Raw genomic sequence first — 57671 nt, 5'->3', positions numbered from 1 at the left:
CGAAACATCGGCGAAGAACTGCCGGCCCTCGAACTTGTCGCAGACATCATGCGAAACCATCCGGTGCTCGTCACTTACAACGGCAGATCCTTCGATCTTCCGTTCACCAACAACCGTCTCGCCTACTACGGCGAACGCGAGTGCAGACCAAACCTCCACTTCGATCTCCTGCACCCCTCACGGAGATTGTTCAGAGCCGACCTGCCGGACTGCTGTCTTGGCACGGTCGAAGAGTATGTGCTCGGCTGCGGCAGAGAGGATGACCTCCCCGGCTACCTTGTGCCGGTTTACTACCAGAGATATCTGCGGACCGGCAATCCTGAGCCGCTCAAGGAAATTGTTGATCACAACAGGAGCGATGTCACAAGCCTCGCCCTGCTGCTCGCAAAACAGACGGAGATGATGTATGGAAATTCCTGAGATGCATACACGGGTGTTTGAAGCAAGGACTGCTGTGCATAAACGTCCGGCAACCGCTGTATCGCCAGCGGTTGCAGGATATCTGGCAAATCACAATATCTCGCTCTACACCCATCAGGCTGATGCATATGATGCGGTCACCGCAGGAAAAAATATCATCCTCACGACCCCTACGGCTTCCGGAAAAACCCTTGCATATGCGTTGCCGGTTTTTGAAAAGCTGATGCAGAATCGTGATGCGACCGCGCTCTTCATCTACCCGACCAAAGCTCTGACCCGCGATCAGCTCGCAGTCTTTGACAAACTTGACAAAGATCTCGGCGCAAAGACCAGACCAGCAATCTATGACGGCGACACGCCCCGCGAAGCCAGGGGAAAGATCAGATCCAGCTCCCGGATAATTCTCACCAACATGTATGAGCTGCACCAGATTCTCGCATGGAGAATGCAGTGGGGCGACTTCTGGGCGAACCTTAGTGCGATCGTCATCGACGAAGCCCACCGGTATCGCGGAATCTTCGGCTCCCACATCGCCCTTCTCCTTCGGCGCCTTCGGCGCATATGCAGCTACTATGACGCTCGTCCGCAGTTTGTTCTGTCGTCTGCAACCATTGGAGGAGCCGAAACATTTGCAGAAACCCTCACCGGTCTTCCGGCGCTCGAAGTATCCAACGACGGCTCACCACGTGCGAAACAGACGTTTCGGCTTTACAATCCTTCAGCCTCCGGCAAGAGCAGCATTACCGCGACCGCTGATCTCATCCGTGATCAGGTGCAGAGCGGCATGCAGACACTCTGCTTCACCAAATCCCGCAACATGGCTGAGATAACCGCCATGCGATGCAGGGAAGATATGCCAAACACCGGCATCTCCTCCTATCGCGGCGGCTACCGCCCGAACGAACGGCGAAACATCGAAAAGAATCTGAAAGAAGGCGATCTCTCAGGCGTCATCAGCACGAATGCGCTTGAACTCGGCATCGATGTCGGTGGTCTTGACTCGGTGATCATCAGCGGATTTCCAGGCACCATGATGTCGGTCCGCCAGCAGGCAGGGAGAGCCGGCCGGGCCGGAAAAGACGCGCTCATCACCTTTGTCGCCCAGCAGAATCCGCTCGACCAGTACTTTATGCGCTATCCGGACGCCTTCTTCGACGCGCCTCACGAGCAGCCGATTCTCGATCTGGAAAATCCCTATGTCTTGCGCGAACACATCCTCTGCGCAGCAGCCGAGCTCCCGTACCGGACCGAACGCGATGCCGCCTACTTTGGGGAGACCGCCGCAGATATTCTTCCGGTCCTCAAAGACGAACACCTGATAGCAAGTACCCCCAAAGGTTTCGTCTACTGCGGCACCGAACCTCCTGCGCAGAAAGTTTCCCTCTCCGGTAAAAGTTCAGGCACATGGACGGTTGTTTTCAAAAACACGGTGCTCGAAACAATGGACGAGTATCAGATGTTTCGCGAGGCGTACCCGGGAGCAATCATCTTCCATCAGGGCGAACGGTACGTTGTGGAAGAGACCGACCGCAAAAATCTCACCATCCGCGTGAAGAAATCCCTTGACAACTATCGCACGCGTTCGCTTCACACAACCGACATCCGCATCCTCTCGCGCGAAAAAACCTGTAGACACGGAAGCCTTTTGGTTCACTACGGTTCGGTCCTTGTCTCGACCCAGATGCTTGGCTACTCGGTCCTTGAGTATGATCAGATTGTGGCAACCCATCCTCTGGAAGTTCCTGCAATGGAGTTCACCACCAAAGCCTGCTGGATCACGCCTGACGCCGAAGGCATCATCACACCTTCCGAAATTGCCGGAGCCCTGCATGGTGCGGAGCATGCCCTCATTGCCGCAATGCCGGTTCATGTTCTCTGCGACCGCTCAGACATCGGGGGTGTCTCAACACCGTTCCATCCTGATGCAGGAGACGCTGCGATCTTCATCTATGACGGAGTTCCGGGCGGCGTCGGCCTTGCGGAGAAAGCCGCGACCGTCTTCCCCGAGATCGTCCGGCTTGCCCGCAACATGGTTGCAGGCTGTTCATGTGAAACCGGCTGTCCGTCCTGCATCCACTCCCCCAAATGCGGAAACAACAATCAGCCGTTAAGCAAAGCAGGCACGGTCGCGCTTCTCTCCTCGCTTACATCCTGCCTTGGAATCGAAAACCCATGAATATATATAGGTGAAATGTAAATGCTAACTAAGGTATAACCATGAAAATCGAGTATATTGGCATCTCGTCCGCCGCATTTGTTCTTGGCGGTATTTTCGCTGTCCTTGGCGCTATTGGTGGATTCATTGAGGGAATTTTACGACTTGTCGGACTTTCGTTTGCGCTTGGCGTTATTCCGGGAATTGGTGTGGGTCTTCTGGAGACTCTTATGCTGATCATTCTCTTCGGTATTCTCGGCCTGTTTGTCGGTCTCGTTGTCGGCGCTGTCTGTGCCTGGGCGTTTAACCACTCCTCCAGACTCTTTGGCGGCATCGAGATCAAAGTTAAGGAATAATTTTTCCTTGACAATCTTTTTTTTGAAAATATTTTGAAACGCGATTTTTAAAACGCGAATAAAAAAATCGCCAATGGCGATTTTTCAAAAAAAAAGAAATTATCTATATTTTTGGAATAATGCAATCTGTTAAAAAAATAATTTTAATAAGTTTCTAAAAATCGCCATTGGCGATTTTTTATTCGCGCTATTCGCGTTTCGGAGTTCGCGTTTCAAAAAAAAAATTATTCCACAATCCTCGACGAAACCGTCATGAACACCGGGCCGCGGAGATCCAGCTTTCTCTTATTATCCGTAATATACCGCATCGCATACTCCTCGATTTTGAGATTCACGTCACTCGGGTGCTTGGACATCTTTACCTGCACACTCGTCTCCTCGCCGAGGCGGGCGGCCTCTTCGATACGGGCGACCGCCAGATTTGCCACCGCATACAGGAACGAAATTCCGGTCGGAACGCCTTCAGCACGCACATCCGCGAACTTCTCATTATCCGGCACGCCAAGAACTGCGCCGTTCCGCACAAACACCTCGTTCAGTGCCGCAGGACCCAGAAGAGTCGAGTTTTCTTCCGGCTCGCTTACGGTGATCTCCACCTTCTTGCCGTAGAGCTCGCCGGTCCATGCCGAAAACTCGCACGGAGACTTCACTGCTGCGTTAGGTGTGGCTGCTGCAATAATTGCCTCAACCGCGCGGCGGCCTTCAATCGTCTTCGGCTCCTCACGAAGACCAACCGCCTTCGCAAGTTCCGTATCTGAGTAAACCGGCGGGAACAGCTGGGCAAACGAAAGCCTCCGTACATCCTCGGCCTCAGTCAGCACCATCGCCAGCCGCTCAACACCCATACCAAGATTCATCACCGGCACACCGACCCCGTACTCAGCAAGAGCCGCGGGCGAGTAAATACCAAACGTTGCCACCTCAACCCAGCCGTGAACCGGATGCTTGCCGTAGACCTCGGTCTGGGTCTCGGGCATATAATACTTCGACCGCTTCTCATCAGGCTGGAACCGGAACTCCGTAAACCCGAACGCCGAAAGGAGAGCTTCTGCGACCGCCTTGCCTTCGTCAACCGTCACATCCTCGCCCGCAACAATACAGGACGCAGAGTGATATGTTCGCAAGTGCGTTGCGTCCTCCTCCTGCTCGCGGCGGAAACAGCGGTCAACCGAAAACATCCGAATCGGCATCGGCCGCTTGTCCCACATCTGGGCAAGCGACAAAAACCAGCCGCTCGTCATGTGCGAGCGCAGAGTCGTCCGCGACGACTCGGGCGCAAGCTCCTTGAACTCAGGGAACACCGAATCCAGAATGTGGACGACCACACCGTCGTCCACTTTGAGTGCGACCGACATCTCGTGCGTCAGATCATCGCCGTCGAACTTGCCCTTCTTGTAGCCGTGCAGACACTTCATCAGCTTCTCTTCAGTTGCCGTGTCAACAGGCGTTCCGGTAATTGCCGCGATTGCATCAAGCCGCTCGCGGGAAATTCCCACGTTTGGTCTTGGCAGACCGCCGACATAATAGACGCGATCGAGAACCGCGGCAGCTTCCGGACCGAACTGGCGGTACACATCCTGTTCGTCGATGAATACCGGAACCATCGCCTCGTCAAATCCCATTGAGAGATAGGCCGCACGAAGGCGTGCGATGGTGTCAAAGATCGGATGAACTTTTGCTCTGCGGTATGCGTAGCGCGGATACACTCCCGCGGCCGCGGGCGGCGTGATAACTGAGGGGCCGGCGTGCCAGGCTCCTTCAAAGTCGGTCTTTCTGCGCTGTCTGAACTCTTCAATATCGAATTTCATGGTTTTCTCACAAGACATACCACCCGGCTGGGTGCGTTTTCGTCCAGTATCTGGTACTCTGCATGCTCTGCAACTTGGCTCGCAAAGGATCGGATTTCATCCATTGTGGGCACGGCAGTTTCTGGTAATCTGGTTCGACTGTATCCAAGATACATGTATCCTTTGATCTCGACGAAGTTGGGCGCGGCATCTTTGATGAGGGCGGCGATGCCGGAGGCAGCGCCGCTGCCGTCATTATATCCTTTGACAAGAGTCGTGCGAACGGCCGTTCGCACGCCTTCCTCCTCCTTCTGCCTGAGCATGCCGAGGGATCTCTGAATGTTTCCCCACATTATTGTGGGATCTCCTGCGGGCCGGCAGAGCTCGGCGTAGCTCGAGGCATTCGCCGCGTCAAGCGAGAGGTAGAGCTGGCTGGGCCGGACTTTTTGAATCATTTCCGGAACGGTGCCGTTTGAGACAAGGAAGATGCTGTTGCCCTCCTCGCGAAGCAGGTCGATGAGTTCGGGGAGACGGGAGTACAGCGTCGGCTCCCCGGAAAGGGATATCGCGTACTGATTCGGGTGGCTGGTGGCCGTTTCCCAGCGGTCAGGGTCGCTCCATGGCTTGTCGCCGGAGAGTCCTTTTCTCTGAACGCGGGGGATGGCATCGATGATTTCTTTGGGGTCGAGTTCGACCTCTTCGGTGATTTCGTGTTCCATGCTTCTCCAGCAGAAGAGACAACGCTGGTTGCAGCGAAGGGTTGGCGTCATCTGAACGCACCGCCAGCTCTCGATTCCGTAGAACTGATGTTTATAACACTGCTCTCCGCCGCGAAGCGCGCGTTTACACCACATGCAGGGTTTGACGGCTGCCGAAGATCCTGCGGCGATAAAGTTGTAGCCCTGCCGGTGAAGGGAGTCTTTGGGAGTTTTGGGGGGTGAGATGGTTCTGGGCATGATTAGTCGGCGGTGAGTTTGCGGGTAAGCTCAGCGTTGCTTTCGATGGTATGCTCGGCACGACCTTCGAGGTACTCGAGTTCGGCGAGTCTGTGCGAGATTCTGCCGATCATGTCAGGAACCAGGGACTGGTCAGGGTCCTCAAGAAGGGCTTCTGCTTCGCGGATGTCTTTGGAGAGGTCGGCGGTTCCGCTGAGGATGAGGGCTTTCTGAATTTCTTTGAGGGTGAGGTAACTGTCGCCGATATGAAATTTGAGGAAGGGTTTTTGTTCGGCGGAGATTTCTTCTTCGAGCTCTTCGAGACTGAAGATGGAGGATTCAAGTCTGGTTTCAACGTCGCAGAGCTGTCTCTGGCGGAAGATGAGTTCGTCGGTATCCTTTTGGAGTTTTTCGACCCACTGGTCGGGACGGGTGAGCCGCGCACCACAGAGTGCACACTTTTTGCCGGACTGGGGGTTGAGGGTGCCGCATTCGGTGCAGGGGACTGCGGTGATGTAGTGGCGGCAGGATTTTTCAATAATATCTGAGCGGTCGGTCCGGTGTTTCCAGGCAAAGGTGTCGATCTCTTCGAGAAGGGGAAGGGGAAGACGAAGGGAGATGAGTTTTTTTTCGGGTTTTCCACCGAGAGGTTCTGATGTCATGATGGTATGCTACTCGATACTATGTATGACAGTAAATACATTTAATACTTATGGAATACAAATGTATTACAAGAAATCAAATGAACATCAACTCCGAATATCAGGATGTGGACCTTGCATCTTTTGCGGGTCCGATTTGCCTGGCAGAGTCTTCTGCTGAGGTTTGTATCGTTGAGAGCGATCCCCTTGCTCTTCCGAAGGACACGCTGCGGCTTGGCGAGCTGCGCGCGGATATTTTCTATGCTGATGATCTTGGACGCTGCCGCGTGCGGTCGCTGTCGTTTTCGCAGTATCTGTGTGAGCTGTTCCGGCCGGTTACGGTTGGCGGCAAGCTGTTTGTGTATGATGCAAAGACCGGTCTGTATGCGGAGAATGCGCGAACAGTTGAGTCTGAGATTCAGCGACTGGTGGACGCGTCCGGTTATACCGGGCCGGTGCGGGATATGAAGTCTGATCTTCTGTCGCGTGTTACGGATTTCCGGGTGCGGAGTGTGAGTCCGTTCGATCAGGTGATGGGGATTCCTGCGGCCGATTGTGTGGTTGAGTTCGGGGAGGATGGCGGCGTGAGTAAGGTTCCGTACGGTCCGAGTCTGTTTGTGCGGAGCCGGGCTGCGACTTGCTTCGCAAAGTCGCCGCCCGCAGATTTTCCTGAAGGGGAGAAATTTTTTGCTGAGATTTCGTGCGGCGACCCGGACTGGGTGCGGGATGTGCTCAAAATTCTCGGGTACTGTCTGCTGCTCGGGAATCCGTCGCAGAAGTTTTTTGTGTTTCACGGGTCGGGCGGGAACGGGAAAGGGGTTCTGATTGAGTGGGTGATGCGGGTTCTTGGAGAGCTTGCGGGGCGAGTGTCTGCGCGGGAGCTGTTTGTGAACTCTTCTTCGCAGCGTGAGACGAGCCTTGCGAGTCATGTGCATCGGCGGCTGCTGGTGGTGAGTGAGGCTGGTGGCGGCGTGCTGAATGATGATCTGGTGAAGCGTCTGACGGGAGATTCGAATGTGGTGCTGAATGCGATTTACCGGGGCGAGGCTGAGTATCGGGTGAACGGGACGCTGGTGTTTGTGACAAATTCGCTGCCGATGTTTTCTACCGGCGGGCGGGGGATGATGCGGCGGGAGGTGTGCGTTCCGTTTGATCTGGATGTTCCTACAGAAGATCAGGATGAGGGGCTGCTTGAGCGGCTGGCGACTCCGGAAGGGAACCGCTGGCTGTTTGCGAGGCTGGTTGCGGGTGCTCAGGAGTATGTGGATGCGGAGAGTAAGGCAGGGTTCTGGGCGTCTCTGTGTTCGCGGATTACGGGGGATTCGCGGGATGTGATTGCGGGTCAGGACTCTCTTGGGGAGTTTGTGCGGGTGTGTCTGGTTCCTGAGGAAGGGGCACGAACTCCGGGGCGTGTGGTGTTTGAGCGGTGGTATTCGTGGGAGTTTGGGGATGAGCAGGGGATGCATGAGTCCCGGGGAGGGCGGGGTCTGCGGAGGAATGTGAGTGCGTCTGAGCTGTATGCCGGGCTTCGGCTGCGAGGGGTCGAGGTGCGCAAAAGGATGCGTGTGTCGGGAAAGATGGAGACGAATGTTCTGATGGGTTGGCGTCTGGTTGATGAGTGAGTTTGTAACCGGATGGTGCGGTTACATTTTTTTCTTTTGTGCGGGGTTTGTTTTTTGTTTGGAGATGTTTTTTGGTTTTATTTTTTTGTGTAACCGATGGTTGTGTATTGTTGGTTCTGGTAATGGTTTGGTTGATAGAAGAGTACTGTTTTAGCGGTTACAGCGGTTACAGGTCTGGTGATTTCTGTTTTTCTGGGGTTGTTTTTGGTTTGGTGTGATTTTTGCGGGTTTGTTTTGTAACCGGATGGTGTTCACTCGATTGAGTTTTATTTTTGTGAGGTATTCCCTAGGTATTTCTTTTTGGTTTTGCGGATATTTTTATTTTTTTTTGATTTTTTTTTGCTGATCAGACATGTTGATATAGGTAGATGAGCTAATAGTATGGTTATCTCTTGGGTGTCTGGATGTCTCTCTGTTATTGATGTCCTGCTTTCAGGAATGTGTGCTGATATTATGCGATTTATGGTTCAGGGAACGAACAGTTCCATGGCTGGAACGAGGCTGCGACACGGGTTCGTGTTGGCGGTTCTCGTGATTGTTTTTTGTAGCGTGCTGATGGCGGGAGCTGTGAGTGCGGGGGAGAAGACGGTTACGGTTGATACCGTTCAGAATTTTACGGATGCAATCAATGACTCGGCTGTTACGAAGATTATTGTCCAAGCGGGTTACTATCCGATAACCAGTAAGATTACGATTAATCGTGATCTTGTCATTGAAGGTGAAACTATTGACAATAAGCCTCTTCTTAATATGACTGGTTCAGGTTATCTATTCGAGATAGGTCCTCCTTCCTCGTTTACATTGCGGAATTTGGATTTAAAATATGAGAACTCAACAAACGTTCCGATAATCATGAAATTAATTGGATCCCACGTCGGCGATGAAATCACAATGGATTCTTGTAATGTAACTATCGGGGGTAATGGACAGACAGGTGGTGTAGTCATAACGGCCACGGGTTCCCTACCTCAGTATAATTACACTATTGTTAATTGCACAATCACTTCTAACGGCCCCAATACTCACTCGGGTGTTGTTGTGAATCAGTATGATGGTGTTGTTCCCGGTCGGGTCACATTTATTAATAATACCGTGAATGGTTACTTCCAAACTGCTGTTCATAGTTTTGACAATTACAACATCTCTGGAAATACGATCAATATTTATCGAAGTGCGCTTGATACTCGTCTGTCGGTTAACGGCGGCTCTCCAGGGGCCATTGTTCATGTCCGTGATATGGGATATGATGTTCAGGCCCCCTCTTATAATAACATCATTTCAGACAACACATTTGGCTCCACTGTGTCTAATGGTGTTGTGTTTGAACCGAAAGGTGCAAAGGATTCCACAGTCACCCTTCCAGAAAATAGGTATCCTACAATTACCGGAAACACGTTCAAAAACGAATCTGCACATACTGTTTATCTTGCATTAAACAATAGCGCTAATACAACTACATTTTCCTCCGTCCCTCTCATTAATATCAACATCAACTACGAAATCGCGAACTCTTTCGTTTTGGCAACGTATTTTGGTGGTGACATTATCGGGTATGTGGAAGACGGATATCTTCCCTTAAATCCGGGAAAGAATATTCCGGGCGTTACGTGGACCGGCGACACCAGTGGTTACACGCTTACCATATCTCAGGCCGGCAACTACAAACTGACGCAGGGCTTCAATCTCAATAAGATGACTGTCACCGCGAGTGATGTTGTTGTTGATGGTGATTACAAGACGATCACGCTTACCAAGGATGCAGTAGATCGCTCCAATGCTGATGCCATTCTCGTCGAGGGTACTGCTGTTCTTCAGAATATCACTCTGGACAAGCTCTCTGTTGTGGTTAATAGTGGTACGACACGTGATGTTGGGAGTAGATTTTCTGCCGTTGGATTCAAGTCGGTCAAAAATGGCACTATTTCAAATTCGGTGATTAATTTGGCCAATTTGAATCAGGGCAGCCCCTCTGGGCAGTTGAATAACATTTACTTCGAGCAGGGCAACGATCTTCACGCCATCAACAATACCCTCACGACGGGAAAATCGAACTACAACTCGATAGGTGTTGATACCTTTTTCAGTGACTCCTCTCCACACTCCCTGACAGTAGAAGGAAACACGATAAATCTGGGAAATTCCGGCGCAACTGGTCTCGGTAGCATGGGTGTCAGGCTTTATGGGGCTTATGACACTGGCAGTACTCAGGGATCGATCAATCCATCTCATATTGTGAACAACACCATCTTCAGTACAGATACCACTAATACTCCCCGTAAAATCGGTATTGGTATCTACAAAGTGAATGCTACACAGAAATATGGCGACGAACAGGCGATTGCCATTATCGGTAATACCATCGATCTCACCAGAGGAACATCCACAAGTAATAATGATTCTCTGCTTTACATCGGATCTAATGTTAATGCAACCTTCAATCTGACCATTTATGATAATACTTTTACTGCGAATACCGGTCGTTCGAGTATCATCTATGTGGATAATAAAAGCAGTAGTAAACCTCTGGATATCGTTACTCTTTCTGGTTCGATCTACAACAACAAGTTCAGCAACACCAATCTGGGCTTTGGAAATGCATCAGGGGCTTCATACACGAACAATTTGAAATGGGACACTGATCCGACAACATCATTCGGCCCCCACAAAAAGATCGCCCCTGATCAGAAATATCTCGCCGGCAATTGGTGGGTAGGTTGGTCTGAAAACTATAATGATCCAAACGGTTACCTGTCCCTGACCGAAAAAGCCGCAGGACTTCCGGTCGCTGACCTCTATCCGCTTGTCAAGGTAGGAGCGGCCCCCACAAAAACCATTATTGTTACCGGAAACTTTTCGGTAGCAGCCACTGGTGCAAATGGAGTTCTCAATGCAACGTTCAGTGACGGTAGTTCCGGACAATTCAGCTGGAGCACAACGGACTCTGATATTATTACCCTCCCTTCCCCAGCATCAGGTGCATCAATAATCTATACTCCCAAGGGAATCGGTACCGCCAACCTCACTGTATCAGCAGACGGAGTTCAGAAGACCGTTCTCATCACGGTCTATAACATAACCGAACCTGAATTACCTATCAACGAACCGGTAAAGGAACCGAACGGCAACACCTCAATCACCTCATCAAACAGTAATCCCATCAATGTGGATCCCACCGACACCCACAAAGCCATCATCGAGGACAAAAGCTCCGGCACAACGATGATCGTTATCTTCAACGAACCGCAAACACCCGGTACGACTGTACAAGGAAATGTGACTGCCGTTGGCGTGGTCTATCCACCTGATGTGGCTGTCATCCCGCCGGAAGGAACAAAAGTGCCGAAGAAAGCTTCCTATCAGTTGAACCTCTCTCTCGGCAACGTGACGTCAGTTCTGCCGATTATCAGCCCTGACTACGACGCTGATGTGTCACTCCTCATCCTCTCGCAGGGCTACACTGCCGCCACCATGATTACTGCTTCAGCTCCAGCCAACCATAATCTGGATGAGATCAACAGCAACATCACTACCGGCGGTATTCTGGTGAACTTCACGGTTCCTAAAGAATGGGTTGACACGATTGGTCGAAACAACATCAAGGCATTCCACGTGAAAAACGGCAAAATAGACATGCTTGACATCGTCTACATGAGCCCAGACCCCACAGATCCGGTCACCATCACCGTAAAAGGAAATGAGTTCTCTGCAATCGTTCTTGCAGCATATACCGGCGCGAATCCGGGTCCAAACCCGGGACCGCAGCCTGTCTCCTCCTCCTCTGACGGCAACATGGAGAACTCCTTCCGCGTCCTCTTCGATGCCAAAGGAGGCAGCTTCGTGCAACCGGCAACCGGTCTCTCCTATGGTGACCGTGTGCCGGAACCGGTCACGCCAACGAAAGACGGCTATGTCTTTGGCGGCTGGTACAAGGATGAGGCGATGAACATTCTCTGGATCTTCAAGGAAGACGCTCTTCCTGGCGACATGACGCTGTATGCGAAGTGGATATCGGGTAACACTGGCGCGGTAACTCAGCAGCAGAGTGCCGCGATCACTCAGCCGACAGCTTCGGCGACTCAGCAGCAGACTTCGTCCGCGACTGCGGTGGCTTCTGCGGCGACGAGTTCTTCAGCCGGAGTCTCTCCAACGATGACTCAGGCTCCTGCTCCAATTGCCGGACTTCTGTTCGGTGCACTGGCTGCTGGTCTCTTCCTCAGACGAAGAGAATAAATTATTTTTTTTCAATAGGAGTTACGCGGTGTGATATTGCAAAAAAGATCCTCGTTCTTTTTTTCTAAAAAAGTAATCTGGTTAGTGGTGAGTGTGGCCTCGTGAGAAAAAATCGCAAATCCACACAAATGCGGTTCTTTTTTTCCTCGTCATTTCCACTCATCACTATTCCGATCAACATTTTTCATAATACAAAATATTCACCACCGCGTAACTCCTATCCATGACATTTTTAATGGTATTTCTTTGGTATTTCTTATAATTTTGATCTATTTTTTCTCTATTGGATAGGTTGATATGGCTGCGAGTCCTATATAGGGGCTATCTCGGGATATTTGGATCGTTTTCTCTGACGAGCGTTCCTGTTTCCCTGATGTGTGCTGATATTATGCGATTTATGGTTCAAGGAACGAAATGTTCTACGACTGGAAGGAAACTGCGACACGGGTTCGTGTTGGCGGTTTTGGTACTGATTTTTTGTAGCGTGCTGATGGCGGGAGCTGTGAGTGCTGATGGTGCGGTAGAGTATTGGGTTAGTCCGGGTGGTACTGGGGATGGAACTAAAGATAACCCTACGTATCTTCAGAATGTTCTGACGAAGATTGAAACTGATGCCCCCTCTCTTCCTGCAACGTATACTATACACATGTTAGAAGGTAAGTACACCTTCACTACTGGTGGATATAATTACATCATGGTAAATCAAACCGACAAGAAAAATCTGATCCTTGTGGGTGAGGAGCTTGGCAAAGTAGATGTGCAAAGTCAGATTTTCATTAATGGCCGTTCTGACAAAGACTTTGGACCGGAAATTTTAACTTTCAAAAACATTGTCTTCAATCTCTCTGCACCTGATTACTCAATGACGATTTCAAGTGCTGATACCCAAAGTGTATATCAGCATGGAGAAGCAGGTGCGATTCTTTTTGGTGGATCAAGTGGCCTAGATATCACTGGTATTGGTACGACTCGTTATGGACACAATGTTCTCGTTGAAAATTGTATTTTTCTGGGTAACTACACAGGTTCTGGAAAGTTAACATATGGAATTTTATCACCTGCAGGTTCTGGGGTTCGAAACGTTACCGTTATTTCTTCCACTTTTAGTGGAGGCTATAATGGTATTTCTTTTTATGGGGAAGGACTGACTGTTAGATCCTCTAAGATCTCTGAAATGGAAAGTGGAGGTATTAATATTGCGGATGGTCAAGGAAAAAACGTCACTATTTCCGATTCGGAGATTAATGTCACTAAATATGCAGTTCGTACATCCCAAAACGTTACGATCGTTAACAGTACTCTTGTATGTACTAATTCTAGTTATACTGAGGGTACCATAGCTTTGCGCAATACAAGTGGTGGTGTATCGATTCAGAATAGTGTCCTGCTCGGTTCTACATTGATCTGCTTTTCTAAGGGATATAATCCTACTTCATTTGATGCTCAATATAACTTCTGGGGTATGATAGATGGAACTATGAAAAATCCCACCGGAGATGGCATCTTTGGTGGCACAATAACTGCATATCCGAACAGAGCATCTGTACTTCCCTACTACACTGCTCTGGACCAAAACGGAATGATTGATAAAGACAGCCTGAGCACGACGATAGCTTTGATTCCGGGCACAAATGTCACGGGAGTTACGTGGACCGGCAACAATGCTGGCTGGAATTTGACTCTTGATAAAACTGCTTCTGGGGATGTCAACTCACCAAAAAATTACCAAATTACTACTCCTTTCACCCTAACGTCTATAAAAATAAATGGGGTCAGCTATGTCAATCTTGACGGTGACTATCAGAAAATAATCTTGGCAAGCCCCCAACCATGGACCGGCATGAACATGGCAAACGTCTGGGTAGCTAATAGCAATAACGTAACTCTCGACAAATTGAACTTGCAGTCTGTCGAAACTACCGAACACACTGGTCCCACTCTGTACGATGTATATTTCGTATACAGTCCCAATTCCACCCTCTCAAACAGTATAATCGATCTGTCGAAAATGAAAGTTAACCCTGCAGAAACCAAAGTGGATACTATACTATTCCAAGACTGTGCGAACAGCGTGGTATACAACAACACTCTCTGGACTGGTCCCTCCACATTACATAACTCAATTGGTATTGATGTTATTTTCCCGAAAGATAGGTCTTCGGCATGCCCCATACTCGTGAAAAATAACACCATTTATCTGGGAAAATCAGGAGGAGGTTTGGGAAGCATTGGTGTCATGCTCTATTGTGATGATACGAAGACTGCTGTTCTCGACCAGGCAACAATTGAGGGAAACATCATCAGTACTGATTCAGATGTATATAGGAAGATAGGTATTGGCATCTACAAAGTAAAGCACATCAGCGGACAGACCCCAGATTCCATTAATATTCTTGGAAATACGATTGATCTCTCGAAAGGAACTTCTTCAGCTGGTAATGATTCTCTGATCTTCATCGGGAACTATGTCAACGCAACCCTGAATCTGAATGTTCATGACAACATCTTCACCGGTGATGGGAAAAGTTCCGTAATCTATGTTGATAGTAACTCTATTGGTGAGGTTACTCTGAAGGGTTCCATTTACAACAATGCATTCACCGGCTTTGGGACGCCGGGTGTTACTCTGCCCACGAATAGTGCAGATCTGAAATGGAATGCAATTCCGTCCGGAACGATTACTTACGGCACCGGAGACAAAGCTCACATCGCCGTCGGTGATGTCAAAGCCGGCAATTGGTGGGGTGACTGGTCCTCCGGTAAAAAGAATCCCACCGGTTACCTGACCTATGCCACCCCCGCTGAAGCAAAAGCCGCAGGGCTTCCGGTCGCTGACCTCTATCCGCTTGTCACTGTAGGAGCGGCCCCCACAAAAACCATTATTGTTACCGGAAATTTTTCGGTAGCAGCCAATGTTGCTGGTGCACAAGGGACCCTTCATGCAAAATTCAGCGACGATAGTTCCGGAACCTTCACATGGACTCCTGATGGAAGTGGTGTTATCACCTCCTCTTCTGCGACGACCGGCTCCTCATTTACCTACAATGCCGTGAAAACCGGTACCGCCAACCTCACTGTATCAGCAGACGGAGTTCAGAAGACCGTTCTCATCACGGTCTATAACGTGACGAGTCCAGAACCTATTCAGGAACCGATAAAGGAAGCGAATGGCAACACCTCAATCACTGTGTCGACCGGTAACTTCATCGAAGCCGATCCCACAGAAGACCACAAAGCCATCATCGAAGACAAAAACTCCGGTGCAACGATGGTCGTCACCTTCAATGAAAAACCACAGATGACCGATAAGACTGTGGAAGGAAACGTGACTGCCGTCGGCGTGATCTATCCACCTGATGTGGCTGTCACCCCGCCCGAAGGAGGAGCAAAAGTGCCGAAGAAAGCTTCCTATCAGTTGAACCTCTCTCTCGGAAACGTGACGTCAATTCTGCCGATTATCAGCCCTGACTACGACGCTGATGTGTCACTCCTCATCCTCTCGCAGGGCTACACTGCCGCCACCATGATTACTGCTTCAGCTCCAGCCAACCATAATCTGGATGAGATCAACAGCAACATCACTGCCGGCGGTATTCTGGTGAACTTCACGGTTCCCAAAGAGTGGGTTGACGCAATTGGTCGAAACAACATCAAGGCATTCCACGTGAAAAACGGCAAAGTAGACATGCTTGACATCGTCTATATGAGCCCAGACCCCACAGATCCGGTCACCATCACCGTAAAAGGAAATGAGTTCTCTGCAATCGTTCTTGCAGCATATACCGGCGCGAATCCGGGTCCAAACCCGGGACCGCAGCCTGTCTCCTCCTCCTCTGACGGCAACATGGAGAACGCCTTCCGCGTCCTCTTCGATGCCAAAGGAGGCAGCTTCGTGCAACCGGCAACCGGTCTCTCCTATGGTGACCGTGTGCCGGAACCGGTCACGCCAACGAAAGACGGCTATGTCTTTGGTGGCTGGTACAAGGACGAGGCGATGAACATTCTCTGGATCTTTAAGGAGGATGCTCTTCCGGGTGACATGACGCTGTATGCGAAGTGGATCTCCGGTAGCACTGGGGCGACAACGCAGCAGCAAAGTGCCGCGATCACTCAGCCGACAGCTTCGGCGACTCAGAAGCAGACTTCGTCCGCGACTGCGGTTACTTCTGCGGCGACTACTTCATCCGCTGGAGTTTCTCCGACGATGACTCAAGCGCCTGCTCCGATTGCAGGATTACTTGTTGGGCTGTTTGCGGCGGGATTTTTCCTCAGAAGAAAAGAGTAACTGCTCTTGGTATAGTGGCAGCAATTCTCTCCTGAGATGGAGAGAATAAATTATTTTTTCAAAGTGTTTTTTCAATGGTATTTCTTATATTTCTGATATATTTTTTCTCTATTGGATAGGTTGATATGGCTGCGAATCCCATATAGGGACTATCTCAGGATATTTGGATCGTTTTCTCTGACGAACGCTCCTGTTTCCCGGATGTGTGCTGATATTATGCGATTTATGGTTCGAGGAACGAAGAGTTCTACGACTGAAAGAAGACTGCGTCACGGGTTCGTGTTGGCGGTTTTCGTAGTAGTTTTTTGTTCTGTGCTTATCACAGGTGCTGTGAGTGCGGAAAATTGGACGGATGCAGGAAACTTCAACGCATCGTGGTATGACACCTACAGTGGTGGCGACACATTCTACATCTATGATGCAGCAAGTCTTGCCGCGTTTTCCGAAAAAGTCTCAAAAAATAGTAGTAAATCTGATTTCTCCGGAAAAACCGTCATACTCATGGAAGACATTGATCTGGGTGCATACAATTGGACGGCGATCGGATCTAATTCGAGATCTTTCAACGGGACCTTCGATGGCCGGTATCATACCATCAAAAATCTCATGAATCCTGTAGAATATGATATGGGGCTGTTTGGTTATACGAATGGGGCTACAATTAGAAATTTGGCTGTCTCGAAAATTAGTGTGTCTATATCACGGTCCGACACGACATCACAATCTGCAGGAGGTCTCGTGGGATACGTTGTGGATACCCAAATTGAAAATATCACAATCTCCGATGGTCAGATAACAAGTAATCAGGCATGGTCAATATGTGGCAGTGTTGTCGGAGTACTAAGTGGAAATAGTATTATTGAGAACTGTACCTCCTCCAAAATAACTGTTGGTATGAATGCGGGTACTGGCAATAATATGGCGCAATACGCTGGAGGGTTTGTTGGGTCTGTTGGCTCAAAATCTGTTATTACCGAAAGTGCTGCTATAGAAGTGACTATCGTCTCTCAGAACGAGCTGAACGGACTTGGTGGTTTCGTAGGGTATTGTGAGGGTCAGATCGACAACTGTAGCGTTGCCGGAACTGTTCAAGGTACGGGGAAAGTCGTTGGGGGGTTTGTGGGTCAAGAACGCGTGAATAGCAAAATCACAGACTGTTACAGCAACGTGGAGATTATTGTACCCAAAACGTGGGGGAGTGGAGAGACAAACATTGGCGGATTTGTTGGTACTACTAAAGGATCAACTCTTGAGAATTGTTATGCAGTAGGTAAAATTAGCGTAATCGGTGATCCCATGACGAATGTTGGCGGATTTCTTGGGCAGATCCGTAGTGATTCATCTACTGTAACAACGATACGCAGTTGTGCCGTACTCGTGAGTTCCATCTCTGTAACACAGGGGGAAGATAATGTTGGCCGATTTATTGGGTATGTACTGGATGATAATCAACAACTCACGAATACGTATGGATGGGACAACCTCGGATATACCGATGATTCGGGAACTCCTATCAAAGGAAGCTCATACAACGGAACCGGAGTTTCCACCGCAGAGTTCTGGGGTAAACAGAGCTTCTTCTCTGACACTCTCGGATGGAATTTTGAACATGTCTGGAAGATGAACTCCGGCAACAACAACTATCAACTGCCGGTTCTCTCTTGGCAGAAAACTCCTGTTCCCGGCGACGCAAACTATCTGAACCCTAAACCTCCGGTTCCACCCGTACCGCCCACCTCCTCTTCCTCCTCTGACGGTAACATGGACAATGCTTTCCGCGTTCTTTTCGACACTCAAGGTGGAAGTTTCGTGCAGCCTGCGACCGGCCTCTCCTATGGTGACAAAATTGGTCAACCAGCTGTACCAACGAAAGACGGCTACAATTTTGGTGGTTGGTACAAGGATGCGGCGTGTACTATTCCGTGGATGTTTGGTGAAGACGCAGTATCTGGTGACATCACGCTGTATGCAAAATGGATACCTGTCAGCACTGTAACTTTATCTGCGACCGAAAAACCCACCTCAGAAGTAACGCAGATCGAAACAGTGAGACCGACCAACGCACCAACCTCCTCCTCTACACAGAACACAACTGCATCAGTGACTTCATCCGCCGAAATTCCACCAACGATGACTCAAGCGCCTGCCCCGGTATTTGGTATGCTGACCGGACTGTTTGCGGTGGGAATCTTCCTCAGAAGAAGAACTTAAATCTATTTTTTTTTTTCAAAAAAAAAGAAAAATTTACATGTTTTCCAGAAACTTCTTCAAAGCATTCCAGTCACGAACAGTGAGAATGCCCGCGGCAGTCTGCTTCTCATGATGATTCAGTTCCTTCGAGTTGTGAATACCATCAGAAAGCTTCGCAATCCGCACCTCAAGGACATCATTATCACCCTCTTTCAAAATCGCAGCAATCTGCTCAAGATATGCCACAATCTCTGCCTTCTTCGCTGCACTTGTTGTCATACGTTATAATCATCCCTCATCCGATATACACACTTTGGTCGAAGCACATTCACAGATCAACGGCCTCGTATTTCCTCACTGATATCAGATAAAATGCGAAAATAACTGACAACATTCTTTTGAATCATCTCAGTTCACATCCCACCGCTCATACGCAGCCAGCGAAACCCGCCATGACACCCACAGCCCCGCAAGACCGGCAACCGCAAGCACAACCGCAATCCAGCCGACCATCGGCTGCTTCATCAGATCCGGCATATAGACTACAAGATTCGGCAGTATCGCAACAGCAATAATCGCAACAACACTAATGTTCACCCGATACCGGTAAAACACCGCAAGCGTCACATCAAGCACCAGCAGCGTCCCTCCCATAATTCCCGCCCACCAGATTAAGGGGGAAATCCCCAGCAGGTCTGCATGACCTGCCGGCAGAAATATCTGGGCGAGAACGGCGGCCGCAAAACAGAATGCCGCAGCAGCCCCGAAACAGAGAAGTCCGAACTGATACCTGGCAGCCGCAATCTCGCGCCTCGTCCGCGGCAGGGCAAGAGCATACCGGTCAAAACGACTGACTCCATCAATAGACATAGCATTTACCGGCATCAGAACCGCAAAGAACGCCATAATCATATACGAAATACATCCTAATCCCATCGGCACCAGAAACCCTGCAAGGATAACCGTCGCACCTCCCAGAATAAGAAACACCTTTCGCAGATACAGCCAGTCCTTCAGTATCAGTCCGTTCATTTTTGTCTCGCCTCAGAACTCTTTCTTCGTGTAAATCTTCGTCGAAATCCTGTAGGACGCCCAGACCACAGCAGCAGTTATCACAGCTGCCGCGGCAATCAGCACCACAAGAGGCGGCATATTGATCTCAATGCCTATCGAGTACACCGCGGCCGACAGTCCGACAACCAGCATAATCGGCACCAGAACAATAATCAGAATGATGTACTGCATCTTTTCCGCACCAAGCTTGAACACCAGCGGCAGTGCAGTACTGCCAAGCAAGAGCCCGCAGACAACAAACAAAGCGATCAACGGAAGCGGATCAATCACTGAAAGGAAGATACCTTTCCCTGGCATCAGGATGGTCATTATCAGGGAAATTGCCAGGCAGACAACTCCTGCCCCAATAGTTGCAATAAGCATCAGAAGATACTTACTTCTCACAATCTCCTTTCTTGCGAGCGGCAGGGTTATTGCATACTTGTCCCACCGTGCGGTCGCATCATAGCTGATCGCTGTAACCGGCAACATAGCGCCGTACATCGCGAGAATGATGAACACCGGCAGCTCGTTTCCCATGGGAATGAATATGATGGAAAATACCAGTATCATTAATGCCAGATACTTCAGCGTGGAGTTGAGGTTCGCCAGATCCTTGTAGAGTAATCCGTTCACGCCTCCTCACCCCGCGAGTAGAACAGCATGATAGCTTCTGTTGTTACCGGATCAAGAATCATCTCAGGATGTGCTGCGACAAAACCTTCTCTGTTTCTGATCAACACCTCGCAGCCGAACTGGTTTTTGCGGTATCTGATTATCATCTCTTTGCTGATTCTTGCAAGGTCGTCACTGCTGCACTTCACAATGCCCATGTCATCCATCAGCTCATCACGGCCTGCCGAGAAGACGATTTTGCCGTGATGAATAAACGTGAGATAGTCGGCAATCTTGTCAAGGTCGCTCGTGATGTGGGATGAGATCAGCACTGCATGGTTTTCGTTCTGAATAAATTCGAGAAAGATGTCGAGAATTTCTTCGCGAACGACCGGGTCGAGACCGCTTGTTGCCTCGTCAAGGATCAATACCTCCGGCTTGTGCGCCAAGGCCGCCGCAATGCTGAGCTTCATCTTCATACCGCGGGAGAAGTCCTTGATCTTTTTGTGTTCCGGCAGTCCGAATTTTTTGAGATACGTTTGATATAGTTGCTCGTCCCAATTCTGATAGATGTTTCCAAGTATTTTGGAGATGTCAGCTGGATTGAGGTTGTCGTGGAAACAGCATTCATCAAATACCACGCCAATCCTCTCCTTTATCTCCTTTTCATGTGTTTCAAGGTCCATGCCGAGAATCTCAACGGTTCCCGCATCGCGATGGATGAGATTGAGGATTGCCTTGATCGTTGTTGATTTTCCTGCTCCGTTTTCTCCGATGAATCCCATGATGCTGCCTTTCGGCACAGCAAAGGATACTTTGTCCAGAGTAAAGTCCTGATAGGTCTTGGTGAGACCTGTTACCTGTATTGCATACTCCATGTGTTACTCTCCATTGTAAAGCAGTTCGAGCATTTCTGTGAGCTCTTGATAGGTGATTCCGCTTTGAAGAGCGGTGTCGACTGCTTTCTGCAGATGCTCTTCGCAGAGCCGCATCTGCTCTTCTCTGATGATTTCAAGATTCGAGCCTGCGACAAAACTTCCTTTGCCGGCGACTGTTTCGATGAATCCGTCGCGTTCCAGATCAGTGTAGGCACGTTTTGTGGTGATGACACTGATGCGCAGTTCCTTTGCGAGAAGACGCATGCTGGGAAGAGCTGCCCCTTCGGGCAGTTCTCCACTGATGATCATGCGTTTGATCTGCGAGGTAATCTGCTCGTAAATGGGCTTATCACTTGCATTGCTGATGATGATGTTCACGAGTACCTCCTGCGGCATACTGTATATATCGTGTATATACATTAACTCTTTCGCTCAAGCTGTGCTTGGAGTAACCACGGAATGCACAGAGTACACGGAGCTTCACAGAAAAAAATGCACGGAGAACGCCTGCGGCGCCGGAATGCACGGAATATTTTTTTCATTTTTGAGAGAATAAATTATCTCGGAAATCTTTCAGTGCATTCCCGCAAAGCGGTGAGCAGGCCGAAGGCATGCGAATCCGGCGCCGCAGGCGTTCTCCGTGCATTTTTTTCTGTGATGCTCAGTGTACTCCGTGCATTCCGTGGTTACTTCAAACGAGACCAAAAATAAAAATCCCAAGAAACGGAAATCCAAAATCAACCAACTTTTCAAACTTTACGAACAAAGTAATCCCCATCAGGCATGTTTATCATATCACAGGGATAATATATACCACAAACAGGGGTAGATATTCTGGGATATATTGAAAATAAAAACCAGTCCGTCGCAGAAGACGGCAGCATCATTCGTGTAAGACTTCCTAACAAACGTTCCAGAGAACAGTTCGCTCAGGCAGAGCTCATGCTTGGATCCAATCACATCCGTGTCCGCTGTTCTGACGGCGTAACACGCCTCGGCAGAATCAAAGGAACCATCAAGAAACGCGTCTGGATCCGCGAGGGCGATATTCTCGTCGTCACTCCCTGGGACTTCCAGGACGACAAATGTGACATCGTCTACCGCTACACTACCCCGCAGGTGGACTGGCTCCGTTCGCACAAATATCTCTGAACAGATAAACTCCATTTTTTTCCATCATGGTACAGATTCCAGCATTCGAAGCCGTGGCGAAAGCTCACGGCCACACCTGCCCGGGCATCGCACTCGGCTACAAAATTGCCGTCGTTGTCGCAAAATGGGCCGGAGAGTATGACGACGTCAGAATTGTCTCCCACACCACCCGCTGTCCGCTTGACGCACTGAAGGTCACGTTTGACGCGAAAAATCATCCTGAGCGAATCATCGTGGAAAATACCGGCATCGTGAGCTTTGTCATCACAAGGCCTGACGGCAGAAAACTGTTCATCGACGAGATCCCGGGAACCCACCTCACCACTGATGAACTGACTGAACTCAAAAAGAAGGTCGAGGCAAAAACTGCCGGTCCTGCTGACATGCAGCGCATGAACGAGATTAAGCATGAACTCTTTCTTGTGATGCAGGCAATGGACGATTCTGCGCTTTTTTCCGTTCGCGAAGAGTAATATCGGTCAAACGATATTCTTTTTACATCTCAGCCCCCATGTGAAAGTATAATTATGGAGGATATCACTTCAACAGTCGAGTTCCAGATGAGTCTTTTGCTCTTCGTGGCACTTGGCGGATATCTTCTGGCAACCCGCATTCACCAGTCTGCGGTGATTGGTGAGATCATTGTGGGTTTAATTGTCGGCCCCAGCGTTCTCGGGCTGATTACCTACACGGATTTCGTCCAGAGCCTCGCAGGGCTTGGTGCAATTATTCTTTTGTTCGTCGTTGGTTTCGAGTTTGAGTTGAGCGACATCACCGACTGGCGGTACGGGGTGATAGCCCTCGTGGGGGTTATCGTCCCCTGGATAGGGGGCTATGCGACCTCCATGTTCTTTGGCATGGACTTCTTTACCGCGATATTTATCGGAACAGCCCTTACCGCGACAAGCATTGCGATCACCGCAAATGTTCTGCGGGAGATGGGCAAACTCCATCAGCCCTTTGCAAAAGCGATTATTGGCGCTGCGGTCATCGACGATGTGCTGAGTCTGATCGTTTTATCGATCTGTAAGGATCTCGGCGCTACCGGCGAACTGGTGCCGGCAGCTGTGATATTTACGGTCATTAAGTCCATCGGCTTTGTGGTGATTGCAGCTCTCGTCGGCATCAAAGTCATTCCTCCGCTGATCACTAAGATGGATGGCACAAAACTTGCCAGACAGTTCCCTGAGTTTGTGTTCATCTTTGCGATGATGATCGCATTTTTGTATGCGATGGCAGCGGAGTTTGTCGGTGTGTCCGCAATTGTCGGCGCATTCCTTGCAGGCGTCTGCGTGAATCGGGTGAGTCTGAAGCACAGTCTTGACATCAAGCTGGGGGCTGAGTACCTCTACATCATCTTCGCGGCAATTTTCTTTGTGTCGCTGGGTATCATTGTGGACCTGCACTTCCTGACCCCTGAGATGATCTGGTTCATCATCGCTCTGATCATCATTGCGATCATCACCAAAGTTGTCGGCTGCGGTGTTCCTGCCAAATTCCTTGGCATGAATACCCGTGACTCGCTGATCATTGGCTTTGGCATGGTGCCGCGCGGCGAGGTTGCGATGATTGTGGGTCTGATTGCCCTGACGCACTTCCAGGATATGGCAGCGGCTGCGACCGATCTTGTCCAGAGGGAGCTTCTCCTCCGGCAGGGTAACGAGGTGTTCATCGCAATTGTGGTGATGTCTCTGATTACCACTATCGTTGTGCCGCTCGTCTACAAAGGATGGCTCTTCAAGTCAGAGAAGAAGCCCGACGATGTGTGTGAGATGGATCAATTTGAGTTATGATGTGAATTGCTGCGGTGTTGGATTGCATGATGAACCAAAGGTTTGCATGATGCCGCAAAAAATTCAGCTCCTTTTTTTCTGGTAGGAGTTATGCGGTGGCGAATATTTTCAAACACGAACCACACGAAAAATCACGAAATAGTTAACTCACGAAATAGTGCGAAAAACACGAAATAGGAGTTTTGGTACAAGCTATGATGCTGAGTAATTTTGGGCTGCAACACGTTGTTTTTTCCTGTCTCTTCCGAGTTATGCAGTGATTGAATTTGAATCCAAGAACTAATTTCGTGTTTTTGGAAATATTTCGTGAGTTAACTATTTCGTGATTTTTCGTGTGGTTCGTGTTTCAAAAAATCTCAAAGCAGTACCACGTTGAAAAATAACTCTTCCGAGGTCGTACGTCACTTCACAGAATCACACCGCGTAACTCCTACTGGAAAAATCGACTAAATCTTTTCGTGGTATCACATTTGTGATTCAAAAAAAATTCATCATCGCATAGATCCAAATTGAAAAAAAATTATTTTTTTGTTTTTGTTTTTGCTTTTCTGTTTCTGATTTTATCGGGCCTCGGGACAAGATCGCCGACGAGGTCGGTTCTCTTCGTTTTCAGCAGGCCGGTCACGATATAATCGTACTGGGTTGGATCTCTCCAGTGCAGCATGGCACGCTGAATCCGTTTTTCATTGCCGAGCGGTACATAAACTTTGTCTCCGGTCAGAGGATTCATACCGCTGTAGTACATCGCTGTCGACAACGTCATCGGAGTTGGCGTAAAATCCTGCACCTGTTCGGTGTAGAGATCTTTTTCCCTCAGATACAGGGCAAGTTCGATCATATCAGTGATCGTACATCCCGGATGTGAGGACATCAGGTACGGCAGAATGTACTGGCGTTTGCCGTGATTCTTCGCAGCTTTTTCCTCCTGAATTCGTTCAAATCTGCCATGGAACTGTTCAAACCTGTATCTGGCAGGTTTGTGCATCAGTTTTGTCACATGAGGGGTGATGTGTTCGGGCGCGACCTTCATATGGCCTGAGACGTGATGCTCAGTTATCTCGACAAGATATTTATCGCCTGGTGCTCCGGAAGGTATGAGATCATACCGGATGCCGGAGTTGATGAACACATGTTTCACGCCTGTCAGCTTCCGGAGTTTTTGCAGAAGAGAGAGCTGGAGTTCTACTCCGTCATCATACTGTTTGCAGACCGTGCACTGTTTGTCCCGGCAGGCCCCCTTCTCCCGCCATTTCTCGCAGACCGTTCCATACATATTCGCCGAAGGCCCGCCGACATCCTGAATGGTCCCCCGGAACTCTGGCATCTTGATCATCCGCTTTGCCTCGCGGATGATGGACTCCTCGCTTCTGGAAGTGATGATCTTTCCCTGATGATGCGTGATTGCGCAGAATGAACAGTTGCCGAAACATCCGCGGTGGGTGATGAGGGAAAACTGTACCGGAGCAAGTGCTGGAATCACCTCTTTGTAGGATGGGTGCTGTCTTCGGGTGAACGGCAGCTCATAGAGATGGTCCAGCTCCTTGGTCATCATCGACCGCATGGGAGGATTGGCGACGATGACGGTTTTTGGATGCGCCTGCACGATTCGCCTTTCCGTCTCCTGATAGAGCATGGCAAATGCTCTGGCGAAGGTTTCCTTATTGGCGATCTGCGGGTACGCCGGAAGGATAACCGCATTCTCCGGCGGATTCTTCCGGTACTCGGCAACACTCATCGTCCAGCAGGTTCCGGGAATATCCGTGATCTCGCGTACAGGAGTTTCGTCACGCAGTCTCTTCGCGATCTCAATCAGGGCAAGTTCTCCCATGCCGTAGACGAGAAGCGATGCCGGTGCGTCGGCGAGAATTCCCTGCCGCACACTGTCACTCCAGTAATCATAATGCGCGAACCTGCGCAGACTTGCTTCAATACCGCCGATGACGATCGGTATCTGCGGATACAACTCGTGTATCGCATTCGCGTAGACGATTGTGGTTCGTTCCGGCCGTTTTGGTTTTCCGCCCGGCGAGTAACTGTCTTCCGACCTCTTCTTCAGAGCAGGGGTGTAGGCGTTGACCATTGAGTCGACTGCGCCTGGCACAACGGCAAAGAAAAGTTTTGGTCTGCCGAGTTTACTGAAGTCCTTGAACTCCCGGTTCTTCCAGTCAGGCTGGGCGACAATGCCTACGGTAAATCCCACGTCCCACAGCGCACGTCCGAGCAGTGCTGCGGCAAAGGAAGGGTGATCTACATAGGCGTCGCCCGATACTAAGATCACATCCAGACGTTCAATGCCGAGGTTTTTGAGCTCTGCCGCTGTCATCGGTAAGAATTCGGGCTGCGGCAGATTGTGTCCAAATGTGATCATATCTTTTTTGTATGTTGGTTTGCGTCAGTGATAAGTATCTCGGAAGTGTGATCTTAGAGGAAACTATATATCACATTATGTAAAATATACTATACACTGAAGAAACATGGTGAGCCGGAAAACATGTTCCCCACATGCGGTTTGCCGTCTGTTTCTCCAGGAATAGATGAAAATTCCTCCTCTATATGCACCAACAGCAAAAAATCCAACACCATACCAAGATCAGGTAAGAATCAGTCACACATACACACCACCCACACACCACACGATAAGACTTTGGGCTTTTGGCCGGCACACACCCCATGAGGCGGCCAGGCCCTTGGTCCGTCTCTTTTCAGTTTGTGTTTTTCGCTTGGTCATGAGAAAAATAATAATACCCGTGTATACAATTGTATTATGTAAAAGATTGCATACATGTCCGCTCTCTCCGGCGGGATCTCTATCTGAGTTGAAATTATGAAACAAAATACCTTCTATATCATCATAGGCATCATTGCGCTCCTTGAGGTTCTGCTTTTCTGGGCATCGATTCAGTTATCCAACCCGTTCATCATCGCGATCGGATTCCTCGTAGGCGCTGTTCTCTACTTTGCTCTGAGGCGGACGGTAACCGACTGCTATGCAGATGAGCGCCAGAATATGATCAACATGAAAACAGCTTCAGCAACGCTCAAAGCGTTCTGGGTCAGCTTTTTTACCGTTAATCTTGCAACGGTCGTGTATGTTTTCAGTGTTCCTCTCGGTTTTAAGAATATCACCTACAATGTGATTTCTCCTACTACCGGTGCAGGCCCTGAGGTTGTGAATGCGACCGGCAAGCTTGCTCACAATATGGCCGCCTATCAGCCTCCGGTTGACGCTTACTCGGTAGCAATCACTCTGCATCCGAGTGCGAACGATGTTGTCGCTGTTGTGAATTCGACCCCGATGGAGGTTGTAACTCTCTTTCCGGGACCCCCTGAGATGATCGCGATATCGCATCTCGGCATCTTTGGTGTGATTCAGATCCTTTTGCTTGTGCTGATGATATTCATCTACGCTGCATTCAGAATTTATTACTCTCACAAGTTCGGTGAGTGGGACGACGATGAAGAATAAGATCAAAGTCTACCGAGCGATGAACGACCTCACGCAGGAGGGACTCGCGCAGGCTCTCGGCGTCACGCGGCAGACGATCCTGGCCATTGAAAAAGGCAAGTATGATCCGTCACTGGAGCTGGCGTTTCGCATGGCAAAGTACTTTAACACAACCATTGAGGAGATCTTCACCTTCGAAGGGTGAGGATTTTTTTATTTTTTTTATAGATTTCCGTTTTTGGGATCTTCTGTACGTCGTCTCACTTGGAGTAACCACGGAGTACACCGAGTACACAGAGCTTCACTGAATTCACGGTGAATGCCTGCGGTGCCGGATTCGCATGCCTTCGGCCTGCTCACCACTTTGCGGGACTGCACGGAAAAATTTCCGAGAAAAATTATTTTTCAAAAAATTGCATTGCGTAAATCTTATTCAAATAGGACTTACGCGGTATGAAATAGTATAAGGAAAAAGGGATTTTCTGTCCTTGGTTTTGTTTGGGGCAACCACGGAACACACTGAACACACGGAATTCCACGGAAAAAACACAGAATACCGCTTCGTTTACGGAAAACACGGAACGCATGCCTTCGGCCTGCTTACCGCTTCGCGGGAAAGACTAAGGAAGTTGGCATCTCAAAACGGTGACATATACCAATACCCGTACACTTAGGCTTTCCGTGTTTTCCGTAAGCGAAGCGGTATTCTGTGTTTTTTTCCGTGGAATTCCGTGTGTTCCGTGGTTACTCCAAGCGAAACCAAAGATAAAAATTCCCCATAAACGGAAATCCACAAAATGAAAAAAAGTATCAGGCAGCGGTTCTGCGCCGCTCCCACTCATCCAGCACGTCCTGCCCTTCGATGAAGATCAGTCCATGCTTTTTCGCGTACGCCTTTGCCCCTTCCTTATCCAGAGCAAAACCGTCATCAGCCATCATCTCGCAGATCGTTACCGCAGGAGCAACTCCTGCCATGTCCGCAAGAGCAACCGACAGCTCGGTCTGGCCGCGACGCTGATCCAGCAGCCCATCCGCAGCACGCAGCAGCGCCATGTGGCCCGGAGTTCGGAACTCATCCGAGAATTTCCCATGCGCTCCTGCCTCAAAGTCCTTGACATACCGTGCGATCGAGGTAACCGTCAGCGCACGATCGCGGTCGGTCACGCCGGTATAGGTATCGCGGTGATTTACCCACAGCGAAAACGACGAACGATTCCGCCGGTCGTACGGGACATCTCCCTCCTTCTCCACAATATCTCCGGCAAACTGCAGCGCGTCTGATGCAAACGGCAGGCCGAACGCTTTTGCAGACTCGCCTGAAATAGCAGTACAGATCAGACCGCCGCCGTCTTTCCGGAACATCCGGATCGTCTCCGGCGTCACTGCCGAGGAAAGTACCGCAAAATCCGTCTCCTTCTCACGGTTATCAAAATCGTACAACAAAATTACCTTGCCCTGCTTCAGGGCTTCCAATGCCTGCTCAATCATATCCTATCTCCACAACAACTTCCTTTCCATCCTCAAGTCCGAGTGTCGCACGAAGCGGCACACCTGAGATCACCTCGATAATATCCTCAGGATAATGAGTCCGTCCCGGAACCACAATCGCACAAGGAACATTCTCAATCCTGCACGGAATACATCGCGCCTCGCCAAATGTCCGGTGCTCATCAGAAAAGCCCGGCACACTTGTCCACTCCAGCGTATCGATCCGTTTCCGGACCAGAACACTCTGCGGATTCAGCTTCAGGTTCAGCGTTCCGGGATACGGAGGAAACCCGCAAAGCTCGGTGAACTTCTCCTGATAGTGAGGGATTGACATATAATATCTCCCTTCGCCAACTCCGGAGATGACTCCGCCAGTCAGCACGTAGTGCCCTCCGATTCTGTCAAATATTTTACAGTACTCGGAAAACTCACGGCGGAGCAGCTCCTCACCAAGCTTCGTCACCAGCACAAACTGGCCTGACGGCTCGGTCGTTCGCGAGATCAGATGCGCAGTTTCCAGCGCACGCAGTCTGCGCGACGCAGTCTGCTGGCTGATGCCAAGCTGATCGCCAAGGCTCTGGGTCGAAAGACGAACCGGCCCCTTGCATCCTCCCATTGCTGCAATACGCTTCAGACAGAGTGTATCCTCTGCGTCGACTGTATCCATGATACTCACTATTGGGTGGTTTCTTATATATGAGTTCTGATACTGTAGTTCGTGTATTGACGAATTCGACGACCAGCCTTTTATGTAAGGAACGAAATACAATTATCCTGTATGAAACCGGGACTGCGTCAACAGCTTGCCGAAAAAATGGCAGGTGAAATTACTCTCTCAGACGCGCCCGGGAAAGCGCTGAAAAAATGGAGATCCAGTTTTCAGATCGCTCCCGGTGTGTTAGCAGACCACCTCGGGATATCCCCGTCCGTTATCAGTGACTATGAAAGCGGTCGGAGAAAAAGCCCGGGTACGGGAGTGGTTGGAAAAATTGTAGACACCCTCTTAGACATCGATGAAGAGAACGGCGGCAAGTACATTCAGAAGTACGGCAAACTGCTCTTCTCCGACTACGATGACGAAGTAATCTATGATATCCATGATTTCGCCTCATCAATTCCGATCCGAGAGTTGTCGGAACTGATCGACTGCACCCTTCTCTGCGGCTCTGAAGATCACCAGATCTTCGGCTACACCGTGGTGAACAGTCCGAACGCGATCCTGAACCTTTCACCGAACGAATTCAACCGTATCTACGGCTGGAGCACGGAGCGTGCCTTAATCTTCACGGATGTCTCAACCGGCAAATCCCCGATGATTGCCATTCGCGTAACCCCGTTCAAACCGCCGTACGTCATTCTTCAGGGAATCGACGCCGAGCATGTGCACCCGCTGGTGAAACTGCTTGCAGAAAAGGATCGCATCACTGTCTTGTGCACATCCCTTGATGTGCAGGAAATTATTACCCGCCTGAGGAATACAGAATGGTAGGAATCATTAGTTATGGGGCATACATCCCCAGTTACCGGATTAAGGTCGAGGAGATCGCACGTGTCTGGGGCGCCAACGCCGCAGAGATCACCGGCGGTCTTGGCGTTCGCGAGAAAGCCGTACCCGACTACGATGAAAACACCGCAACGTTTGCGGTTGAATCCACCCGCACTGCTCTTGCCCGCAGACCAATTGATCCAAAAGAGATCAAAGCGGTCTATGTTGGTTCCGAGTCTCACCCGTACGCAGTCAAGCCGACTGCTGTAACGGTTGGTGAAGCTATCGGCGCAACGCCGGTTATGACCGCAGCAGACTACGAGTTCGCCTGCAAAGCAGGAACCGCAGGCATTCAGACCGCAATGGGTCTGGTCTCCTCCGGCATGATGAAGTATGCCGTTGCTGTCGGTGCCGACACCGCCCAGGGCGCGCCCGGCGATGCCCTTGAGTACACCGCGGCAGCAGGGGGAGCCTCCTACATCATCGGCAACGATGATCCGATCGCAGTCATCAACCACACCTGTTCTTTCACCAGCGACACGCCGGACTTCTGGCGCCGCGAAGGAGAGGATTATCCCCGTCACGGCGGAAGATTCTCCGGCGAACCCGGATACTTCAAGCACGTGACCGGCTGTGCCAAGATGATGCTTGAGGATATGGGAACCAAACCAGCAGACTATGACTATGCGGTGTTCCACCAGCCGAACGCAAAGTTCCCGCAGAAAGCTGCGGCAATGCTCGGGTTCACGCCTGAACAGATCAAGACCGGTCTGCTTGTGCCAAGACTCGGCAACACCTACAGCGGTGCTGTCCCTCTCGGCCTTGCGGCAATTCTTGATGTTGCAAAGCCGGGCGAGAAGATCTTTGTCACCAGCTACGGCAGTGGTTCAGGATCAGATGCGTTCGACATCACCGTGACCGATGCGATCCTTTCGAAGATCGATCGCAACAAAGGCCCGTCGGTTGAGTCGATGCTCGCAAAGGCAAAGTATCTTGACTATGCAGTGTATGCACGCCACAAAGGAAAGATCAAGGTGTGAGGTGCGGAAAAATGAGAGAAGTAGCAGTTATTGGTGCCGGTATCACGGCATTTGGAGAGCTTTGGGACACCTCGTTCCGTGACATGTGTGCAGAAGCCGGTGTGAAGGCACTGGAGGATGCAAACGTTGTCGGCGAGCAGATCGATGCGATGTTTGTCGGTTCGATGTCTGCTGGCAGGTTCATCGGTCAGGAACATGTTGGTGCGCTCGTCGCAGACTACGTAGGACTCGGCGGCGACCTGCATGTGCCGGCAACCCGTGTGGAAGCGGCATGTGCGTCCGGTGGTCTTGCGTTCCGTCAGGCGGTCGCCGCAGTTGCGTCAGGAATGTCTGACATTGTGGTTGCAGCAGGTGTTGAGAAGATGACTGATGTTGCAGACGCGACTGATGTTTTAGCAGGCGCAGCAGACAGAGAGTGGGAGAGTTTTGCAGGAGCAACGTTCCCGGGTCTGTATGCGATGATCGCATGCGACTACATGAACAAGTACGGCCTTACCCGCGAGCAGCTTGCACAGGTTGCGGTGAAGAACCACTATCACGGCGCAAGAAATCCGTATGCACAGTTCAGATCCGAGATTACGCAGTCTACTGTGCTGAAGTCAACGCTTGTTGCGTCGCCTCTCCGTCTGTTTGACTGTTCTCCGGTTTCTGACGGTGCAGCCGCTGTGATCGTTTGTCCGCTTGAGCGTGCAAAGGAGTTCACCGACACGCCGATTAAGGTTCTGGCATCTGCTCAGGCAGGCGATACGATTGCCCTGCATGACCGTCCGGACTTTTCGACGATGGGCGCAACGGTTGCCGCAGGTAATTCTGCATTCAAGCAGGCGAAGCTGGAGAGAAAGGCAGTGAACTTTGTTGAGGTTCACGACTGTTTCACGATCGCTGAGCTTTGTGCTATCGAGGATCTTGGTTTTGTTCAGAAGGGAACGGCAGGAAAGTTCACCGAGGAAGGCCAGACACAGATTGGCGGCAAGCTGCCGGTCAATACGTCCGGCGGTCTGAAGTCCTGCGGTCACCCTGTTGGTGCAACCGGTATCAAACAGGTCTGGGAGGCTGTGCAGCAGCTTCGCGGCGAGGCCGGTAAGCGTCAGGTTGACGGAGCTGAAATCGGTATGACCCAGAACGTGGGCGGTACCGGAGCGACGGTTGTGTCGCATATTTTCGGGAGGGTGTAAGCGATGACAGTTGCACGATTCTGGAGAGCAATCCCCCAGAGATACAACATGGTCGGAACAAAGTGTGAGACCTGCGGAGCGGTGTTTTTCCCGCCGCGTTCGGTCTGTCCGCACTGCCGCCGTGACGGTAAGATTGTTGAGTACCAGTGTTCCGGCAAGGGAAAAGTCATGACTTTTTCCGTTGTCCACTCGGCAAGCGATCAGTACTCGGAGATGAAGCCGTATGTGCTGGCAATTATTGAGCTCGAGGAAGGCGCACGCATGACGACGCATGTTATCTGCGAGCCGGAAGAGGTCTATATCGGCATGCCGGTGAAGTCAGTGTTCCGTGTTCTTGATCGTGAGGGCTCTGACGGTATTATCCACTATGGTACGAAATTCGTGCCGGACGTGGCATAATTTTTCCGCAAGGGTTCTCTGATCAGCGACCAATACGGTCAAATCTTTTTTTTGTGAACTGTTGAGTGAGTGGGCAGGATAAATTTTTGAAACACGAATAGCGCGAATAAAAAATCGCCAATGGCGATTTTTCAAAAAAAGAAATTTTTGTGTTTCTCTGGACGTGTCTATCTAAAATAAATTACATAGTACTTTCTCAAAAATCGCCATTGGCGATTTTTTATTCGCGCTATTCGTGTGATTCGCGTTTCAAAATATTTTTCGTTCGTAGAAAAAAAGTTTTGATGAAATTTAAATATCGAGTTTTTCCAGGAGCGGCAGCCGGTACTTGCGGTACTGCTCTTCGGTGAGGATGCAGTTGTCATAGAGGATGCGAAGAGCCTTCAGGCATTCGATCACGGTCTGCTGATCCATTTCGTCAGCCGCAACTGCTCCGCAGATCTCTTCTTCAAAGAGCTCCTGCTCTTTTTCCTCGCACGCGTCCTTTGGAAGGATGGGTGCGATGTAGCTCTGCTTCATGGATGCTGCTTCGTTTTTCACGGTCTTGGTCAGATAGTCAACCGGTTTTTTCAGTGTCCACTCTTCGCCGGAGAAGACGGATTTCTTGCGGTCGAGCGAGACTGCTGCGGTTCCAAGGTCGTTCATCGCTGACTGAAGCGTCAGGATAACCCGCTGTGCTTCTTCGTTTGTGAGCCAGCCGACCTTGAGCATCACACCGTCGGTTTCGGTGATCTTCAGCTCTGAAACTTTTTTTCCTTCGTGATAGACTACCGTGTCGATGCGGGCGAATGCAAACAGCGTGTCATCATACAGACCGGTGGCATTCTCTTCAAAGTACATCAGCCGCTGATCAGTCACGACGATGATCTTTCGCTGTTTTCCGCTCTCTTGCAGGTTCTGCAGTACACACAGCGGGTTTTCCCCGGAGTAAAAGGTATTCAGGATGTCTTCAGGCATCGAACCGCCTGCTTCATTCTCAGCCATAACTGATTGTATCTTTGTTTTTTCAGTTCTTATGCCTTCTTGTCTACCGGGACTGTTGTGATATCAAATATCACAGGATTCGAAATCTTTGTTCATAATGATTTCCGTTTACGGAATTTCTCTCTCCTTGGTCTCATTTGGGGCAACCACGGAACACACTGAACATACGGAATTTCACGGAAAAAACACAGAATACCGCTTCGCTTACGGAAAACACGGAAAGACTAAGGAAGCGGACATCTCAAAAAAATGATATATGCGTATACCCCTACTCTTAGTCTTTCCGTGTTTTCCGTAAGCGAAGCGGTATTCTGTGTTTTTTCCGTGGCATTCCGTGTGTTCAGTGTGTTCCGTGGTTACCCCAAGCGAGGCCACTTATAGAGAGAAAATATTTCTCGTCTCACATCACTCACTCAACTATGGATAGCAATATTGCAAACGAACTTGGCAGCAGGTTTCACCCTGTGGTGTTCCTTCGCACCGACACAAAACCCGAAAATGCCATGCAGCCGCGTGCCGGCATGAAGAGCGGATGTGTGATGCCGTACTTTGCCCAGGCAGCGGTGAAGGGAAGGACTGCTGTCTTTGACCGTGACACCTTTCTCTGTGCCGGAGCATCGAGCGGGCTCTGCTTCGGTCGGGCATATGATCGCTGGCTGCCGGGCGGCATTGACACCTTTGCCGCCTTCTTCTCTCACGGCCTTGCCTCGGCAAAAGATCCTGAGCTCTACGAAAAAGTGATCTCATTCATGCCTGAGAAACGACAGGAGATGTTTCGGACCGGAGAGTGCATGCACTACTCGCAGGAGATTGCACGCAAGTTCATCGAAGAAGAGATGCCGAATTATGATCTACCGGAAAAGTATGCGGTCTATAAACCGCTTGCTGAACTCAAAGACGGCGAAGTTCCGCTCTCTGTTATCTTCACCGTGAATCCAGTGGAGATGTCTGCACTCATGCATCTTGCGGGAGCCTTGCCGGACGGCAACGGCATGGTATGCACCTCGCGTGCATCCGCATGTCAGGCGATCGGGTCCGAAGTTGTGCGACAGGGAGAAAAAGACGTTCCGAGCGCAGTCCTTGGGTTCACCGATCTTGCCGGAAGACTCCACTCGCGAAATCTCATTTCAAACGAGTATCTTACCTATGCCGTCCCTTGGAAGATGTTTCTTGCAATGGACGCATCGGCAAAAGAAAATAGCATATTTCAGTCGCATGTCTGGAAAGAACTTCGCAAATCAGACTAATTGTTCCTGTGGGCGACGGAATCCGGATGTTTCCGGACAATTATTTTTTCAACATGATACCATTTTGAAATATCCACCACCGCGCAACTCTCAACAGAAAAAAACATCATTGCGAGACGACGAAGACATCATAGAATTTCAAAAACGATTCATTTTCGTGATGTTCACGTCTGCTCCGTGATGTTTTTTCCGTGCTAATTTCAGTGTGCTCCGCGTTTTCCGTGGGCGGAGCTGCGACATCATTCATCTGAAGTTCATCAACAAAATACAGCGCCCTGAATTAGAATGATTAATAATGATCAATCCACATAACTTTCAACAAGTGATATTATGTACCAGCCGGAACTCGTAGCCATCCTCGTACTGCTGCTGGTTCCCCTGCTTGCCGCAGTCCTTCTTGCGGTATTGAACAGGGATAACCTCCGCACCGGTATCGTCGGCATTGCTTCGGCAGTTATTATCGCGACCTCTCTATACCTCGCATGGTCAGCGTTGTCGGGTCCGGTAGTAATTGCACTGGAATATGCAAAACAGATAGGCGTCTGGCTCTTTATTGTTGAGATCGCCGTTGCTCTTGCAATCATCGTCCTGTCTCTGAAATATCGCAGGATGCTTCCGCTTGTTCTCGGCGCAGTTCAGCTGCTCCTCATCTGCATCATGGAACTGTTCTATGCAGAGTCAGTCAGCATGTCAGCAGCATTTGTGGTCAACGACTTTACTGCAATCATGGTGCTCATTATCGGCATCATCGGGACGCTCATCTGCGTTTACGCGCTCGGCTACATGAAAGACTATCACCACCATCAGGAGAGCGTGCCGCAGCGCAAGGCCTACTTCTTTGCCATGCTGTTCGTGTTCCTGACAGCAATGTTCGGCATCGTGCTTTCAAACAGTCTGATGTGGATCCTCTGCTTCTGGGAAGTAACAACGCTCTGCTCGTTCCTTTTGATCGGCTACTCAAAAACTCCGGAGGCTGTTACCAACTCGTTCCGCGCAGTCTGGATGAATCTTGTCGGCGGGATTGCATTTACGCTCGCAATAATCTCTCTTCTGAATATTGATCCAACCGGATCCAGCGTTCTTGGCATCACCGACATCATTCATTATCCTGACATGGCGGCCCTGACCATTCCTGCCGCGCTGATTGCCATTGCCGGTCTGACCAAAGCTGCCCAGATGCCGTTCTCCAGCTGGCTTACCGGCGCAATGGTTGCACCCACTCCGGTCTCGGCACTGCTGCACTCGAGCACCATGGTGAAAGCCGGCGTGTATCTTCTGGTTGTGTTCGCCCCGATATTTTCGCAGACTGCTGTTGGCACGGCTCTTGCTTTCATCGGACTGTTCACGTTTGTGATAACATCAGCTCTTGCGATCTCGCAGAGTAATGCAAAGAAGGTTCTTGCCTACTCCACAATCGCAAACCTCGGTCTTATCACTACATGTGCAGGAATTGGAACGCCTACGGCAGTGCTCGCGGCAATTCTTCTGATCATCTTCCATGCGGTTGCAAAGGCGCTCCTCTTCTTATGTGTCGGAGCGGTCGAGCACAGAATCGACAGCCGCGACATCGAGGACATGGACGGACTTCTGGTGCGGCTCCCGCTTCTTGCGACTATGATGGTTATCGGCATCTGCGGTATGTATCTTGCACCGTTCGGGATGCTGATCTCCAAGTGGACGGCAGTGGTCGCGTTCCTCTCGGCACCATTCGGCTGGGCATTTGTGATTATGCTTGCATTCGGCAGTGCACTTACCATCTTCTTCTGGACTAAGTGGCTTGGAAAACTGTTCATGCGTATGAGCGGCCCGCCCGCGGCGGCGGCGGTTCTGCATGTTTCAGAAAAGATTCCTGTTGTTGTGATGGGAGCTCTGACGATCGTCTGCTGTATCGGTTTTATTGGAATCATTCACCAGTTCATCGATCCCTACCTTACATCCATCTATCCGGGATATATTGACACCGCAACGGTTGCAGTCCTCGACAATGTGCTGATGCTCGGCATCATGTTCGTGATTCTTGCGGTCCTGATCGCAGCAGCGCATGCAGGATCAAAGTCCGGCAGAACACTTGCCCCGTACCTCTGCGGCAGAGGTGTTGACGAGGCCGGTCGCTTCCGCGGTTCACTTGGTGTCTACAAAGAGGCAAAATCTTCGAACTACTATCTGTCCGAGTACTTTGGCGAGGATGTGCTGATGAAGCCTGCGTGCATCATCTCGATCCTCATCATCATCGTGATGTTTGTGCTCGCGTTTCTGGGGGTGATGATATGAATCTGGTAATGGCAGCAGCAGGCGCGGTCCTGTTTCTGATTCTCGCACCGGTTATCGGCGGACTGATCTCAGGAGTCGACCGTGTGCTTACGGCACGCATGCAGAGCAGACGTGGACCTCCGGTTCTTCAGCCGTTCTATGACATCAGCAAGCTCTGGCATAAAGAGCGGGCGTTTGCAAATCCGGTTGAAATGATTCTGACCAGCGGGTATCTGGTGCTGATCGCTCTCTCCGGAGCAATTCTGTTCTCAGGAGGCGACCTCTTACTCGTTGTGTTTGCGCTGGCGCTTTCGCACACGTTCCTGATTCTTGCAGCATACGCAGCAAACGCTCCCTACTCAACTGTAGGTGCAGAACGCGAACTGATCGGCGTGATGGTTGCTGAACCGATTCTGATTCTTCTTGCCGCAGGATTTTTCATGGTCACAGGCAGTTTCTTTGTCTCTGACATTCTTGCTGACACGACATCAGCAATTGTGTATCTACCGGGTGTGTTCCTTGCACTCTTTGCAGTGCTGACACTGAAGCTGCGCAAGTCTCCGTTTGATATCGCGACCTCGCATCACGCGCATCAGGAGTTGGTGAAAGGAGTTACGTCGTCTCTGTCGGGCAGAACCCTTGCAAAAGTTGAGCTTGCCCACTGGTATGAGACGATCATTATCCTTGCGATGATGCTTCTGTTCTTTGCGGCAAACCCGATTCTCGGTATTATCGTTGTCATCATCTGCTACTTCCTTGAGATTCTGATGGACAATCTGTTCCCGCGGGTTACGTGGAAGATGACGGTGAAGAGTCTGTGGACCATTACGCTGATTCTTGGCGCGACAAACATTGCCGTGCTTGGCATCCTCGGAGGTGTGATTGTATGAGTTCGGCAGGAAAATCCCCCTGGCTTCTGCACTACAATGCGTCCAGCTGCAATGGATGCGATATTGAAATTCTTGCAGCCCTGACGCCGTTGTACGATGTGGAGCGGTTTGGTATCATCAACACCGGCAATCCGGCGCACGCGGATATTTTTGTAGTGACCGGCAGTGTGAACGAGCAGAACAAAGAGGTCCTGAAAAATCTCTATGACCAGATCCCTGAGCCGAAGGTTGTTCTTGCGGTCGGCATCTGCGCATCATCGGGCGGCGTGTTCCGCGACTGCTACAATGTTTCAGGCGGCGTTGACACGATTATTCCGGTGGATGTGTATGTACCGGGGTGCTCAGTCCGGCCTGAGGCACTGATTGAGGGCGTGGTAAAGGCGCTCGGGGTTCTGGAAGAGAAACGTGCGGCAGTTGATAACGGAGGTTTGAGATGACGACAATGGAAATTATCCCCGCGTCTCCTGCGGGGATTGAGAAGGTCGCAGCTGACATGAAGGCTGACGGCCGCCGTCTTGTGGTGATTACCTGCACTGCGGCTGCGAATGATTATGATATCACCTACTCGTTTGCGAAGGGAAATGATCTCCTGCATTACCGGATGACGGTTCCGGAAGGTACATCGATTCCTGCGATTGATGCATCGTTTGGCGGTGCGTTTGTCTACGAGAATGAGATTCATGATCTCTACGGGTTCACGTTCACCAATATGGCGCTTGACTTTGGCGGGACGTTCATCCGGACATCTGTGCCGTATCCGTTCAAGAAGAAAGAGGCTCCTGCGCCAACAGTGACGAAGGTGTCCAAGGAGGATGCATCATGACCGGCAAGAGGACGGTTGTTCCGTTCGGTCCGCAGCATCCGGTTCTCCCGGAGCCGATTCATCTGGATCTGGTGATTGAGGATGAGCATGTGGTGGAGGCGATTCCTTCGATCGGGTATGTTCACCGCGGTCTTGAGAGTCTGGTGGACCGTCGCGAGTATTCTGATTTCGTGTATCTTGCAGAGCGTATCTGCGGCATCTGCAGTTTCACGCACTCTTCGACGTTCTGCCAGGGTGTGGAAGGGCTGATGGGTATTGAGGTTCCGGCGAGGGCTACGTATCTACGGACGATGTGGGGCGAGTACTCGCGTCTTCACAGCCATCTTCTGTGGCTCGGTTTGTTTGCGGACGCTCTTGGCTTTGAGAGTCTGTTCTATAATGCATGGAAGATTCGGGAGTCGATCTTGAACGAGCTTGAGGCAACGACCGGCGGCAGAGTGATTCAGGGCGTGTGCAAGGTCGGTGGCGTCCGCCGTGATGTGACCAATGAGTTCCTGTCAGGGATGGACAAGCGCCTCGATGATATCGAAGCCGAGATGCAGGAGATGTCGAAGGTGTTCTTATCAGATTACACGCTGAAGAAGCGTCTGGTGGGAAAAGGTGTTCTAAAAACTGACGCTGCCTACAATCTCGGGGCTGTCGGCCCTGTTGCCCGCGCGTCCGGTCTTGTCGAGGATGTACGGACGTCAGGGTATCTGGCATACGGGGATATTTCTTTTAAGCCAGTGACCGCTGACGGCTGCGACGGTTATGCGCGGTGCGAGGTGCGGTGTAAGGAGTTGTTCCAGTCGGTTGATATTATTCACCAGATTATTGCCGGCATGCCAGAGGGTGATGTGTCGGTTCCGGTGAAAGGCAACCCTGACGGCGAGTTCTTCAGCAGGTCCGAGCAGCCCCGCGGCGAGGTGATTCATTATCTGCGCGGTAACGGCACGAAAAATCTGACGCAGTTCCGCGTGCGGACGCCGACGCTGACGAATGTTCCCTCCCTTGTTGCGATGCTTGCGGGTGCTGAGCTTGCGGATGTGCCGCAGATTGTGCTGACGATTGATCCCTGTATCGGATGTATGGAGAGGTGAGGCTGTATGAAAATGCTGAAAACGATTCTGAAGCAGTTTGTGCATAAGCCAGTGACGACGACGTTTCCTGCCGAACCTGCAAAGCGCTTTGATATCACCCGCGGTCATGTGGTGTTCGATCCGTCCAAGTGCACGTCCTGCATGATTTGCATGAAACGCTGTCCGTCCCAGGCGGTTACGGTTGATCGTGCGGCGAAGCTGTGGACGATTGATCTGTTCCGCTGTGTTATCTGCGGTCAGTGCGCTGAGTTGTGCAAGTTTGGTGCTCTGTCTGTTGATCCTGCCTATTCGTCATCGGCCCGGCCTGATGAGCGGGGAGTGGAGACGTACGAGATTACGTACGTGAAGCCGGAGAAACCGAAGAAGGATCCTGAGACCGAGGATGAAGTTTTGAAACGCGAATAGCGCGAATAAAAATCGCCAATGGCGATTTTCAAAAAAAAATTCTTTGTACTTTTTTAGGTGAATTTATCTAAAAAGAAATAATTTAGCACTTCTTTGAAAATCGCCATTGGCGATTTTTTATTCGCGCTATTCGCGTTTCAGATATTTATCTTTCCCATATACTATTCAACCATTTCCCTTTTCAGAAAGAAACTGGTTAAATTTTTTTGCGGTATCACACCTCTTCAAACACAAAAGAGATTATCTGAAAGCACCAACTCCAAAGCAATGGGTGAGCGGTACTGGGAGGTCGACGCAATCCGCGGGATTGCCCTGATCGGGATGATCGTTTTTCATCTGATCTCCCTGATGGTAATTTTTCATATGAGTCTTACCCTGGACTGGTACTACGACGTCTGCCAGTACATTCACCTCGGAACAAGCGTTTTCGTGATAGTCTCCGGTGTCGCGTTGGTTCTCAGACACGGACGAATGGCCGGCAAGCCGAAACGCGCCTATTATATTGCAATTGTGAAGCGCGGTCTGGAGATTTTTTTCATCGGTGTTGCAATTGCGGTTGTTGGATCTCTTGCCATTCACTTTGTCATCGGCGACGGCAACTACATGCTGTTCAACTTCCTCCAGATGATGGGCCTCTCGATGATCCTGTGCATTCCGTTCCTCGGACTTGGCAAATGGAATTTTATTCCGGCTGCTGTTCTCATCTGGATCGGACTGTCTTTTAAAACAATATATGCCTCTGCAGGTTTCTTATGGTATCTGCCGTTTGGCATTTTACCGGAAGGCATGTTTTATCCGCGTGACTACTTCCCGCTTCTTCCTTGGGTCGGCGTGATGCTTTTGGGAGTTGCCATAGGATCAGTTCTGTATCCGCATGGAATCCGGAGATTCCGTATGCCTGATGCCGGAGTGTTTGGAAGATTCCTGGCGCTCGTCGGCAAGTATCCGCTGGAGATTTACCTGCTCCATATCCCGATTCTCTTCGCGATACTGTATCTGATTATGATCGTGTCCTCCGCACTCGGCATGCCGTGGGGATATCTGTAGGTTTCCGGGCGTACTTTTCAATCTCAAAATATATATCAGCAAAAACCAAATAGCACGGAGTAACATGGGTGAAAGATACTGGGAAGTGGATGCGATTCGCGGAATCGCCCTTGTGGGAATGATCGTCTATCACTTCCTTGCATGCATGGTGATGTACCATATGATCGTTGAGGATCCAGAGTTCCTCACCTATTACGGGACCATCAACATCGCTTCGGCATCTTTTGTTCTGATCGCAGGTGTTGCCTTAATCCTCAGGCATGCCAGAAAAAAAGGAAGAACCACCAGCGAGTACTATCGCTCAATCGTTGTGAAAGCCCTGTTTTTATTTGGAATCGGCATGATGATCACCATTGTCAGCTGGATCGGCTCAACCCTCTTTCTTCACAATGGTGCGTTCATCAAGTTCGGGTTCATGCATATGCTTGGTGTCTCGATGCTTCTGTGCATCCCGTTCCTGCAGCTTGGGAAATGGAATTTTATCCCGGGCATCATCATCGTTCTCCTCGGTATCTTTGTAATCCCGCAGTTCACCGAACCCGGATGGCTCTACCCCTTAGGTGTTCACGGGGCTGATTTCATGCAGTACACGCAGGACTACTTCCCGCTGTTTCCCTGGTTCGGCGTTCTCTTGATCGGTATTGCTCTTGGTGCGGTCTTTTATCCGAACGGCATCCGGGCGTTTCGTCTTCCGAACCCCGGGGCCCTCGGCAGGTTCTTCGCCCATATCGGCAACGGCAGAATAACGCTTGCGGTGTATCTTGTCCACATTCCGATCATCTTTGGAATACTCTGGATCGTGAGTACAATCACCGGCATTGGGTATCTTTGATTTGCGAGCCGCCCACGGAAAATCAGAACACACGGAGTTTCACGGAAAAATAATGAATGCCATAATAATGAACTATTTTCAAATTCCGTGCTGTTCACGTCTGCTCCGTGATATTTTTTCCGTGCAGCTCCGTGTGTTCTGATTTTCCGTGGGCGGTTCACGCGGGAGGATGCAAAACCCCCAAAGAAAACACACTTCTTTTCTCTCTGCCAAAACTACCTATCACGCATGAAGATCAATATCATCCACTCCTCAACCGATATTGCCGGATCCAACATCCGCGCCGCAATGGATGAACTCATCCAAAATCCTCCGGAAGGCGGCTGGCCGCTGCTTGCAAAGCACACCGTCACCTTTCATGAATGGAACGACCGCATCATTCACGCTGATGACGACGTAGTCGATTCCGACGCAGACCTTGCGATCTTTCTCGCACGCCATGCAAGCGTCAACCCGGTACCTGTTCTCACCGTACATCCGGCAGGAAACTTCATCACCGCAGACCTCGGCGGAAATCCCCGCGAGCTCGGGCCAGCCGCTCCCGCATGGATGCGTGCGGTGCTGCGCAATCATCAGTTGTATGCCCCGGAAGGCTTTCGCGTTTCGTACGAGATAACCCATCACGGGCCGACCAGCATCCATGTCCCGTACTTTTTCGTCGAGGTCGGCAGTACAGAAACCGAGTGGCGCAATGCTGTTGCCGTCCGCGCTGCTGCCATGAGTGTTCTTATGGCAGACCCTGACTCTGAAACTGTTATTCCGCTGATCGGATTTGGCGGCACCCACTATGCCGTGCGGCAGACCGCAATTGCCCTTGAAACGAGGGGGGCGTTCGGCCACATGATGCATACGCGGGATGTCGGAGCGGTCAGCGCGGACATGATTATGCAAATGATCCAAAAGAGCGGGGCAATTGCCGCGCATCTTGACAAAAAGGCCATGTCCAAAGTTGAAGCCGACCGCCTCGAAAAAATTCTTGCGGAGCTTGGCATCCCTGAGATCACCGAAAGCGACATGCATAAACTCGGCTCCATGTCATGGAAAACATGGTCCGCATTTGTCGACTTTGCTAAAAATATCGATTCTGCGGCAAAAATCTTCCCGCACGGAGAAGTTCCCGCAGGGAACCCTGCATCCATCGTTCTTCCGGAGGACTTCTTTAGCGAAGCATTCGGGGGCTTGGAAGACGAACTGTTTGCTGAACTGGACAGAGTCGGCGGCGTATTTCATCTGACCGGAAAGAGCGGAAAAGTTCTTCCAACCCTCCTGACGACCGGGGAGCGGCGTCATGCAATAGCAGGTGAATTAATAGCTTTATCAGTCCAACAAATAACACGTAGACAGGGTACAACGGTGGAAGGTGATCTGATCACAATAACCCGCCTGCAGTTTGACGCCCAGCTCGCGCGCATGCAGGGCGTCCCGTCCGGTCCGTTGTTTGGAAAACTGGTTGCAGGTGAACCTGTAACCCTTCCGGACGGCAGGACGATAACGCCGGAGATGGTAACAAAAACGATCCGGTCTACCCTCCGCATCCCGGGATTGGAGAATTACTCATGAGATCAATCGTAGAAGAAGCACTATCACGCAAGCGGTTCGAAGAAACTGCACGCGACAACAGCGCAGTCTCCGCTATATATGACGCAGAGGACGAGGTCGAACTGACTCCGAGAAAGGAGCAGGCATATGCAGCTCCTGCTCCGGAGCCGGTTCGCCAGGCCCCGGTTCCTGCACCAAGGCCGGTCGTCGAACCGAGACCTGCACCGGCAAAACAGGACATCGATTTTTCCAGCCAGTACAAATATGTTCCCACTGCATCGAACCATACCGATGATGATGACGAGTTCGATGACATTCTTGAGTCTCTGAGAACCAAGATCACGGTCGTCGGCTGCGGCGGCGGAGGGTCCAATACTGTTGCCCGAATCTTTGAAGAAGGCGTCGAGGGCGCTGATATCTATGCCTTAAACACCGATGCGCAGCATCTGTCCATGCTTCGCGGACGCGTTGGGAAGCGTATTCTCATCGGCCGCCAGACCACGAAGGGTCTTGGCGCAGGCGCAATGCCGCAGCGCGGTGAAGAAGCAGCGCTTGAGAGCGAGGATGTTGTCCGCCAGTCCCTGAGCGGATCGAACATGGTGTTCGTGACCGCAGGTCTTGGCGGCGGAACCGGTACCGGCAGTGCTCCGGTCGTTGCAAAGATCGCGAAAGAGGTCGGCGCGTTAACGATTGCAATCGTTACGCTTCCGTTCACGAGCGAGAGTGCAACCCGTATGGAGAATGCAGAGATCGGTCTTGAGCGGCTTCGTGAAGTTGCTGACACGGTCATTGTGATCCCGAACGACCGCATTCTTGAAGTTGTTCCGCGGCTTCCGTTGGCACAGGCGTTCAAGGTTGCAGACGAGGTTCTGATGCGTGCGGTGAAAGGAATCACCGAACTTATCACTCTCCCCGGTCTTGTGAACCTTGATTTTGCCGATGTCCGCACGGTTATGGAGCAGGGCGGCATTGCAATGATCGGTATGGGCGAGTCCGACAGTGAGGACAAGGCGACCGACTCTATCAAGAAGGCTCTTCGCTCTCCGCTGCTTGATGTCGACATCACGGGCGCGACCGCAGCACTGATCAACGTGATTGGCGGCCCTGATATGACAATGTTTGAGGCAGAGGGTGTTGTGCAGGAGGTCTATCAGCGTATTGATCCCGGGGCACGCATCATCTGGGGAGTTCAGGTTGACCCGTCGATGGAGGGCAGAATGCGTACCATGCTGATTGTGACCGGTGTGCAATCCCCACAGATTTATGGTAAGCAGGAGCAAACATATACGGCACCACAATCAAGTCAGGTGCAGAGATCCAAGTTTGAGATTGATTTCCTGAGGTGAATACATTGGCTGACGAGAAAAATACCAACAATAAGAAGACGGAGAAGACGACAGCATCGTCTGCTGTCGGTAATGTAAAGATGCCGGAGGTCTCCAAGCAGAGTATCTCCGAGTTCTTCCGCAAGTATCTGCGCGTGTTAAAGCTTGCCCGCAGACCTACGAAGGATGAATTCTTCAAGATCTCGGCAGTTTCGGCCGCAGGTATTGCAGTCATCGGTGTTCTGGGCTTTATCATTTATCTGGTCTTCCACTATCTGCTTCCGTGACAATCATGAGTGATTCAGAGTTTGGCAACCACTACTACATAATTAAGACAACTTCCAAGCATGAGCGGACGGTTGCAGATAATATCCGCGAGGCAATCGAAAATAACATGACCGATGTTGTTGTCACCGCCGTAGTGGTGCCTGAGGATATTAAGGGCTACGTCTTTGTGGAAAGCCCGGAGGAGCATGCAAGAATCGAGGAGCTTGTCGAGACGATTGCGCATGCCCGGATTGTTCTGCAGAATGAGACTTCAATGGAAGAGATCAAACACTTCCTTGTGCCCAAACCGGTCGTTGCCGGTATCAGCGAGGGTACGATCGTTGAGCTGATTGCAGGTCCGTTCAAGGGTGAGAAGGCTGTGGTCAAGCGCGTTGACCATGCAAAAGAAGAGATCACCGTTGAGCTGTATGAGTCGATTGTGCCGATTCCGATTACGGTGCGCGGGGACAACGTGCGCGTGATCGATCGCAACAACGATTAATTTTCCATCCCACTTTTTTCGGGTTTGTGCTCGTGAATCTAAAGCTTTTGCTGTATCCGCTGCTGGTTCTTCTGGGCGGGTGCTGTTATGGTATCCTTGCGACGATTGTGAAACTTGCGTACGGGAACGGCTATACGTTTTCTGAAGTGGTGATGAGCCAGTACTTCAGCGGCTGGATTTTCCTGGGCATTCTCTGTGCGGTTATTGCGATCGTTGGAAGGCGCCGCGACGCGCCGCGGTCTTCCGTGAAATTGAGCCGGAGGATGCCGATTCTTCTGATTACAGGGGCTGTTACGTGTTCGGTGTGTCTGTTCTATTATTTGTCGCTTGAGTCGATGCCAGCGTCGGTTGCAATTGTGCTGCTGTTTCAGTTTACCTGGATTGGTGTTCTTCTGGACTGTCTGGTCGAGCGGAAGCTGCCGTCGAAAAGTTCGGTTGTTGCGGTGCTGATTCTGCTTGCTGGAACTGTTCTTGCCAGCGGGATCATCGGGAATGCTATTTCTTTCACGGTTGTCGGGGTGTGCGCTGGTCTGTTGTCTGCGCTGTGCTATGCGATTTTTATTTTCCTGAGCGGGCGCGTGGAGCCGCAGATGCATCCGGTGAACCGGAGTTTCTGGATTGTTACGTGCGCGTTGTTTGTTCTATTGTGTGTGTTTTCGCCGGAATATTTTACGAGTGGTGTTGTGGTGTCTGATATCTGGGTGTATGGTGCGACACTTGGTCTTTTTGGTGCGTGTCTGCCGGTTCTTTTCTATGCAATCGGTGCGCCGAAGATATCGACTGGTACTGCAACGATCCTCGGTTCCGCAGAGCTGCCGGTGGCAATTATTACGGCGGTTGTTGTGTTGCATGAGGCGGTGTCCTGGGTTCAGTGGGTGGGTGTTCTGTGCATTTTTGCAGGGATAGCATATCCTCATCTTCGAAGCGCGAAACGGTGAGCGCTGGGATGGTGCGTGGAAATGGGATTTTTTCGTCACAAAAAATATTGCCAGTTAAGTAACCGGGCAACCTCTTCTCTCAAACCTCATTAACCCATTAGTTTTATCTTCTTACACGTCGACCTTATTCAACCAATGTCAGGGAGGCTCCGGCCTTACGCTGACATACGGTGATACAATGGCAGAAACTGTCGAGGTACTGGTACCTGGCGGTAGAGCAACTGCAGGACCACCACTTGGTCCGGCACTGGGTCCCCTTGGGATCAACGTGAAAGCAGTCGTTGATGATATCAACAAAAAGACTGCTGAGTTCAACGGCATGTCTGTTCCGGTAACGGTAACAGTCGATGACAAAAAGAACGTCACGTTAACTGTTGGAATTCCCCCGACAACCGCACTTGTAATGAAGGAAGCGGGCGTCGAGAAGGGTTCCGGCACTCCGAATACTCAGGCAGTTGGTAATCTGCCGCTTGAAGCTGTCATACGCATTGCAAAGATGAAGATGGACAACATGCTTGCCTACGACCTCAGAAATGCGGTCAAGGAAGTCATGGGCACCTGCGTTTCCGTTGGTGTGACCATCGAAGGCAAGTCCCCCAAGGACGCAATTGCCGCCGTCAATGCAGGCGAATATGACGCACAGCTTGCATAAAGTTGTGTAACGCTTCAAACGGGTAGCGGGTTATAATCCCGCGAAAAATGTACAGTTGTAGAGAACAACCATAGGAGATCGTGAAAAATCGGTCGAGAACTATGGAGGCTTCATCAAAATGGTTGACAAAACCCAAATTATCAGCGCTGTTACGGCAGCATTGGAGCAGGCGCCCAAGAGGAAGTTCCAGGAGAGTATTGATATTACTATCAATCTCAAACACGTGGACATGGCGCAGCCCAAAAACCGTATTGATGAGACGATTCTTCTGCCACAGGCAATGGGCGTCAAAAAGATCGCCGTCTTGGGTAAGGGAGACATTGTGTCCCAGGCTCGCAGCTCTGGAGTCGATATCATTATCGGCCCCGAAGAGATTGAGCGTCTGGGTGGTGCCCCGCGTGAGGCACGTAAACTCGCAGGTCAATATGACTACTTCCTTGCTGAGACTGCGGTCATGCCACTTGTTGGTCGCTGGCTCGGTCAGAGACTCGGTCCCCGCGGCAAAATGCCGCAGCCGATTCAGATGGGTCAGGACATTACTCCGATCGTCGAACGTCTTCGGAACTCTGTGAAGATCCGGTCCAAAGACAGACTCAACATGTCTGTCAAGGTCGGAACCTCCGCAATGACTGCTGACGCAGTCGCCGAGAACGTTGACGCGGTCTTAAAGAGGGTAGTGGGAAGACTTGAGAGCGGTGAATTAAACATTCGCTCCGTCTACGTCAAGACTACGATGGGTCCCGCTGTGAAGGTGATGTAAAAATGGCAATTTATACTCAACACCTCCCGGCGTGGAAACGTGAAGAAGTTGAAGAAATTGTGGATAACTCCGGCAAGTACGAACTTGTCGGTCTGGTTGACATTTACGGTATCCCCGCAAAGCAGTTCCAGCAGATCCGCAGAAACCTGCACGGCAGTGCAGTGGTGAAAGTTGCAAGAAACACGCTTGTTGAGCATGCATTCAATGAGCTTGGCAACCACTACGTTGACTTAAACGGTCACGTAAGTGAGCACTCTGCACTTATCTTCGCTAACGGCAACCCGTTTAAGCTGTTCAAGTCTCTTGAACAGACCAAGACAAAGCGTGCCGCAAAAGCAGGCGAAGTCACTCCTGAGGACATTGTCGTCCCCGCAGGACCAACTTCCTTCAAGCCCGGACCGATCGTTGGAGAACTCCAGCAGGCAGGTATCCCCGCAGCAATCGATGGCGGAAAGGTCAAAATTAAAGAGACCAAGACCGTCGTGAAAGCTGGCCAGGCAATCAACAAGAAACAGGCAGACGTCCTGGCAAAGCTTGACATCAAGCCGATGCCGGTTGGTCTTTCACTTCTTGCAGTTTGCTACGAAGGCGATATTTATCTGCCGGATGTTCTGTCCGTCGACGACGAGGCATACAAGGCAAAGATCACTCTTGCAGCACAGCAGGCGTTCAACCTCGCAGTCAATGCAGCAGTCCCGACCTCATGTCACTTTGTTACTGAGGCTCAGATTGCAAAGGCAGTCCGTGAGGCACGCAACCTTGGTGTGGAGGCCCCAATCTATGAGAAGGGCGTCATCGAGATGATCATCAGCAAGGCATACAGACAAGCAAACGCCCTGAAGGCATAATTATCATACAAAATAGGTGAAGTTAAAATGGAGTATATTTACGCAGCTCTGTTAGTTCACTCCGCAGACAAAACTGTGGATGAAGAATCGGTTAAGGCAGTTCTCTCTGCCGCAGGTATCGCAGTTGACGACTCCCGTGTGAAGGCACTTGTTGCAGCACTTGACGGTGTTGACATCGAGGAAGCAATCTCTAAGGCAGCAGCAGCACCGGTTGCAGTTGCAGCAGTAGGTGCAGCAGCACCGGCAGCAGCAGCAGAGGCAGCAGCAGAACCGGAAGAGAAGAAGGAAGAGGAAGAAGAGAACGCCATGGCAGGCCTTGGCGCACTCTTCGGATAAATTCGAGTTATCTTTCTAGTAAGAGATACTTCGATGCCGCGGCAGGATACTGCTGCGGCATATCCATATTTTCCTAAAAAATTGAGTCTGTTTTGAAATATTTATCTGAGTTGTGTTCGGTGGGGTACGGTTTCGTTTTTAGAAAAAAACGCGAATAGCGCGAATAAAAAAATCGCCAATGGCAATTTTTCAAAAAAAAGAAAAAAAATATCTGTGTTTCTTTAAATTGATTGATCTATCTAAATATTAGTAAATTCTTAAAAATCGCCATTGGCGATTTTTTATTCGCGCTATTCGCGTTTTTTTTAAACAGATTGATCTATCTAAATATTAGCAAATCCTTAAAAATCGTCATTGGCGATTTTTTTATTCGCGCTATTCCGCGAAGCGGTGAGCAGGCCGAAGGCATGCGATTCGCGTTTCAAAAATTACATCAGAACCAGCGTCTCATTCTCCAGACCCTGATACCATCTCCGTGTCTCCACCGGCATTACCGAGAGCACCTCAAGGATCTCCAGTTCATCCAGAATATCCTTCCGATCATAGAGATAGAACTCCACCGGTTTCCAGAGGGCAACCCATCCGATGATGACAAAACTCTGGGCAAGGGCGAGATTGATATCGTTTTCCGAGAAAATGCGGGTAAAAACACTGCTCACCACAAGGCAGATCACAAGGAAGACGAGGCCTCTGGCAAGGTAGCGTTTTCCCCGTTCCATTGCATATGAGTACTTTCTCTTTTCATGTTTCAGGCGATATGCAAAATTTGCCGTCGCAGCCCGTTCCATATTTTCCCGGACACTCACATTTTGATAGAGATCTGCTCCGAGATACAGAACGATCTTCGCCCGCTTCCGTTCCTCAGCAGTCAGGTCTTCGACCGCGTTCTGGATGTAGGTTTCCGTGTCCTCGTCAAGATCTTTTTCATCAGCCGGTGATGGATCCAGATAATTGTAGAACTGATCCATGCTGGCAATGTGTACATCGATTAATATCGAGCCGTTCTCTTCAGAGAACTCAGGGGTTTTCATTTTTGCGGATAAACTCATAATTTTCCTGCCTTGGAGAGGACTCCTGCCGTAACAACCTGGCCGCAGGAGATGCAGCCGTCGCCGAACGGATACTTCGGATTTATTCTACACGGAACATTCGCATCCGCAAGGGATGCGAGAATTGTTTCCCGGATCGATCGGTTGATGGCAACGCCGCCCGAGAGTGCTGCAGTATCGATGCCGCTTCGCTCCGCAGAGCGGACCGTCATCTCTGCAATGCCTTTTGCAAGAGCGGTCTGGATGGATGCTGCGGTGTCTTCAACCGAACTCCCTCGTGCAAGCATCGCACGTCCCTCTTTGAGAATCTCTGACGTCAGCAAAACATCAGCCCCGCCGTTGCCGGAAACAATTTTTATCGGCAGCGGTGATGCCGTGCCCCGCGCTGCGTACGCTTCAAGCATCATCGAAGGCTCCCCGTCGTACGTTCTCTCGCGGCAGATGCCAAGAAGTGCCGCAGCCGCGTCAAGCACGCGGCCTGTCGACGTAGTCACCGGACAGTTGAATTTTTTTGCCGTCTGCTGGCTAAGTACGCGGAGTGCAACGTCACCCCAGCCGCGTCCGGCGAGCATCTCAAGTGTTGCATCATCCGGCAGAATTCCGTACAACATTCGTTCAGGAAACCGTGTCGCAAGATCTCCTCCGGGCATCAGCACCGGCTCCAGATGGCCGGTCCTTGCATAGCTGTTCTCAGGAGAGCCGGTCAGAATCTCTCCGCCCCAGATCGTTGCATCGTCTCCATACCCGACACCATCGATTGCAATTCCTACGACCTCCTCGGTCGTCACCGACGCAATATGTGCACGATGATGCTGGACCGGACAGAGGACCGCGTCGTACCGCTCGGCAAGCTCATGCGCAACTCTGGTGCTCAGGAACTGCGGATGCAGATCGTGAGCAACTATCTGTGGCCTCGCCCCAGTCAGGCTCGTGAGTTTTTCGATCGTCTCATTGAGATAGGAAACGGTCGCAGGGTTGCGAATGTTTCCTATGTGCGGTGAGGTCACCAGAAATCCATTCTTATAGATCGTCGCGTTCGCGTTCAGCTCCGGCCCGACACCAAGAATCTGTGAGTTCCCAAGATCCATCGCGGTCCGAAGTGGTGCAAGACCGCGCGACATTCTGATGATGTAGCCGTCGCGGACCACCGAGTCATCGCATCGGTTAATAATTTCCCGATCATGCGAGAGAATATACTCCGCAACATCTCCCATTCGTTCTGTGATGTAGGAGGTCTCGGTGATCATCGGTGTCCCTGGCACATTCGCACTCGTCATCACAAGAAGCGGATGCTGCAGTTTCTCAAAAAGAAGATGATGCAGACCGGTGTAGGGCAGCATGACTCCAAGATTGTGCAGCTCCGAGAGCTCAGGGTGTGCGGCAGGATCTCGCTTGTCAAGGATCATGATCGGATGAACCGGCCCTGAAAGCATCTCACGCTCTGCGTCGTTCGGGTCCACCACATAATCGCCGAGAGACTCGAGTGTCATCATCACCGCAAGCGACTGGTGCGGTCTGCCGAGGAGTTCCTTCAATCGGCTTGCCGACTCTTCCACACAACAGATGTGAAAGCCTCCCATCCCGCGAACCGCAACAATGCATCCTGCATCAAGCAGCTCCGCAGTTTTCCCAATCGGATCATCCGTCTCCACGGGGGCGCCTGCGTTCGTCGTCAGCGAAAGCTTTGGACCGCACGCAGTGCACGCGATAGTCTGTGCATGATGTCTGCGGTTGTGCGGATTATGGTAATCTGCAAGACAGTCATCGCAAGGCGGGAACGCATCCATTGATGTTCGCTCGCGGTCGTAGGGCACCGCCTGGATGATGCTGTAGCGCGGTCCGCAGTCGGTGCAGGACGTTGCCCAGTATCCGTAGTACCGGCTTTTCGGATTCAGCATGTCTGCAAGACAGCTCTCGCAGGTCGCAATGTCTGCAGGGATGAATCCTGTTCGTGCGCCGTCCGCACTTGGAAGAATCGAAAAGTTGTCAGGGGCGGCGAAGCCTTCGGGCAGCGGTTCAACGGTCACTGAATCAATCACCGACATCTTCGGCCCCTTGGACACCGCAGAACAGAACTCTTCAAACTGATTCCCGAAAGCTGTTATCTCCACCTCACTCCCGTGATTAATAACACTCCCGCGGATGCCGAATCTCTCTGCTGTAGCGTAGACGAAAGGCCGGAACCCCACTCCCTGCACAATCCCGCGTAAAATAACTCTGCCACCCCGCATGTATGTAACTCAAAAACCATTATAGAATCACAGACAATATAAGTGTAGGGTTTCTGCACCAGAAGCCGGAGAAAACAATGCCCGACGATCCGTTATTCAACATACTCAGAAGCAAGCGCGAGACCACACGCTTTCAGGTCCTTGTGGAGGTTGCAGAACACCAGCCCTCGATCCGTCAGCAGGAGATCGCAGAAAAGCTGGGCGTCACCCCGCAGGCAATCTCCGAGTACGTCCGCGACCTTGTCGAGGACGGATTCATCAGTGCTGAAGGCCGCGGCCGGTACTATGTAACGCACAAAGGTGTTGAGTGGGTCTTAAACAATGCCGAGGTTCTTGAGTCCTATGCACGTCACGTTCGTCGTGACATCATTCATCAGGTCGCAACATGGGCAGCAATCGCAGACACTGATCTGAAGACCGGCGACTCGGTCGGCGTCTACATGAAGGACGGATGGCTGTATGCAGGAAGAAAGCCGCAGACCGCCATGGGCATGGTGACTGCGGACGCAAACGCAGGGATGGACGTAGGTGTTGCCCGTCTTGCGGGTATTATTGAGCATACCGAAGGAAAAATCGACATCGCCAAAGTTCCGCGCATCGAACGCGGCGGATCAAAGATGGTTCCTTCGGCAAAACTCCTCTCTCTGGTGAAAAATGCAGATATTGTCGGCGCGGTCGGACTTGAAGCGTACCTTGCGCTGAAAAACGCGGACGTTACTCCTGACATGTTCTTTGGCGCGCGCGAAGGTGTTATTGAGGCAGCATTCCACGGCATGCACTGCCTTATGCTGATTGTGGATGAAGAGTTCACGGACTTCCTCAAACGGCTTGAGACCGCGGGTCTCTCTTATACGATACATGAACTGGTGAGCTAATACGTGGTAACTGTCGTCCAGCCCTATAAAAAAGGGTACAAAACCTATTTTTGTGATGATTCCAAAAACGGAAGAATAAAACACGTGGGAACGGTCGAGCTTGAGCAGACCTCAAAGGGCGTTCGACCTTCAGAGTTTTTTGTTCGGAGGCCCGGCACCTCGCATGCCCAGAAGACACCGACAAAGGAACTGATAACTGTTCTCCGGTCAAACGGCATGGTTCAGCTGACCGAAACGATGCCTGAGTTTCAGGAATTTCTTGACAGCATGCAGATTCCGTGGGAGCGGGTGACGCTCTGCCGGACCTGCATGTTCGATGACCGGCTCACACTTCTGTCGGATGCAACCCGCATCAAATGCGGGCAGGAATTTGTCTGTCTTGACTGTGCGAAGCGCGAGCTCCGCCGCGAGCTTGCTCACATCAAGAGGCTCGGGAAGAAGACCCAAGGGCATATCGAGGATCTCTTAGAAGAGTACCGCGATCTTGACATGGTGCTTGCAATTTTGCAGCCTGACTCGCTTGACACGAAGAAGACGATGTTCGACCGGCTTGAGGCTCACGAGCAGACGCCGACCGAACGCATCGAAAATCTTCCGCTGCCCCGCGAGTTTGTGGACGTCTGCGGAGTCGAGACCCTGATGCCTGCGCAGCAGAGGGCTGTTGAGTCAGGACTTTTGTTTGGAAAAGATCTTCTGGTGGTCGCAGCGACTGCGAGCGGCAAGACCTTCATCGGTGAGATGGCCGGTCTGAAAAATTATCTGGAGAAGCGCGGGCGCATGCTGTTCCTTGTGCCGCTTGTCGCACTTGCGAACCAGAAGTACGACAGGTTCTCACAGAAGTACGAGAAGCTTGCCTCAACCTCTCTGATGACCGGTGTCTCGCGTGTGAATCTGCCGGAGACAAAACCAATCGGCAACCGCGGGTCGGGCGGAGGAATTGTTGTCGGAACCTATGAGGGTGTGGACAATCTCCTAAGAAAAGGATCAGCGATGCACAACATCGGAACGATTGTGATCGATGAAGTGCAGATGCTCGAAGACCCCGAGCGTGGTCATCGGCTTGACGGCCTTATTGCAAGATTGAAGTATGTTGCACCCAAGGCACAGTTCCTCTACCTCTCGGCAACAATCGGCTCTCCCCACCTTCTCGCAAAAAAACTTGGCGCAAACCTGGTCTCCTATGCAGATCGGCCTGTTGCGCTGGAGCGGCATCTGATCTTTACCGAGCGTGACTCCAAAGTTCCGTACATCAAGAAGCTGGTCTTTGAGGAGTACGACAAAACATCGTCAAAGGGTTTCCGCGGTCAGACGATCATCTTTGCAAATGCACGCAGCCGATGTCACACGATCTCTGACGCGATCGGGAAGCTCTCGGCTCCCTACCATGCCGGTCTCACGTCGCAGGAGCGGCGTGCGGTCGAGCGGCAGTTTGAGGAAGGAAAGCTTGCCTGTGTGGTGACGACCGCAGCTCTTGCTGCAGGAGTTGACTTTCCTGCGTCCCAGGTTATCTTTGATGCTCTTGCGATGGGTATCAACTGGCTGACTGTTCAGGAGTTCCATCAGATGATGGGGCGTGCCGGCCGTCCTGACTTCCATGATCTCGGCCGCGTGGTAATTCTTGCTGAGCCCGGAGGCTCCTACTCGCGCGACACGAAGCTCACCGAGGAGGAGGTTGCGATTCGTCTGTTGAAAGGCGAGATGGAGGAGGTCGCTCCGGTCTATGAGATCGAGGAGACCTCTGAAGAGTTTGCGGCGAACGCGATTGTGTGCCGCGGCAGGGAAGCAGACATCATCAAAGTTGGCGAGACGATGGTCGGTTGCGGTGAGGATCCTCTGCCGGACCTTCTTCGTCACAAGCTGGTGAAGAAGAGCGGCGGAGTTCTTGAGCTGTCACCGCTCGGTCGCGTGATGGCAGAGCAGTTCATCGGTATGGAGCGGCTGCTTGAGATCGACCGACTGGTCAGAATGATGGACGATCCCCTTGAGCTGATCGCTGAGCTTGAATGTTCTGAAGAGGAACGCGGCAAGGAGAGGCGCAAGGCCGACCGGAGGGCGTCTGAGAAGAAGGAGTCTGACTGGATGGCAGGAAAGAAAACTGCTCCGGGCGCAGGCTCATCAGAAAAGAAACCAAAGAGCGATGCCCCGCCAGCATGGGTTGCTGAGAAGAAGTCAGCGTCTGCTGCGGCGAAGCGTGTGCATGAGACCGATCGCAGGTCCCGTGCCGGAAAACCTGAGCCTGAGAGAAAACTCCGGCGCGAACGTGAGGAGAATGCTGCGACCGCCGCTGAGGCCGCAGCCCCGCGTCGTGCAAGCAGAGAACTCGAAGAACGGATCGAGCGCAAGAAGCGTGAGGCTGCCTCCTTCATTCCTGCACCGAAGCGGAAACGTGAGGCTGAGTGGGATGCAATTGAGGCAGGTATCGACCAGCGCCGTGCCGGAAAGTATGATGATGCGCTGAAGATTCTCGGCAGCTATGTTGCCGACCATCCTTCGAACAGTCGTGCCCTGACCGAGCTTGGGAAGGTGTACGATCTTCGCGGCGACCGCGACACTGCCTACTCCTGCTATCAGCGTGCGGTGAGTGCTGATACCCAGAACCGTGAGGCAATCGATCGGATGAATGCATATCTGATCGGAATCACGGTTGATATTGATGCTGATGTTCCAGCCGACCGTCAGTCGACTGGTGTAGTGAAGAAGAAACAATCGTAATTTTTTTTTCGCGGCTTTGCAGTGTAATTTCTGAGTCGCCCACGGAAAAGCGGAACATACTGAACTCCACAGAAAAACATCACGGAGCAGACGTGAACACCACGGAATTTTAATTAGGGTTTGTATGGTAGCAAATATTTTGAATCACAATGCGGCAGACTCGCTACTTCGGAAAATCGCGTCGCGCAATGCAACTGAAGTGAATCATTTCCGTGGTGTTCACGTCTGCTCCGTGATGTTTTTTTTTCCGTGAAACTCCGTGTATTCCGTTTTTCCGTGGGCGGCTAAGACCAACTCCAAAAAAATAGGATGAAGAGGATTATTGTATTACTTGGATCTCTTGTAGATCGTAACGTGCGGGTCCGCTTTTTTGGCAGCACAATCGCAGTTCACTGCTGGCAGTGTCATGTCATACCCTGGTTTGTGGCCGAACACTCTCTCATACTCCAGCTGCTGGGCATGCATGTAGAGCGAGTTCGGGATGTCCATCGGACAAAGCTCGCTGCACTGACCGCAGTTGATACAGGAGCTTGCAATGTGCGAGAACCGGATCATCTGGAACATGAAGTCCGGCGGAATAATTCCCGGGCGGACGAGTTCGGGGTTCTTGGTGGAACAGTTCTCAGAGCAGGAACAGATCGGACAGTTCTCAATACATCCGTAGCATTTGATACACTTGGATGCTGCTTCCATGTAGTTTGCAAGTCCGGGTCCTGCCTCGGAGAACTGTTTTGCCTGAGCATTTTTCCCCATCTTGATCATGACGTTCTCGATCTTCCCGCGGATCTCAAGTCCTTTCGGGTCTGGGGCAGACGAGCTGATCGCTCCTGCCTTCACCGCACCGTCAAAGAGCATTGCACCCTTCTCAGAGCAGACCTCAACGAAAGTGGCTTTACCGGCCTTGTCACCGACAACACCCCAGTTACCGCATGCAA

General features: G+C 50.9%; 51 protein-coding genes (1 of these 51 running past the window's edge). 36 read left to right on the top strand and 15 right to left on the bottom strand.

The features are described 5' to 3' along the window. The 3 genes in view from McpCs1_RS06500 to McpCs1_RS06490 are tightly spaced (at most 41 nt apart) and all read left to right on the top strand, a layout consistent with a single transcriptional unit that may run on beyond the window. Positions 1-420: the 3' portion of a ribonuclease H-like domain-containing protein gene (locus tag McpCs1_RS06500; RefSeq protein ID WP_338096450.1), read on the top strand. Its footprint begins 531 nt before the window's first position; only the last 420 of its 951 coding nucleotides appear in the window; its start codon lies off the left edge, out of view; its stop codon occupies positions 418-420. Next, entirely contained in the window at positions 407-2596 is a 2190-nt protein-coding gene (locus McpCs1_RS06495; protein ID WP_338096449.1) for a DEAD/DEAH box helicase, read from the top strand. The genes McpCs1_RS06500 and McpCs1_RS06495 overlap by 14 nt, the downstream gene beginning before the upstream one ends. 41 nt (positions 2597-2637) lie before the next feature. After that, positions 2638-2931 carry a hypothetical protein gene (locus McpCs1_RS06490; RefSeq protein ID WP_338096448.1) on the top strand — a complete coding sequence of 98 codons (294 nt, stop codon included), beginning with the start codon at positions 2638-2640 and terminating at the stop codon, positions 2929-2931. 224 nt (positions 2932-3155) lie between these two features. On the opposite strand, the gene sepS is transcribed toward McpCs1_RS06490, so the two are convergent. The 3 genes from sepS to McpCs1_RS06475 are packed head-to-tail and all read right to left on the bottom strand — an operon-like array spanning position 3156 to position 6315. Continuing rightward, positions 3156-4739 carry an O-phosphoserine--tRNA ligase gene (gene sepS, locus McpCs1_RS06485; RefSeq protein WP_338096447.1) on the bottom strand — a complete coding sequence of 528 codons (1584 nt, stop codon included), beginning with the start codon at positions 4737-4739 and terminating at the stop codon, positions 3156-3158. Then, the gene (gene twy1, locus McpCs1_RS06480; RefSeq protein WP_338096446.1) at positions 4736-5674 is read right to left on the bottom strand and encodes a 4-demethylwyosine synthase TYW1; all 939 of its coding nucleotides are present in this window, start codon (positions 5672-5674) and stop codon (positions 4736-4738) included. Before twy1 ends, sepS begins: the two co-directional genes overlap by 4 nt. Positions 5675-5676: 2 nt before the next feature. Further along, positions 5677-6315, bottom strand: a complete 639-nt coding sequence (locus tag McpCs1_RS06475; protein ID WP_338096445.1) for a hypothetical protein — start codon at positions 6313-6315, stop codon at positions 5677-5679. Positions 6316-6395: 80 nt separating this feature from the next. Between McpCs1_RS06475 and McpCs1_RS06470 the strand changes: the two genes are divergently transcribed. The 4 genes from McpCs1_RS06470 (at position 6396) to McpCs1_RS06455 (ending at position 18642) form a co-directional block, all read left to right on the top strand. Continuing rightward, entirely contained in the window at positions 6396-7916 is a 1521-nt protein-coding gene (locus McpCs1_RS06470) for a DUF5906 domain-containing protein (RefSeq protein WP_338096444.1), read from the top strand. Between the two features lie 1518 nt (positions 7917-9434). Then, positions 9435-12146: an InlB B-repeat-containing protein gene (locus McpCs1_RS06465; protein ID WP_338096443.1), complete on the top strand. Its 2712-nt coding sequence runs from the start codon at positions 9435-9437 to the stop codon at positions 12144-12146. A 2218-nt stretch (positions 12147-14364) separates the two neighbouring features. Beyond that, positions 14365-16431: an InlB B-repeat-containing protein gene (locus McpCs1_RS06460; protein WP_338096442.1), complete on the top strand. Its 2067-nt coding sequence runs from the start codon at positions 14365-14367 to the stop codon at positions 16429-16431. Positions 16432-16656: 225 nt separating this feature from the next. Then, the gene (locus tag McpCs1_RS06455; protein ID WP_338096441.1) at positions 16657-18642 is read left to right on the top strand and encodes an InlB B-repeat-containing protein; all 1986 of its coding nucleotides are present in this window, start codon (positions 16657-16659) and stop codon (positions 18640-18642) included. A gap of 33 nt (positions 18643-18675) precedes the next feature. Here the strand turns inward: McpCs1_RS06455 and McpCs1_RS06450 are convergent, their stop codons facing one another. The 5 genes from McpCs1_RS06450 to McpCs1_RS06430 form a co-directional block, all read right to left on the bottom strand. Beyond that, complete coding sequence (locus tag McpCs1_RS06450) at positions 18676-18900, bottom strand: hypothetical protein (RefSeq protein ID WP_338096440.1); 225 nt, start codon at positions 18898-18900, stop codon at positions 18676-18678. Between the two features lie 129 nt (positions 18901-19029). Further along, the gene (locus McpCs1_RS06445) at positions 19030-19653 is read right to left on the bottom strand and encodes an ABC-2 transporter permease (RefSeq protein WP_338096439.1); all 624 of its coding nucleotides are present in this window, start codon (positions 19651-19653) and stop codon (positions 19030-19032) included. Positions 19654-19665: 12 nt separating this feature from the next. After that, entirely contained in the window at positions 19666-20310 is a 645-nt protein-coding gene (locus McpCs1_RS06440; RefSeq protein ID WP_338096438.1) for an ABC-2 transporter permease, read from the bottom strand. Next, entirely contained in the window at positions 20307-21167 is an 861-nt protein-coding gene (locus McpCs1_RS06435; RefSeq protein ID WP_338096437.1) for an ABC transporter ATP-binding protein, read from the bottom strand. The genes McpCs1_RS06440 and McpCs1_RS06435 overlap by 4 nt, the downstream gene beginning before the upstream one ends. A 3-nt stretch (positions 21168-21170) precedes the next feature. Beyond that, positions 21171-21563: a GntR family transcriptional regulator gene (locus McpCs1_RS06430; protein ID WP_338096436.1), complete on the bottom strand. Its 393-nt coding sequence runs from the start codon at positions 21561-21563 to the stop codon at positions 21171-21173. Between the two features lie 438 nt (positions 21564-22001). Here McpCs1_RS06430 and eif1A point away from each other — a divergent pair, with 438 nt between their 5' ends. The 3 genes from eif1A to McpCs1_RS06415 are packed head-to-tail and all read left to right on the top strand — an operon-like array spanning position 22002 to position 24112. Next, positions 22002-22319 carry a translation initiation factor eIF-1A gene (gene eif1A, locus McpCs1_RS06425; protein WP_338096578.1) on the top strand — a complete coding sequence of 106 codons (318 nt, stop codon included), beginning with the start codon at positions 22002-22004 and terminating at the stop codon, positions 22317-22319. Between the two features lie 26 nt (positions 22320-22345). Next, positions 22346-22792: a formylmethanofuran dehydrogenase subunit E family protein gene (locus McpCs1_RS06420; RefSeq protein ID WP_338096435.1), complete on the top strand. Its 447-nt coding sequence runs from the start codon at positions 22346-22348 to the stop codon at positions 22790-22792. Positions 22793-22846: 54 nt separating this feature from the next. Continuing rightward, positions 22847-24112, top strand: a complete 1266-nt coding sequence (locus McpCs1_RS06415; protein WP_338096434.1) for a cation:proton antiporter — start codon at positions 22847-22849, stop codon at positions 24110-24112. 520 nt (positions 24113-24632) lie between these two features. On the opposite strand, the gene McpCs1_RS06410 is transcribed toward McpCs1_RS06415, so the two are convergent. Beyond that, entirely contained in the window at positions 24633-26480 is a 1848-nt protein-coding gene (locus McpCs1_RS06410) for a YgiQ family radical SAM protein (protein WP_338096433.1), read from the bottom strand. A 456-nt stretch (positions 26481-26936) separates the two neighbouring features. Between McpCs1_RS06410 and McpCs1_RS06405 the strand changes: the two genes are divergently transcribed. Then, positions 26937-27578 (top strand): DUF2178 domain-containing protein, encoded by a 642-nt coding sequence (locus McpCs1_RS06405; protein WP_338096432.1) that lies wholly within the window; start codon positions 26937-26939, stop codon positions 27576-27578. Beyond that, the gene (locus tag McpCs1_RS06400) at positions 27568-27762 is read left to right on the top strand and encodes a helix-turn-helix transcriptional regulator (RefSeq protein ID WP_338094511.1); all 195 of its coding nucleotides are present in this window, start codon (positions 27568-27570) and stop codon (positions 27760-27762) included. Before McpCs1_RS06405 ends, McpCs1_RS06400 begins: the two co-directional genes overlap by 11 nt. 605 nt (positions 27763-28367) lie before the next feature. On the opposite strand, the gene ribB is transcribed toward McpCs1_RS06400, so the two are convergent. Together ribB and McpCs1_RS06390 are read right to left on the bottom strand one after the other, a co-directional pair. Further along, entirely contained in the window at positions 28368-29045 is a 678-nt protein-coding gene (ribB, locus tag McpCs1_RS06395; protein WP_338096431.1) for a 3,4-dihydroxy-2-butanone-4-phosphate synthase, read from the bottom strand. Beyond that, on the bottom strand, positions 29038-29712 hold the full coding sequence (locus McpCs1_RS06390) for a DUF120 domain-containing protein (RefSeq protein ID WP_338096430.1): 675 nt from the start codon (positions 29710-29712) through the stop codon (positions 29038-29040). The genes ribB and McpCs1_RS06390 overlap by 8 nt, the downstream gene beginning before the upstream one ends. 111 nt (positions 29713-29823) lie before the next feature. Here McpCs1_RS06390 and McpCs1_RS06385 point away from each other — a divergent pair, with 111 nt between their 5' ends. Genes McpCs1_RS06385 through McpCs1_RS06370 form a run of 4 tightly spaced genes read left to right on the top strand, consistent with a single transcriptional unit; the run spans position 29824 to position 33145 of the window. Next, entirely contained in the window at positions 29824-30534 is a 711-nt protein-coding gene (locus McpCs1_RS06385) for a helix-turn-helix domain-containing protein (protein ID WP_338096429.1), read from the top strand. Continuing rightward, complete coding sequence (locus McpCs1_RS06380) at positions 30528-31571, top strand: hydroxymethylglutaryl-CoA synthase (RefSeq protein ID WP_338096428.1); 1044 nt, start codon at positions 30528-30530, stop codon at positions 31569-31571. The genes McpCs1_RS06385 and McpCs1_RS06380 overlap by 7 nt, the downstream gene beginning before the upstream one ends. Before the next feature lie 11 nt (positions 31572-31582). Then, entirely contained in the window at positions 31583-32746 is a 1164-nt protein-coding gene (locus McpCs1_RS06375; protein ID WP_338096427.1) for an acetyl-CoA acetyltransferase, read from the top strand. Positions 32747-32749: 3 nt separating this feature from the next. Then, a complete protein-coding gene (locus McpCs1_RS06370) occupies positions 32750-33145 on the top strand; it encodes a Zn-ribbon domain-containing OB-fold protein (protein WP_338096426.1) in 396 nt (131 codons plus the stop codon). A gap of 291 nt (positions 33146-33436) precedes the next feature. On the opposite strand, the gene McpCs1_RS06365 is transcribed toward McpCs1_RS06370, so the two are convergent. After that, positions 33437-34129: a PH domain-containing protein gene (locus McpCs1_RS06365; protein ID WP_338096425.1), complete on the bottom strand. Its 693-nt coding sequence runs from the start codon at positions 34127-34129 to the stop codon at positions 33437-33439. A gap of 419 nt (positions 34130-34548) precedes the next feature. On the opposite strand from McpCs1_RS06365, the gene McpCs1_RS06360 reads away from it, so the two are divergent. From McpCs1_RS06360 to rpl12p, 18 genes are all read left to right on the top strand, one after another. Continuing rightward, entirely contained in the window at positions 34549-35376 is an 828-nt protein-coding gene (locus McpCs1_RS06360; RefSeq protein ID WP_338096424.1) for a DUF169 domain-containing protein, read from the top strand. A gap of 330 nt (positions 35377-35706) precedes the next feature. After that, complete coding sequence (locus McpCs1_RS06355) at positions 35707-37647, top strand: NADH-quinone oxidoreductase subunit 5 family protein (RefSeq protein WP_338096423.1); 1941 nt, start codon at positions 35707-35709, stop codon at positions 37645-37647. After that, complete coding sequence (locus McpCs1_RS06350) at positions 37644-38516, top strand: NADH-quinone oxidoreductase subunit H (protein ID WP_338096422.1); 873 nt, start codon at positions 37644-37646, stop codon at positions 38514-38516. Before McpCs1_RS06355 ends, McpCs1_RS06350 begins: the two co-directional genes overlap by 4 nt. Further along, positions 38513-38953, top strand: a complete 441-nt coding sequence (locus McpCs1_RS06345) for an NADH-quinone oxidoreductase subunit B family protein (RefSeq protein WP_338096421.1) — start codon at positions 38513-38515, stop codon at positions 38951-38953. The genes McpCs1_RS06350 and McpCs1_RS06345 overlap by 4 nt, the downstream gene beginning before the upstream one ends. Continuing rightward, entirely contained in the window at positions 38950-39339 is a 390-nt protein-coding gene (locus McpCs1_RS06340) for an NADH-quinone oxidoreductase subunit C (RefSeq protein ID WP_338096420.1), read from the top strand. Before McpCs1_RS06345 ends, McpCs1_RS06340 begins: the two co-directional genes overlap by 4 nt. Next, complete coding sequence (locus McpCs1_RS06335) at positions 39336-40418, top strand: hydrogenase large subunit (RefSeq protein ID WP_338096419.1); 1083 nt, start codon at positions 39336-39338, stop codon at positions 40416-40418. The genes McpCs1_RS06340 and McpCs1_RS06335 overlap by 4 nt, the downstream gene beginning before the upstream one ends. Positions 40419-40424: 6 nt before the next feature. Further along, positions 40425-40823: a 4Fe-4S dicluster domain-containing protein gene (locus McpCs1_RS06330; protein ID WP_338096418.1), complete on the top strand. Its 399-nt coding sequence runs from the start codon at positions 40425-40427 to the stop codon at positions 40821-40823. A 267-nt stretch (positions 40824-41090) separates the two neighbouring features. Beyond that, the gene (locus McpCs1_RS06325; RefSeq protein WP_338096417.1) at positions 41091-41870 is read left to right on the top strand and encodes a heparan-alpha-glucosaminide N-acetyltransferase; all 780 of its coding nucleotides are present in this window, start codon (positions 41091-41093) and stop codon (positions 41868-41870) included. A gap of 64 nt (positions 41871-41934) precedes the next feature. Continuing rightward, entirely contained in the window at positions 41935-42702 is a 768-nt protein-coding gene (locus tag McpCs1_RS06320) for a heparan-alpha-glucosaminide N-acetyltransferase (protein ID WP_338096416.1), read from the top strand. Between the two features lie 228 nt (positions 42703-42930). Further along, positions 42931-44262 carry a D-aminoacyl-tRNA deacylase gene (locus McpCs1_RS06315; RefSeq protein WP_338096415.1) on the top strand — a complete coding sequence of 444 codons (1332 nt, stop codon included), beginning with the start codon at positions 42931-42933 and terminating at the stop codon, positions 44260-44262. Next, positions 44259-45587, top strand: a complete 1329-nt coding sequence (gene ftsZ / locus McpCs1_RS06310) for a cell division protein FtsZ (RefSeq protein WP_338096414.1) — start codon at positions 44259-44261, stop codon at positions 45585-45587. Before McpCs1_RS06315 ends, ftsZ begins: the two co-directional genes overlap by 4 nt. Before the next feature lie 5 nt (positions 45588-45592). Next, a complete protein-coding gene (locus McpCs1_RS06305; RefSeq protein WP_338096413.1) occupies positions 45593-45853 on the top strand; it encodes a protein translocase SEC61 complex subunit gamma in 261 nt (86 codons plus the stop codon). Between the two features lie 5 nt (positions 45854-45858). Then, positions 45859-46335, top strand: a complete 477-nt coding sequence (locus tag McpCs1_RS06300) for a transcription elongation factor Spt5 (RefSeq protein WP_338096412.1) — start codon at positions 45859-45861, stop codon at positions 46333-46335. A 32-nt stretch (positions 46336-46367) separates the two neighbouring features. Continuing rightward, positions 46368-47273, top strand: coding sequence for an EamA family transporter (locus McpCs1_RS06295; RefSeq protein ID WP_338096411.1), 906 nt, complete (start codon positions 46368-46370; stop codon positions 47271-47273). A 178-nt stretch (positions 47274-47451) separates the two neighbouring features. Continuing rightward, a complete protein-coding gene (locus tag McpCs1_RS06290; RefSeq protein ID WP_338096410.1) occupies positions 47452-47925 on the top strand; it encodes a 50S ribosomal protein L11 in 474 nt (157 codons plus the stop codon). A 118-nt stretch (positions 47926-48043) separates the two neighbouring features. Beyond that, the gene (locus McpCs1_RS06285) at positions 48044-48685 is read left to right on the top strand and encodes a 50S ribosomal protein L1 (RefSeq protein WP_338096409.1); all 642 of its coding nucleotides are present in this window, start codon (positions 48044-48046) and stop codon (positions 48683-48685) included. Between the two features lie 2 nt (positions 48686-48687). After that, positions 48688-49533, top strand: coding sequence for a 50S ribosomal protein L10 (locus tag McpCs1_RS06280; RefSeq protein WP_338096408.1), 846 nt, complete (start codon positions 48688-48690; stop codon positions 49531-49533). A gap of 27 nt (positions 49534-49560) precedes the next feature. Continuing rightward, positions 49561-49869, top strand: coding sequence for a 50S ribosomal protein P1 (gene rpl12p, locus McpCs1_RS06275; protein ID WP_338096407.1), 309 nt, complete (start codon positions 49561-49563; stop codon positions 49867-49869). 428 nt (positions 49870-50297) lie between these two features. Here rpl12p and McpCs1_RS06270 read toward each other — a convergent pair whose 3' ends face one another. Together McpCs1_RS06270 and hypF are read right to left on the bottom strand one after the other, a co-directional pair. Then, a complete protein-coding gene (locus McpCs1_RS06270; RefSeq protein WP_338096406.1) occupies positions 50298-50918 on the bottom strand; it encodes a hypothetical protein in 621 nt (206 codons plus the stop codon). Next, complete coding sequence (hypF, locus tag McpCs1_RS06265; RefSeq protein WP_338096405.1) at positions 50915-53149, bottom strand: carbamoyltransferase HypF; 2235 nt, start codon at positions 53147-53149, stop codon at positions 50915-50917. Before hypF ends, McpCs1_RS06270 begins: the two co-directional genes overlap by 4 nt. 77 nt (positions 53150-53226) lie before the next feature. Between hypF and McpCs1_RS06260 the strand changes: the two genes are divergently transcribed. Together McpCs1_RS06260 and McpCs1_RS06255 are read left to right on the top strand one after the other, a co-directional pair. Next, positions 53227-54024 (top strand): DUF7839 domain-containing protein, encoded by a 798-nt coding sequence (locus McpCs1_RS06260; RefSeq protein WP_338096404.1) that lies wholly within the window; start codon positions 53227-53229, stop codon positions 54022-54024. 3 nt (positions 54025-54027) lie between these two features. Further along, positions 54028-56736, top strand: coding sequence for a DEAD/DEAH box helicase (locus tag McpCs1_RS06255; RefSeq protein ID WP_420847071.1), 2709 nt, complete (start codon positions 54028-54030; stop codon positions 56734-56736). Between the two features lie 327 nt (positions 56737-57063). Here the strand turns inward: McpCs1_RS06255 and McpCs1_RS06250 are convergent. Beyond that, positions 57064-57671 (bottom strand): 4Fe-4S binding protein (locus McpCs1_RS06250; RefSeq protein WP_338096402.1); only part of this gene is annotated, 608 nt, incomplete at its 5' end.

It is taken from the genome of Methanorbis rubei, from assembly GCF_032714495.1.
In the GTDB taxonomy this organism is placed as follows: domain Archaea; phylum Halobacteriota; class Methanomicrobia; order Methanomicrobiales; family Methanocorpusculaceae; genus Methanocorpusculum; species Methanocorpusculum rubei.
The sequence above is the reverse complement of the archived record's forward strand: the minus strand, read 5'-3'. Positions and strand labels throughout refer to the sequence as shown.

Coding starts and splice junctions, on each gene's coding strand:
- McpCs1_RS06495 (WP_338096449.1), top strand. CDS start 407: ATGGAAATTCCTGAGATGCATACACGGGTGTTTGAAGCAAGGACTGCT.
- McpCs1_RS06490 (WP_338096448.1), top strand. CDS start 2,638: ATGAAAATCGAGTATATTGGCATCTCGTCCGCCGCATTTGTTCTTGGC.
- sepS (WP_338096447.1), bottom strand. CDS start 4,739: ATGAAATTCGATATTGAAGAGTTCAGACAGCGCAGAAAGACCGACTTT.
- twy1 (WP_338096446.1), bottom strand. CDS start 5,674: ATGCCCAGAACCATCTCACCCCCCAAAACTCCCAAAGACTCCCTTCAC.
- McpCs1_RS06475 (WP_338096445.1), bottom strand. CDS start 6,315: ATGACATCAGAACCTCTCGGTGGAAAACCCGAAAAAAAACTCATCTCC.
- McpCs1_RS06470 (WP_338096444.1), top strand. CDS start 6,396: ATGAACATCAACTCCGAATATCAGGATGTGGACCTTGCATCTTTTGCG.
- McpCs1_RS06455 (WP_338096441.1), top strand. CDS start 16,657: ATGGTTCGAGGAACGAAGAGTTCTACGACTGAAAGAAGACTGCGTCAC.
- McpCs1_RS06450 (WP_338096440.1), bottom strand. CDS start 18,900: ATGACAACAAGTGCAGCGAAGAAGGCAGAGATTGTGGCATATCTTGAG.
- McpCs1_RS06445 (WP_338096439.1), bottom strand. CDS start 19,653: ATGAACGGACTGATACTGAAGGACTGGCTGTATCTGCGAAAGGTGTTT.
- McpCs1_RS06435 (WP_338096437.1), bottom strand. CDS start 21,167: ATGGAGTATGCAATACAGGTAACAGGTCTCACCAAGACCTATCAGGAC.
- McpCs1_RS06430 (WP_338096436.1), bottom strand. CDS start 21,563: ATGCCGCAGGAGGTACTCGTGAACATCATCATCAGCAATGCAAGTGAT.
- McpCs1_RS06420 (WP_338096435.1), top strand. CDS start 22,346: ATGGTACAGATTCCAGCATTCGAAGCCGTGGCGAAAGCTCACGGCCAC.
- McpCs1_RS06415 (WP_338096434.1), top strand. CDS start 22,847: ATGGAGGATATCACTTCAACAGTCGAGTTCCAGATGAGTCTTTTGCTC.
- McpCs1_RS06410 (WP_338096433.1), bottom strand. CDS start 26,480: ATGATCACATTTGGACACAATCTGCCGCAGCCCGAATTCTTACCGATG.
- McpCs1_RS06405 (WP_338096432.1), top strand. CDS start 26,937: ATGAAACAAAATACCTTCTATATCATCATAGGCATCATTGCGCTCCTT.
- McpCs1_RS06400 (WP_338094511.1), top strand. CDS start 27,568: ATGAAGAATAAGATCAAAGTCTACCGAGCGATGAACGACCTCACGCAG.
- ribB (WP_338096431.1), bottom strand. CDS start 29,045: ATGATTGAGCAGGCATTGGAAGCCCTGAAGCAGGGCAAGGTAATTTTG.
- McpCs1_RS06390 (WP_338096430.1), bottom strand. CDS start 29,712: ATGGATACAGTCGACGCAGAGGATACACTCTGTCTGAAGCGTATTGCA.
- McpCs1_RS06385 (WP_338096429.1), top strand. CDS start 29,824: ATGAAACCGGGACTGCGTCAACAGCTTGCCGAAAAAATGGCAGGTGAA.
- McpCs1_RS06380 (WP_338096428.1), top strand. CDS start 30,528: ATGGTAGGAATCATTAGTTATGGGGCATACATCCCCAGTTACCGGATT.
- McpCs1_RS06375 (WP_338096427.1), top strand. CDS start 31,583: ATGAGAGAAGTAGCAGTTATTGGTGCCGGTATCACGGCATTTGGAGAG.
- McpCs1_RS06370 (WP_338096426.1), top strand. CDS start 32,750: ATGACAGTTGCACGATTCTGGAGAGCAATCCCCCAGAGATACAACATG.
- McpCs1_RS06365 (WP_338096425.1), bottom strand. CDS start 34,129: ATGGCTGAGAATGAAGCAGGCGGTTCGATGCCTGAAGACATCCTGAAT.
- McpCs1_RS06360 (WP_338096424.1), top strand. CDS start 34,549: ATGGATAGCAATATTGCAAACGAACTTGGCAGCAGGTTTCACCCTGTG.
- McpCs1_RS06355 (WP_338096423.1), top strand. CDS start 35,707: ATGTACCAGCCGGAACTCGTAGCCATCCTCGTACTGCTGCTGGTTCCC.
- McpCs1_RS06350 (WP_338096422.1), top strand. CDS start 37,644: ATGAATCTGGTAATGGCAGCAGCAGGCGCGGTCCTGTTTCTGATTCTC.
- McpCs1_RS06345 (WP_338096421.1), top strand. CDS start 38,513: ATGAGTTCGGCAGGAAAATCCCCCTGGCTTCTGCACTACAATGCGTCC.
- McpCs1_RS06340 (WP_338096420.1), top strand. CDS start 38,950: ATGACGACAATGGAAATTATCCCCGCGTCTCCTGCGGGGATTGAGAAG.
- McpCs1_RS06335 (WP_338096419.1), top strand. CDS start 39,336: ATGACCGGCAAGAGGACGGTTGTTCCGTTCGGTCCGCAGCATCCGGTT.
- McpCs1_RS06330 (WP_338096418.1), top strand. CDS start 40,425: ATGAAAATGCTGAAAACGATTCTGAAGCAGTTTGTGCATAAGCCAGTG.
- McpCs1_RS06325 (WP_338096417.1), top strand. CDS start 41,091: ATGGGTGAGCGGTACTGGGAGGTCGACGCAATCCGCGGGATTGCCCTG.
- McpCs1_RS06320 (WP_338096416.1), top strand. CDS start 41,935: ATGGGTGAAAGATACTGGGAAGTGGATGCGATTCGCGGAATCGCCCTT.
- McpCs1_RS06315 (WP_338096415.1), top strand. CDS start 42,931: ATGAAGATCAATATCATCCACTCCTCAACCGATATTGCCGGATCCAAC.
- ftsZ (WP_338096414.1), top strand. CDS start 44,259: ATGAGATCAATCGTAGAAGAAGCACTATCACGCAAGCGGTTCGAAGAA.
- McpCs1_RS06300 (WP_338096412.1), top strand. CDS start 45,859: ATGAGTGATTCAGAGTTTGGCAACCACTACTACATAATTAAGACAACT.
- McpCs1_RS06290 (WP_338096410.1), top strand. CDS start 47,452: ATGGCAGAAACTGTCGAGGTACTGGTACCTGGCGGTAGAGCAACTGCA.
- McpCs1_RS06285 (WP_338096409.1), top strand. CDS start 48,044: ATGGTTGACAAAACCCAAATTATCAGCGCTGTTACGGCAGCATTGGAG.
- McpCs1_RS06280 (WP_338096408.1), top strand. CDS start 48,688: ATGGCAATTTATACTCAACACCTCCCGGCGTGGAAACGTGAAGAAGTT.
- rpl12p (WP_338096407.1), top strand. CDS start 49,561: ATGGAGTATATTTACGCAGCTCTGTTAGTTCACTCCGCAGACAAAACT.
- McpCs1_RS06270 (WP_338096406.1), bottom strand. CDS start 50,918: ATGAGTTTATCCGCAAAAATGAAAACCCCTGAGTTCTCTGAAGAGAAC.
- hypF (WP_338096405.1), bottom strand. CDS start 53,149: ATGCGGGGTGGCAGAGTTATTTTACGCGGGATTGTGCAGGGAGTGGGG.
- McpCs1_RS06260 (WP_338096404.1), top strand. CDS start 53,227: ATGCCCGACGATCCGTTATTCAACATACTCAGAAGCAAGCGCGAGACC.